This window comes from Gemmatimonadetes bacterium SCN 70-22, assembly GCA_001724275.1.
Taxonomy (GTDB): domain Bacteria; phylum Gemmatimonadota; class Gemmatimonadetes; order Gemmatimonadales; family Gemmatimonadaceae; genus SCN-70-22.
This window is the reverse complement of the sequence record MEDZ01000005.1, coordinates 57,672-115,342: the sequence shown is the minus strand read 5'-3', so window position 1 is coordinate 115,342 and position 57,671 is coordinate 57,672. Positions and strand designations below refer to the sequence as shown.

The 57,671-nt window shown below is 70.0% G+C and carries 44 protein-coding genes and 1 pseudogene; 29 read left to right on the top strand and 16 right to left on the bottom strand.

Translation table 11 applies throughout. The features are described 5' to 3' along the window. Nucleotides 1–140: 140 nt before the first annotated feature. From ABS52_04700 to ABS52_04660, 9 genes and pseudogenes are all read left to right on the top strand, one after another. A complete protein-coding gene (locus tag ABS52_04700) occupies nucleotides 141–410 on the top strand; it encodes a hypothetical protein (GenBank protein ID ODT04551.1) in 270 nt (89 codons plus the stop codon). A gap of 1,109 nt (nucleotides 411–1,519) precedes the next feature. Then, nucleotides 1,520–2,743, top strand: a complete 1,224-nt coding sequence (locus tag ABS52_04695) for a hypothetical protein (GenBank protein ID ODT04550.1) — start codon at nucleotides 1,520–1,522, stop codon at nucleotides 2,741–2,743. Between the two features lie 215 nt (nucleotides 2,744–2,958). Then, a complete protein-coding gene (locus ABS52_04690) occupies nucleotides 2,959–4,215 on the top strand; it encodes a hypothetical protein (protein ODT04549.1) in 1,257 nt (418 codons plus the stop codon). 6 nt (nucleotides 4,216–4,221) lie between these two features. Continuing rightward, a pseudogene (locus ABS52_04685) lies at nucleotides 4,222–7,458 on the top strand (cation transporter). A 242-nt stretch (nucleotides 7,459–7,700) separates the two neighbouring features. Beyond that, complete coding sequence (locus ABS52_04680) at nucleotides 7,701–8,180, top strand: hypothetical protein (protein ID ODT04565.1); 480 nt, start codon at nucleotides 7,701–7,703, stop codon at nucleotides 8,178–8,180. A 189-nt stretch (nucleotides 8,181–8,369) separates the two neighbouring features. Further along, nucleotides 8,370–8,843 (top strand): hypothetical protein, encoded by a 474-nt coding sequence (locus ABS52_04675; protein ID ODT04548.1) that lies wholly within the window; start codon nucleotides 8,370–8,372, stop codon nucleotides 8,841–8,843. Nucleotides 8,844–9,326: 483 nt separating this feature from the next. Continuing rightward, nucleotides 9,327–10,766, top strand: a complete 1,440-nt coding sequence (locus ABS52_04670; protein ODT04564.1) for a mercury(II) reductase — start codon at nucleotides 9,327–9,329, stop codon at nucleotides 10,764–10,766. A 76-nt stretch (nucleotides 10,767–10,842) separates the two neighbouring features. Then, a complete protein-coding gene (locus ABS52_04665; protein ODT04547.1) occupies nucleotides 10,843–11,292 on the top strand; it encodes a hypothetical protein in 450 nt (149 codons plus the stop codon). A gap of 280 nt (nucleotides 11,293–11,572) precedes the next feature. Continuing rightward, a complete protein-coding gene (locus tag ABS52_04660; GenBank protein ID ODT04563.1) occupies nucleotides 11,573–11,851 on the top strand; it encodes a hypothetical protein in 279 nt (92 codons plus the stop codon). Nucleotides 11,852–12,224: 373 nt separating this feature from the next. Here the strand turns inward: ABS52_04660 and ABS52_04655 are convergent, their stop codons facing one another. The 5 genes from ABS52_04655 to ABS52_04635 form a co-directional block, all read right to left on the bottom strand. Continuing rightward, complete coding sequence (locus ABS52_04655; GenBank protein ID ODT04546.1) at nucleotides 12,225–12,530, bottom strand: hypothetical protein; 306 nt, start codon at nucleotides 12,528–12,530, stop codon at nucleotides 12,225–12,227. A gap of 49 nt (nucleotides 12,531–12,579) precedes the next feature. Further along, on the bottom strand, nucleotides 12,580–13,260 hold the full coding sequence (locus ABS52_04650; GenBank protein ODT04545.1) for an isoprenylcysteine carboxyl methyltransferase: 681 nt from the start codon (nucleotides 13,258–13,260) through the stop codon (nucleotides 12,580–12,582). Nucleotides 13,261–13,812: 552 nt separating this feature from the next. Beyond that, nucleotides 13,813–14,373 (bottom strand): hypothetical protein, encoded by a 561-nt coding sequence (locus ABS52_04645; GenBank protein ID ODT04544.1) that lies wholly within the window; start codon nucleotides 14,371–14,373, stop codon nucleotides 13,813–13,815. A gap of 79 nt (nucleotides 14,374–14,452) precedes the next feature. Further along, complete coding sequence (locus ABS52_04640; GenBank protein ODT04543.1) at nucleotides 14,453–16,876, bottom strand: hypothetical protein; 2,424 nt, start codon at nucleotides 16,874–16,876, stop codon at nucleotides 14,453–14,455. Next, nucleotides 16,837–17,829: a hypothetical protein gene (locus ABS52_04635; GenBank protein ODT04542.1), complete on the bottom strand. Its 993-nt coding sequence runs from the start codon at nucleotides 17,827–17,829 to the stop codon at nucleotides 16,837–16,839. The genes ABS52_04640 and ABS52_04635 overlap by 40 nt, the downstream gene beginning before the upstream one ends. A gap of 421 nt (nucleotides 17,830–18,250) precedes the next feature. Between ABS52_04635 and ABS52_04630 the strand changes: the two genes are divergently transcribed. Further along, nucleotides 18,251–18,910 (top strand): hypothetical protein, encoded by a 660-nt coding sequence (locus ABS52_04630; protein ID ODT04541.1) that lies wholly within the window; start codon nucleotides 18,251–18,253, stop codon nucleotides 18,908–18,910. A 497-nt stretch (nucleotides 18,911–19,407) separates the two neighbouring features. Here the strand turns inward: ABS52_04630 and ABS52_04625 are convergent, their stop codons facing one another. Then, nucleotides 19,408–20,631 (bottom strand): hypothetical protein, encoded by a 1,224-nt coding sequence (locus ABS52_04625; GenBank protein ID ODT04562.1) that lies wholly within the window; start codon nucleotides 20,629–20,631, stop codon nucleotides 19,408–19,410. 882 nt (nucleotides 20,632–21,513) lie between these two features. Here ABS52_04625 and ABS52_04620 point away from each other — a divergent pair. Both ABS52_04620 and ABS52_04615 read left to right on the top strand, forming a co-directional pair. After that, nucleotides 21,514–24,042 carry an alpha-glucan phosphorylase gene (locus tag ABS52_04620; GenBank protein ID ODT04540.1) on the top strand — a complete coding sequence of 843 codons (2,529 nt, stop codon included), beginning with the start codon at nucleotides 21,514–21,516 and terminating at the stop codon, nucleotides 24,040–24,042. Nucleotides 24,043–24,044: 2 nt separating this feature from the next. Then, nucleotides 24,045–26,447 (top strand): phosphoketolase, encoded by a 2,403-nt coding sequence (locus ABS52_04615; GenBank protein ODT04539.1) that lies wholly within the window; start codon nucleotides 24,045–24,047, stop codon nucleotides 26,445–26,447. Between the two features lie 97 nt (nucleotides 26,448–26,544). Here the strand turns inward: ABS52_04615 and ABS52_04610 are convergent, their stop codons facing one another. Then, on the bottom strand, nucleotides 26,545–27,525 hold the full coding sequence (locus ABS52_04610) for a hypothetical protein (protein ID ODT04538.1): 981 nt from the start codon (nucleotides 27,523–27,525) through the stop codon (nucleotides 26,545–26,547). Nucleotides 27,526–27,835: 310 nt separating this feature from the next. Between ABS52_04610 and ABS52_04605 the strand changes: the two genes are divergently transcribed. Then, a complete protein-coding gene (locus tag ABS52_04605; protein ODT04537.1) occupies nucleotides 27,836–29,275 on the top strand; it encodes a hypothetical protein in 1,440 nt (479 codons plus the stop codon). Nucleotides 29,276–29,291: 16 nt separating this feature from the next. Here the strand turns inward: ABS52_04605 and ABS52_04600 are convergent, their stop codons facing one another. Both ABS52_04600 and ABS52_04595 read right to left on the bottom strand, forming a co-directional pair. Next, nucleotides 29,292–29,975 carry a hypothetical protein gene (locus ABS52_04600; GenBank protein ID ODT04536.1) on the bottom strand — a complete coding sequence of 228 codons (684 nt, stop codon included), beginning with the start codon at nucleotides 29,973–29,975 and terminating at the stop codon, nucleotides 29,292–29,294. 3 nt (nucleotides 29,976–29,978) lie between these two features. Then, nucleotides 29,979–31,430 carry a hypothetical protein gene (locus tag ABS52_04595; protein ID ODT04535.1) on the bottom strand — a complete coding sequence of 484 codons (1,452 nt, stop codon included), beginning with the start codon at nucleotides 31,428–31,430 and terminating at the stop codon, nucleotides 29,979–29,981. A 618-nt stretch (nucleotides 31,431–32,048) separates the two neighbouring features. Between ABS52_04595 and ABS52_04590 the strand changes: the two genes are divergently transcribed. Then, nucleotides 32,049–33,563: a hypothetical protein gene (locus ABS52_04590; GenBank protein ODT04534.1), complete on the top strand. Its 1,515-nt coding sequence runs from the start codon at nucleotides 32,049–32,051 to the stop codon at nucleotides 33,561–33,563. A 60-nt stretch (nucleotides 33,564–33,623) separates the two neighbouring features. Here the strand turns inward: ABS52_04590 and ABS52_04585 are convergent, their stop codons facing one another. After that, the gene (locus tag ABS52_04585) at nucleotides 33,624–33,896 is read right to left on the bottom strand and encodes a hypothetical protein (GenBank protein ODT04533.1); all 273 of its coding nucleotides are present in this window, start codon (nucleotides 33,894–33,896) and stop codon (nucleotides 33,624–33,626) included. A 92-nt stretch (nucleotides 33,897–33,988) separates the two neighbouring features. On the opposite strand from ABS52_04585, the gene ABS52_04580 reads away from it, so the two are divergent. Continuing rightward, nucleotides 33,989–34,273, top strand: coding sequence for a hypothetical protein (locus ABS52_04580; protein ODT04532.1), 285 nt, complete (start codon nucleotides 33,989–33,991; stop codon nucleotides 34,271–34,273). Between the two features lie 255 nt (nucleotides 34,274–34,528). Here ABS52_04580 and ABS52_04575 read toward each other — a convergent pair whose 3' ends face one another. Continuing rightward, on the bottom strand, nucleotides 34,529–35,428 hold the full coding sequence (locus ABS52_04575) for a hypothetical protein (protein ODT04531.1): 900 nt from the start codon (nucleotides 35,426–35,428) through the stop codon (nucleotides 34,529–34,531). Nucleotides 35,429–36,222: 794 nt separating this feature from the next. Between ABS52_04575 and ABS52_04570 the strand changes: the two genes are divergently transcribed. Genes ABS52_04570 through ABS52_04560 form a run of 3 tightly spaced genes read left to right on the top strand, consistent with a single transcriptional unit; the run spans nucleotide 36,223 to nucleotide 37,738 of the window. Further along, nucleotides 36,223–37,167 carry a hypothetical protein gene (locus ABS52_04570; protein ODT04530.1) on the top strand — a complete coding sequence of 315 codons (945 nt, stop codon included), beginning with the start codon at nucleotides 36,223–36,225 and terminating at the stop codon, nucleotides 37,165–37,167. Next, nucleotides 37,155–37,391: a hypothetical protein gene (locus ABS52_04565; protein ID ODT04529.1), complete on the top strand. Its 237-nt coding sequence runs from the start codon at nucleotides 37,155–37,157 to the stop codon at nucleotides 37,389–37,391. The genes ABS52_04570 and ABS52_04565 overlap by 13 nt, the downstream gene beginning before the upstream one ends. 8 nt (nucleotides 37,392–37,399) lie before the next feature. Further along, the gene (locus ABS52_04560) at nucleotides 37,400–37,738 is read left to right on the top strand and encodes a hypothetical protein (protein ODT04528.1); all 339 of its coding nucleotides are present in this window, start codon (nucleotides 37,400–37,402) and stop codon (nucleotides 37,736–37,738) included. Nucleotides 37,739–37,920: 182 nt separating this feature from the next. Here the strand turns inward: ABS52_04560 and ABS52_04555 are convergent, their stop codons facing one another. The 4 genes from ABS52_04555 to ABS52_04540 all read right to left on the bottom strand — a co-directional run bounded on the left by ABS52_04555 (nucleotide 37,921) and on the right by ABS52_04540 (nucleotide 42,212). Then, nucleotides 37,921–38,967, bottom strand: coding sequence for a fructose-bisphosphate aldolase (locus tag ABS52_04555; protein ID ODT04527.1), 1,047 nt, complete (start codon nucleotides 38,965–38,967; stop codon nucleotides 37,921–37,923). A gap of 182 nt (nucleotides 38,968–39,149) precedes the next feature. Then, entirely contained in the window at nucleotides 39,150–39,428 is a 279-nt protein-coding gene (locus ABS52_04550) for a hypothetical protein (protein ODT04526.1), read from the bottom strand. A 653-nt stretch (nucleotides 39,429–40,081) separates the two neighbouring features. Beyond that, a complete protein-coding gene (locus tag ABS52_04545; protein ODT04525.1) occupies nucleotides 40,082–41,485 on the bottom strand; it encodes a hypothetical protein in 1,404 nt (467 codons plus the stop codon). A gap of 145 nt (nucleotides 41,486–41,630) precedes the next feature. After that, entirely contained in the window at nucleotides 41,631–42,212 is a 582-nt protein-coding gene (locus tag ABS52_04540; protein ODT04524.1) for a hypothetical protein, read from the bottom strand. Between the two features lie 366 nt (nucleotides 42,213–42,578). Here ABS52_04540 and ABS52_04535 point away from each other — a divergent pair, with 366 nt between their 5' ends. The 8 genes from ABS52_04535 (at nucleotide 42,579) to ABS52_04500 (ending at nucleotide 50,808) form a co-directional block, all read left to right on the top strand. Further along, nucleotides 42,579–43,625: a hypothetical protein gene (locus ABS52_04535; GenBank protein ID ODT04523.1), complete on the top strand. Its 1,047-nt coding sequence runs from the start codon at nucleotides 42,579–42,581 to the stop codon at nucleotides 43,623–43,625. A gap of 488 nt (nucleotides 43,626–44,113) precedes the next feature. After that, entirely contained in the window at nucleotides 44,114–45,253 is a 1,140-nt protein-coding gene (locus ABS52_04530) for a nucleoside-diphosphate sugar epimerase (protein ODT04522.1), read from the top strand. Further along, a complete protein-coding gene (locus tag ABS52_04525) occupies nucleotides 45,250–45,711 on the top strand; it encodes a hypothetical protein (protein ODT04521.1) in 462 nt (153 codons plus the stop codon). Before ABS52_04530 ends, ABS52_04525 begins: the two co-directional genes overlap by 4 nt. A gap of 137 nt (nucleotides 45,712–45,848) precedes the next feature. Further along, entirely contained in the window at nucleotides 45,849–47,153 is a 1,305-nt protein-coding gene (locus ABS52_04520) for a dTDP-glucose 4,6-dehydratase (GenBank protein ODT04561.1), read from the top strand. Beyond that, on the top strand, nucleotides 47,150–47,755 hold the full coding sequence (locus ABS52_04515) for a hypothetical protein (protein ID ODT04520.1): 606 nt from the start codon (nucleotides 47,150–47,152) through the stop codon (nucleotides 47,753–47,755). The genes ABS52_04520 and ABS52_04515 overlap by 4 nt, the downstream gene beginning before the upstream one ends. A gap of 41 nt (nucleotides 47,756–47,796) precedes the next feature. Continuing rightward, nucleotides 47,797–48,537, top strand: a complete 741-nt coding sequence (locus ABS52_04510; GenBank protein ODT04519.1) for a hypothetical protein — start codon at nucleotides 47,797–47,799, stop codon at nucleotides 48,535–48,537. A gap of 166 nt (nucleotides 48,538–48,703) precedes the next feature. After that, nucleotides 48,704–49,510, top strand: a complete 807-nt coding sequence (locus ABS52_04505; protein ID ODT04518.1) for a hypothetical protein — start codon at nucleotides 48,704–48,706, stop codon at nucleotides 49,508–49,510. 20 nt (nucleotides 49,511–49,530) lie between these two features. Next, a complete protein-coding gene (locus ABS52_04500; GenBank protein ODT04560.1) occupies nucleotides 49,531–50,808 on the top strand; it encodes a glycoside hydrolase family 1 in 1,278 nt (425 codons plus the stop codon). A 20-nt stretch (nucleotides 50,809–50,828) separates the two neighbouring features. Here ABS52_04500 and ABS52_04495 read toward each other — a convergent pair whose 3' ends face one another. After that, complete coding sequence (locus tag ABS52_04495; GenBank protein ODT04559.1) at nucleotides 50,829–51,911, bottom strand: hypothetical protein; 1,083 nt, start codon at nucleotides 51,909–51,911, stop codon at nucleotides 50,829–50,831. Nucleotides 51,912–52,342: 431 nt separating this feature from the next. On the opposite strand from ABS52_04495, the gene ABS52_04490 reads away from it, so the two are divergent. From ABS52_04490 to ABS52_04480, 3 genes are all read left to right on the top strand, one after another. Further along, complete coding sequence (locus ABS52_04490) at nucleotides 52,343–53,848, top strand: phosphogluconate dehydrogenase (NADP(+)-dependent, decarboxylating) (GenBank protein ODT04517.1); 1,506 nt, start codon at nucleotides 52,343–52,345, stop codon at nucleotides 53,846–53,848. A gap of 8 nt (nucleotides 53,849–53,856) precedes the next feature. Continuing rightward, complete coding sequence (locus ABS52_04485; GenBank protein ID ODT04558.1) at nucleotides 53,857–55,443, top strand: glucose-6-phosphate dehydrogenase; 1,587 nt, start codon at nucleotides 53,857–53,859, stop codon at nucleotides 55,441–55,443. A 681-nt stretch (nucleotides 55,444–56,124) separates the two neighbouring features. Further along, nucleotides 56,125–57,504: an IS110 family transposase gene (locus ABS52_04480; protein ODT04516.1), complete on the top strand. Its 1,380-nt coding sequence runs from the start codon at nucleotides 56,125–56,127 to the stop codon at nucleotides 57,502–57,504. The last annotated feature ends 167 nt before the right edge of the window (nucleotides 57,505–57,671 follow it).

Below are 57,671 nucleotides of genomic sequence, written 5' to 3'. Positions count from 1 at the left end.
CGGTCGGCACGGGCCGCATGGTGCTGGTGCGGCGGACCGGCACCACGAAAGGTTGCCGGACGATCGCTGTGGGGCCATCGTCCTGACGGAGGGGACGAGCTGCCCATTCTCTGCACACACCCGCCACCGATGACGAGCGCATGACGACGAGTCACCAGACCGACGATCTGGACCACGCCGCGCTGAGGAAGCTGGTCGAGGAGGCGAACTCGTTGTCGCTGCCGGACCGTCAGACTTTGCTCAAAGCACTCATCCCCCGCATCGCCCGGGAAATGACGCCGCTCGACTACGCGGGGCTGATCGTCGCCCTCCGCCTCAAGGGAGAGCGCTTCTACGACGCCAGTCTTCACCCCGGCCAAGGACGTGCAACGCGGCACGTTCTTGGCGAACGGGACCTCGAAGGGCGGTGATCCTCGAGGGGCGCCGACCCGCCGACCCGCCAAGTCCCAGCCGCCGGCGCCTCAGGTCGGGCGCGCGCAGATCGAGAACGGTAGCCGCACCTCCGACTCCGGTGTCTGCGCCATCGTAGATGTCCGGGTTTCTCCGACGTCTCGCGCCCGGTTTCCCGATTGGCGGAGCAACCGTCGGAATCTTACATTTTATCGAGCGTCTAGAGCTTAGCTTCTTCAGTGGCCCGGTCGCTACACAGATCATCCCTCCTCGGTCGCCAGTCGTGCTCGTCCTTCGCCGCCTTACCGCACTCGTCACCACGCTCCTCCTCTTCCAGGCCGACTGGCAGGGGAGTGGTGCGGCGTGTCTGGTGGGGCACGCGAGTTCGCACGGCGGGTCGAACGCCGTTCCGGCGATGGCGGCGGTTGCTCAATCGGGCGTGCAGACCGCGGCAGGGATGACGCATGATGGGATGGTGATGACGCCCGCGCACCGAGCTCGCAATGAGGCGCGGGCAATCCCGGGGGCGTCGCCTTCGACTGAGAGCACTGAGTCGGTGCCGTCGCATTGCCCCGATTCGGGTATTCCCTCAGGTTGCGCCGCCATGATGGCGTGCTCGGCCGTGGCTATGTCAATTGCGACCGCCCCGTCGCTGGCAACCGACGCATGGCAGGCAGGTGGGGAGATGTCCGAATCGGACACCCGTCCTCACTCACGCGCCGACGCCCCCGACGTCCCCCCTCCTCGAGCGTAGCTGCGCCCTCGCAGGCCACGAGTCGCTCCTCCGCCCACAAGCCGTCGGCCGGACGAGCATGCTGCAGCACATCGCTGGTGTACGCTCAGGTCCCGCTCAGCGCAGGCTCAGGTAGCCTGGCGACTGTTCCGATCGACCAACTGTAGGCTCGATCGTCGGACCAGCACGCGCCGGCGCCAACCCGAGACGATTCCCGTGAAACTCAGTTCTTTCTGCTGGCGAGATCGGCGCGTAGGCGCACTCGTCCGCACAGCTGGCTTGGCCACCACGGCCGTGCTCGCCGGTATCGGAATGCCCGGTCGCGCCGTTGCGCAGACGTCGTCAGCTTCCGCAGCCGGCGACCGCGACACACCCGCTCGTCAAGCGCCCTCTCTGGTGCTCGGCGCGCTCTACCGGCAGCTCGCCACCGCGAGTCCGCGGCTCGAGGCCGCTCGGGCATTGGCCCGTGCCGCCGAGGCGCGCGTGCCCGGCGCCAAGCGTCCGCCCGATCCACTGCTCCAGCTCGGCTTCATGAACCGCGAGTTGCCGTCGCTGAAGTCGATGGACCCGCTCGGCATGACGCAGCTACAGCTCATCCAGATGATCCCTGTGGCGGGCAAGCTCGGTCTGGCCGGTGACGTGGCTGAGGCGCAGGCGGCGGCGGCCCGCAGCCGCGCCGCCGACGTCCGGTGGGACGTCCGCGCCCAGGCAGCGATGGCCTTCTATGACCTGTACCAGACCGACCAGTCGCTCGACGTGGCAATCGCGACGCGGCGGCTCCTGCAGGACATCGCCACGACCGCGCAGACCATGTATGCGGTGGGTGAGGGACGGCAGCCGGACGTGCTCCGCGCGCAGGTCGAGATCGCCCGCATGACAGAGGACATCGTCCGCATGGAGACGATGCGCACCAGCATGGACGCACGGCTCGCGGGGTTGCTCAACCGCGCCCCGCAGGCCGATCCGGCCTCGCCCGTGCTCCCGGCGCTGCCGACCGAACTGCCGCCGCTCGACTCGCTGATCTGGCTGGCCCAGGCGAACCGCCCAATGATTCAAGCGGGGCGTGAGGAGCTGCGGGGGGCGGAAGCGGCCGCGACGCTCGCTCGCCGGGAGCTGTGGCCCGACCTCGAGGTCGGCGTACAGTACGGCTGGCGGGCGGGCCCAGTGGGCATGGGGAACGAGCAGATGGGTAGCCTGATGCTCGGGGCCAGTCTCCCGATCTTCGCCCGGAGCCGCCAGCTCCAGATGCGCGAGGAGGCGACGGCCATGCGAACCATGGCGGCGGCGGACCTCACGGCCATGCGCGCTGAAACTGCCGGGCGCGTCGCTGGCGCGTACGCGGATTGGCGCCGCGCGCGCAACCTGAGTGACCTCTATCGCAGCACCATCCTGCCGCAGGCCCAGGCGACCATCACGTCCTCGCTCGCCGCGTACCGGGTGGGCGACGTGAACTTCATGACGCTGCTCGACAATCAGATGACCCTCAACCGCTACCAGCAGGAGCTCTTCGTGCTCGTGGCGGAGCAGGGCAAGGCGGTGGCCGACCTGGAGATGCTGATTGGTCGCGAGCTGTTCGACCCGAACGTGGTGGCCGCTCCCGCGGCCGGGAGCAGAAGATGAGCAACGTACCGAACGATTATCTGAACGAGAGGGCGACGAGCGTGCCGCACGACGACCCCCGGCGGGATGCCACTCACCCCCATACTGATGCGGGCACGCAACGAGCCTCGCCCATCGGTCCGACTCCGGATTCGAACGAAGAGTCGCCGTTCGGATCCGGCCGACCGAGCCGCCGTCGCCGCGCGCTCGGCGCCGCGATTCTCGCCGTGGTGATATTGGCGGCGATCGCGGCTGTTTACCTGCTCACGCGCAGCGGCGACGAAGCGGCGGCCGCGGCCGGACACAACCACGGGGCCGCCCCCGCCGCGGACAGCGCGATGCCCGTGCTGCTGACGGAGGAGAACGCGCGGCGGATCGGCGTGACGTACGCGCCCGTGGTCCTCGGCCCGCTCGCGACCGAGATTCGGACCGTCGCGCTGGTGACGTACGACGAGACGCGCGTGAAGGCCATCGCGCCGAAGATCGACGGTTGGGTCGAAGAGCTCTACGTCAACTACACGGGCCAGCCGGTGCAACAAGGGCAGGCGCTCCTGTCGATTTACTCGCCGATGCTCGTGTCGGCGCAGCAGGAGCTTCTCCTCGCGCGGCAGTTGACGTCCGACGTGGCTGCCGGTACGCCGGAGGCACAGCGCGGTGCCGAAGAGCTGCGCGAGTCCGCGCGGCGGCGCCTCGCCTTCTGGGACATCCCGGCGAGCGAGATCGAGCGCATCGAGCGGACGGGCGAGGTGCGGAAGGCGCTCGTCCTGCGGGCATCGGCGGGCGGGGTCGTGGTCGAGAAGAACGTGCTGGCCGGCCAGCGCATCATGGCCGGTGACGCACTGTATCGGGTCGCCGACCTGAGCACGGTCTGGCTCGAGGGCGAGGTCTTCGAACGCGACCTGGCCAGTGTCCGGCTGGGTCAGGAGGTGACCGCGGAGTTCGAGGCATTGCCCGGCGAGCAGCGGATGGGTCGGATCACCTACATCTACCCGACGCTGAACGCGGAAACGCGAACGGCGCGGGTGCGCGTCGAGCTGACGAATCCCCGTCTCGTGCTCAAGCCTGGGATGTACGCGACCATTCGCGTGCGTGGCACGGGCCCGGCGTCGGCGCTCAACGTGCCCCGCTCGGCGGTGCTCGCCACGGGGACGCGCACCATGGTCTTCGTGAAGGGCGCCGATGGCACGCTTGCGCCGCGCGACGTCGTCCTCGGCTTGGCGACGACCGATCGGATGCAGATCCTGCAGGGGCTCGTGGCGGGCGACACCGTCGTCGCCTCGGCCACCTTCCTTGTAGACGCCGAGTCGAACCTCGGCTCGGCGCTCGGTGGGATGGGGAACATGCCGGGGATGGACATGGGGGCATCGGGTGCCACGGGCGGTGACGACCGCGCGAGCACGCCGGTCGCGCCCGGCCCGCGACCCCCGGCGGCGCCCAAGGCGGTGCCCATGCCCAAGACGCCGGGCATCGATCACTCGCAGCATCGGGAGTAGACGGCCATGCTGAATCGCATCATCGAATGGGCCGTCGGCAACAAGCTGCTCGTCGCCCTGTTCACGGTCGGGGCCATCTTCGGCGGCATACGGGCCCTCCAGCGCACGCCGCTCGAGGCGCTGCCCGACCTGAGCGACGTTCAGGTCATCGTGCAGGCCGACTACGGCGAGCAGGCGCCCAAGATCGTCGAGGACCAAGTCACCTACCCAATCGCCGCCGAGATGCTGAAGGTGCCGGGCGCGCGGACGGTGCGTGGGTACTCCTTCTTCGGTGTGTCCTTCGTCTACGTCATTTTCGACGACGAGACGGACCTCTACTGGGCGCGCAGCCGCGTGCTCGAGTACCTGAGCGGCATCAAGGGCAAGCTGCCGGCGAACGTGACGCCCAGTCTGGGTCCGGACGCCACGGGGCTGGGCTGGGTTTATCAGTACGCACTCGAGGATACCACCGGCCGGATGAACCTCGCCGAACTGCGGAGCCTCCAGGACTGGTATCTCCGCTACGCCCTCACGGCAGTGCCCGGGGTATCCGAGGTCGCCGCCGTCGGGGGGTTCGAGAAGCAGTACCAGGTGGACATCGATCCGGCGAAGCTGCTCGCGTACGGTATCCCGGTGACGCGCGTGATGAGCGCCATCCAGAATGCCAACGCGGACGTCGGCGCGATGGTGATGGAGCTGTCCGAGCGCGAATACATGGTGCGCGGTCTCGGCTACCTGCGCAGCATCGGCGACATCGAGAACGTGGTCGTCGGTGCCACCGAGACCGGCACGCCGATCCGCGTCGCCGAACTTGGACGGGTGAACGTGGGCCCGGCCGTGCGGCGCGGGGTCGCCGAGCTCGACGGGCGCGGCGACGCCGTGGGCGGCATCGTCGTCATGCGTTTCGGCGAAAACGCGCTGACGACCATCGAGCGCATCAAGGAGAAGCTGGTGGAGGTCGAGCGTGGGCTCCCGCCAGGCGTGGTCGTGCGGCCGGTCTACGACCGGAGCTCGCTCATCGAGCACGCCATCGAGAACCTGCGCGAGAAGCTGCTCGAGGAGTCGGTCGTCGTCGCGCTTGTCTGCCTCATCTTCCTCTTCCACGCGCGCTCGGCGCTCGTCGCCATCCTCACGCTGCCTATCGGCATCCTGATGGCTTTCATCGGCATGCGGTGGGTTGGCGTGGGTGCGGACATCATGTCGCTTGGCGGTATCGCGATCGCCATCGGCGCGATGATCGACGCGGCGATCGTGATGATCGAGAACATGCACAAGCATCTCGAACGTGCGGTGGAAGCGAAGGAGGTCGCGCGGGGCGCAGTCTCGATGGGGCGCTCGTTCAACACGAACGTCCTCTCGGCGCGCGAGCGCTGGCAGGTGGTCGTCGAGTCGTCGCGGGAGGTGGGACCTGCGCTCTTCTTCTCGCTCCTCATCATCACCGTCTCGTTCGTGCCGGTGTTCACGCTGGCCGGGCAGGAGGGGCGGCTCTTCAAGCCCCTCGCGTACACGAAGACGTTCGCCATGGCGGCGTCGAGTCTGCTGGCGGTGACGCTCGTCCCGGTGGCGATGGGGCTCTTCATCCGCGGGAAGATGTACCGGGAGCGCGCCAATCCGCTCAACCGGGCGCTCATCCGTGTCTATCGTCCGATGATCACGGGCGTTCTCCGGCACCGGTGGCCGGTGATCGGCGTGGCCGCCGTCGCGCTCATCCTCTCGTGGATTCCGTGGACGAAGGTCGGCAGCGAGTTCCTGCCGCCGATCGAGGAGGGGACGATCCTCTACATGCCAACGACACTGCCGGGTGTGAGCGTAGCCCGGGCGCGCGAGATCATGCGGACACAGGATGCGATCCTGAAGTCGTTCCCGGAGGTCGAGCACGTGTGGGGGAAAGCCGGCCGCGCCAACACGGCGACGGACCCGGCGGGCCTCGACATGTTCGAGACGACGATCACGCTCAAGCCGGAATCGGAGTGGCGGAAGGGGCTGACGTACGACGATCTCATCGCCGAGCTGGACTCCGCCGTGCGGATGCCAGGGGTGACCAACGCCTGGACGATGCCGATCCGCGGGCGCATCGACATGCTCGCGACAGGCATCCGGACGCCAGTGGGGATCAAGATCTTCGGTCCCGACCTGGGCGAGCTGGAGCGAATCGGCAAGGAGGTCGAGCGCGCTGTGCAATCCGTGCCCGGCACGCGGAGCGCGTTCGCCGAGCGCGCGGTGAGCGGCTACTACGTGGACATCGACATCGATCGCGCGGCGGCCGCGCGCTACGGACTCAACGTGGGTGACGTCAACGCTGTCATCACGACGGCGATCGGTGGCATGACGATCACGCAGACCGTCGAGGGGCGCGAGCGCTACGGTGTGCGCGTGCGCTACCCGCAGGAGCTGCGAGACAGCCCGGAGCGGCTGGCGTCCGTCCTCATTCCCGTGAATACGGCGGGGGGTGACGCAGCCACGGCGGGCGCCGGCATGGCGATGGGTGGTGGGGCGGCGCCCGGCGCCGCCAGCGGCGGACGGGCGGCGCAGGTGCCGCTCGGCCAGGTAGCCACGATCAAGCAGGTGCCGGGCCCCATGGTGGTCCGCACCGAGGACGCGCAGCCGACGGCGTGGGTCTACGTGGACGTCGCCGATCGGGACATCGGGAGCTACGTGGCCGAGGCGCAGCGGGTCGTCGAGCAGATGGTCACGCTCCCCTCCGGCTACACCCTCGCGTGGAGCGGGCAGTACGAATACATGCTGCGCGCGCAGGAGACGATGAAGGTCGTCATACCGGCCACGCTGGGAATCATCTTCCTGCTCCTCTACTTCAACTTCAAGAGCGTGGGCGAGACGCTGATCGTGATGCTCTCGCTGCCGTTCGCGATCATCGGCGGTATCTGGTTCATCTGGTTGCTCGGCTACAACTGGTCGGTGGCGGTAGCGATCGGATTCATCGCGCTGGCCGGCGTGGCGGCGGAGACAGGGGTCATCATGCTCATCTACCTGGACCATGCGTGGAAGGCGCGACAGGTGGACGGCCGCCGGCCGACGCTGCGCGACCTCTACGACGCGGTGATGGAGGGCGCCGTGGAGCGCGTGCGACCGAAGATGATGACAGTGACGGCGATCATGGCCGGCCTGCTGCCGATCCTGTGGGGCACGGGGACGGGGTCCAGCGTGATGAAGCGCATCGCCGCACCGATGGTGGGCGGGATGGTGAGCAGCACGGTGCTCACGCTGATCGTCATCCCGGCCATCTACTCGCTCTGGAAAGAGCGCGAGGTGCGTGCGGATCTTGCCGCCGAGCGGTCGCTCGGCGGGCGCATGGCAGGGGCGGCACCACGACCTGTCGGTGCCGCGCAGCTTTCGATGACATCGTCCAACAACAGCGAGGGAGGTTTGACGCCATGAGTGAACACAAGCAACATCGGCCCTCGGCGCTGCGCGGCGCGCGGCACGAGGCGCGCGAGGGCGGTCGTCTCGCGCAGGGCCGCCCCGATGGGCGGCCAGGCCGGGGCGCTATTGCCCCGAGCCCTGCGGGTGCACGCAGCCGCCGGCTCCGCATCATCGCCGCGGTGTTAGTCGCGGCGCTCCTTGGTGCCGGCTGGTGGCTTGCCACGCCGGCACCCGCACAGGCGAGCGAGATCACGGTCTACAAGAGCCCCACGTGTCAGTGCTGCTCGCTCTGGCTCCGGCACATGCGTCGCGCTGGCTTCGAGGTAACCGAGAAGAACGTATCGGACATCGCGGCGATCAAGGCGGAGCAGGGGGTGCCGGGCGAGCTGGCCTCGTGTCACACGACGCTGGTCGGCGGGTATGTCGTCGAAGGGCATGTGCCGGCGGACCTCGTCGTGCGGCTGCTCGACGAGCGGCCGCCAGTCGCGGGACTCGCCGTGCCCGGCATGCCGGCGGGCTCGCCGGGAATGGAGGGCAGCGGGCAGCCGTACGACGTGCTCACCTTCACGCGCGATGGCGAGACGGCGGTGTACGCCAGAAGGTGATCCGCTCCGGGGGGTGATCACCAAAGATCATGGTCCGCGTGAGTGCCGCTGTGCGTCATGCCGGAACTTGACTCTGGAGTGTACTCCAGGGTTTATCCTTCGATCATGTCCAGCTCCTTCTCGGCAACCACCCGCCGCCGTTTCAGCCTCGGACTTCCCGCATCTGCTCCCGCGCGCCCAACGGCTGCAGTGCTCCGCATCGGTGACCTGGCCGCCGCCGCCGGCGTCACCCCCGACGCGCTCCGCTACTACGAGCGACGCGGACTCCTGCAGCCAACCGGCCGGCGAGCGAGCGGCTATCGCGAGTACCCGCCGGAGGCCATCGGCGTGGTGCGCTTCATCAAGCACGCGCAGGTGCTCGGCTTCAGTCTCGCCGAGGTCGAGGAACTGCTCCGGCTGCGGGGGACACCGGCCCGCCGGGGGGCCGGGCTCGCGGTACGCGACGTGGCCGCGACGAAGCTGCGCGAAGTCGACGAGAAGCTCCGGATGCTCGGGGCACTCCGCCAGTCGCTCTTCGTACTGGTGGCCGAGTGTGACGAGACCTGCGGCACGAATGTGGACGCGGCGGTTGACCCGTTCGACTGTCCAATCATCGCCGCACTGAACGCGCCCGACGCCGCCGCGGCGCCAACGCCGTGCGCGTCGGGAAGTATCACCCGCTGAGGCCTTGGAGCCGAGACCGTGGAGCTGAGTTCCTTGGAGCGGAGTCGCGCTCCTAACCACACAGCCGAGCAGCGCATGCGCCTCGATCTGACCATCAGCGGGATGACCTGCCTCGACTGCGCCCGGCACGTCACGGCCGCGCTTGAGCGTGTAGCGGGGGTCGAGGCGGCGCACGTCGACTACCGGGCGGGCCGCAGCCGCGTGGAACTGGCCCCGGGCGTGACGCCGACGCCGGCGCTGGCCGGCGCGCTCGCCGCTGCGGTCGCACGGGCGGGCTATCGCGCCCAGCCGCTCATCCCCGACGAGGTCAGCGCCGAATCGGTCGGGATGGCCGGCATCGAGGCGTCTGCGGCGCCCGGTTCAGGGCGCTCCGACACGCCGTCGTTCGCTCGCGAGGCTCCCGCACGCCGGCTCTCGGTACACGCAACCGCCGGCGCGCCCGACAGGACAGGCGCCGCGCCGGGCGCCGACTTCGACCTCCTCATTATTGGAACTGGCGGCGCGGGCGTCGCTGCGGCGATTCAGGCGGCCGGGATGGGCGCGAAGGTCGCCATCGCTGAGTGCGGCACGCTCGGTGGCACGTGTGTGAACGTTGGCTGCATCCCGTCGAAGATGCTGGTCGAGGCTGCCGCGCACGCCCACGCCGCTCGGCGCGGCTTCCCCGGTGTGGCGCCCTGCGAGCCCGCCGTCGACTGGGGCGAAGTCGTGCGTCAGAAAGACGCGCTCGTGGGCGAGCTGCGCGAAGCCAAATACGCCGACGTGCTCGCGAGTTACCCCGGTGTGGTGCGCTTCGAGGGCCGCGCGCGCCTCCTGGCGAGCGCCGTGAACGATACCTCCAGCGGCGCGATCCGTGTGAGGGTCGGCGACGGCCCATCCACACGCGAGTACCTCGCCCGCAAGGTGATCGTCGCCACAGGGTCGGCCGCCACCCTGCCGGCGATCCCGGGTGTCGAGACCGTCGACGCGCTAACGAGTACGACCGCGATGAGTCTCGAGGCACTCCCCGCCTCCATGCTCGTGGTCGGGGGCGGCCCGGTGGGCGTGGAGCTGGGGCAGGCGCTCGCACGCTTTGGAGTGAAGATCGCGATCGTCCAGCGCGGCGCGCATCTGCTCCCCGGAGAGGACCCGGAGATCGCCGAATTGCTCCGCCAGGCGCTCGAGGCCGAGGGGATCGAGGTCCATACCGGCACCACCGCGGTGCGCGCGGAGCGCGACGAAGGCGGGGTGCTCGTCGACGTGCGGCGGGGGGGCCTCGACGGGCAGCTCCGCGCCGAGCGGGTGCTCGTTGCCACGGGACGACGGCCGAACACGCAGGACCTCGGCCTCGAGGAGGTCGGCGTGGCGCTCACGCCGGGCGGCTACGTCGAGGTGGACGCCACGATGCGGACCACGAACCCGGACGTGTACGCCGCTGGCGACGTGACCGGAGGGCCAGGCTACGTGTACGTGGCCGCCGCGGGTGGGCGCGTGGCTGCGGAGAACGCGCTAAAGGCGCTCCACGCGACCGGGACGACGAGCGACGATCAGCGCGAGTTCGACCTGAGGGTGGTACCGAGCGTGACGTTCACCGACCCGCAGGTGGCCTCGGTGGGCCTGACCGAGGCCGCCGCGCGGACGGCCGGGTACCACATCGAGGTCGCCACGCTGGACATGGCCGACGTTCCGCGCGCGCTCGTGAGCTTCAACCGGCGCGGGCTCGTCAAGCTCGTCACCGAGTCCGGTTCAGGGCGCATCCTCGGCGTGCACGCAGTGGCGCCAAACGCCGGGGAGTTCATGGGCGAGGTGACACTCGCCATCCGGTTCGGGTTGACCGCGAAGGATCTCTCGGGCACGCTCCATCCGTATCTCACGTGGGTGGAGAGCTTGAAGCTTGTCGCGCAGGGCGGATCCGCCGGCGTCCAGAAGCTGAGCTGCTGCGCATGAACCGCGCGCCCGGGAACGTCCTGCTTGGCGTAGCTGCAGCGCGTGACCACGACCACGACCACGATTACGTCCCGACATGACCGACCGAGTAGCCTACCGAACGCCTGCCACGACCGACCCGATCCCCCTGTCTACGGCGGCGCACAACCCCAGTCCCAGCTCCGGTGCGCGGCGCGGCCTCGCGGCGGCCGCGGGCGCCATCGGCGCCGCGTTTCTCGCCTCGCTCTGCTGCATGGGGCCGCTCCTATTCGTGACGCTCGGCGTCGGCGCGGGACTCGCGAGCACGTTCGAGCCGCTCCGCCTCCCGTTGACCGTCCTGACCCTGATTCTCCTTGCAGTCGGCTTCTACGTCGTCTATGGGAGGAAGCCGGCGCAAGCCGCTACCGCCCCGAGCGGTGCATGCACGCAGGACGCGACATGCACCGCTCCCCGCCACCGGACCCGCGACGAGATCCTGTTGTGGATCGCCGCGTTCGTCGCGCTCGTGTTCCTGACATTCCCCCAGTGGTCCATGCTTCTCGTCTGACTCCACCGAGCGGCGTCGCCCCGAGGCGGCGCGCCGACGTTCTCACCAAGCCCTCACGTCCCCTACACCGGGTGTACCGATGATCCAACCGCTCGCCACCTTCGGTCTCGCCGCCGCCGTAGGCGCCCTCTCCCTCTCCAATCTCTGCGGGCCGGAGTCACGGTCCATCGGCGCCATTGATGGTCTCGCCCCGATCGCAGAGGCCGCCCCCGTGCAGGCATCTCCACCTGTACGACCGCATGCCGACGCTCGACCGCCGGTGGAGGCAGCCGCACGGGCGGTGACGCAACGGTCGCCGGCACAACCGGCGGTGACGCAACCAGCGTCCGCGTCTCGGACGGTGACGCTCGCAGTGAAGGGGATGACGTGCGCTGGGTGCGTGCTCGGAACGCAAAAGGTTCTCACGCGCCTCCCCGGAGTTGCCAAGGCGGACGTGAGCTACGAGAAGGGGACAGCGGTCGTGACCTACGATCCGGCGAAGGTGACCGTCGAGCAGATGATCGCCGCGATCAAGACGCTCGGCTACACGGCCTCGATTGTAGCGCCAGCGACCGGTTGAGAGGCGCATGACCGGGCGCGTGTCGGGGCGCCTGGCACGACACCCTTCTCGTCGTCGCCGGCTGGTTCACCGTCGCCGTCGAGGTGCTGCATCTCGGCGTCGCGAGCCTCGCGATGGCCGCGTTTCTTGGGGTGCCACGCTACCTGTGCGAGCCGCTCGTACGGCGGGATGCCGCCGCCGGTGTGCCGGTCTTCCGCGAGTGGCTTCTCTACAGTACGTCACCCTGACGTTCCCAGCGCCTTCTCAAGCCGAAGCGCACGAGCACCGTGCGGCGGTGCGGTACGCGCCACCGCGCAGCGCCTCGATCACCGGGAACTTCGTCACCGTGAAGTAGCCGTTCACGCGCAGGTATGCCTGTACCAGCGCGACGGCGTTATCCCTGCTGCGCGCCCACCCGCGACGGCGTCGGCGTGCCGAGCGTGCCGGCCGCGAACCTGTTGTACAGCACCCCCAGCAGCGCGACGACGAGTGCCACGGCCAGGCTCACGCAGACGAGGCCCGTGGCGAGGCTGCCCCACGTGAGTGGCCGTACAAGCCCGCTGACGTCCAGGTGGAACACGTAGCTGAAGGCGGCTGCAGCGCTGCCCGGTGCGACGGTGACGAGGAGCGAGCAGAGCGCGTAGACGACGGCGGTGGTGATGCCCGCGGCGAGGGCGAGCGCTGCAGTGTTGAGTCGCATGGTCGTGTCCTCAGCAGGGGAGTGGTCAGGAGGGGGTCCGCAGGGACGCTCAAGACGTGGCGTCGCGCGACGCCGGGGACGCGGAGCGCGCGATCCGGCCGGGCCGTGGCAGGAACGCCGGCGTCACGGCCGCATGGCGGTCGTACTCGGCGCCGAACTCGGCGCGCACCTCCTGCTCCTCGCGCCGCGCCAGCCGTACGTACATCGCGACGAGGACCGGGAACATCAGGAGCGTGAGCAGGGTCGGCCACTGGAGCAGGAAGCCCAGCAGGATGGCGATGAAGGCGACGTACTGCGGATGCCGGATGCGGGCGTAGGGCCCGCTGGTGGCGAGGCGCCGCTCGCGCTGGGCGGCGAGAAGATGGTGCCATGCCGCCGAGAGCAGGATGAACCCGCCGGCGATCAGGACGTTGCTCAGGATGTGGAAGGGGCTCAGGTGCGGATCGCCCTGCCAGCCGAGCAGCGTGTCCCACAGGTGGCCGGCGTCGTGCGTAAGGAGGTCGAGGCCGGGATAGCGCTGGCCCAGCCAGCCCGAGAGGAGGTAGACGGTGAACGGGATGCCGTACATCTCCGTGAACAGCGCCACGACGAAGGCGGAGAAGGCGCCGAGTGAGCGCCAGTCGCGGCTCGTGCGCGGCTTGAAGAAGCTGAACGCGAAGAAGATGAAGATCGCCGAGTTCAGGATAACCAGCGACCACAGGCCGTAGGCGGGTGCGGTGTCGGTGGTCATGCTACCTCAGACGGTGAGGAGTGGTGAGGCGAGTCCTGCCGACGGCGTGCGCCGGCGTCCGATTGTTCGGCTGCCGATTGGTCGGCAGGAGCTGCCGCAGCGCGATCGCTGTGTCCGCCACGATGGCCCCCCTCATCATGGCGCCCACCGTCGTGACCGTGACTGCTCCCATGGCCGCGGTGCAGAAAGATGTGCAGGAGAGGACAGGCCAGGATCAGCAGAAATGGCCACAGGCCGAAGATGTGTGCCCGGTGCTCGGTCATGAGAAAGAAGCCGGCGACGAGCAGGAACCCGGTGACGGCGAGTGCCGTTCGAAGCGTGGCGGAGCTGGCCATGGTGTGTGCGACTCAGGTGAAAGGGATCAGGACGGGGCGTGTCCAGCATGGGGACCGCTGGTCGCACCGTGTGCTTATCCAGATGTCGGCATGACGCTCCACGTTCGGCGTCATGTTGTGAGGTATCCAGCCACTTGGCGAACCACGCGCAGCGCAATCGAGCGCAATCGAGCGCCATCGCGCTGCCGAGGCCGGCGCGAGCATGCGTCGTGTCCTGCTACCGGAAGTGGTACGCCAGTCCGGCCAGCAAGGCGAGGTCGTTCCGAACGGAGGCACCGTCAGCTCGCCCGTGGCCACCGGACAGGTAATCGCGTGCCTCGATGCGGAGTCCCGTTCGCCACAGCGTGAGCTCGGCGCCGGCGGCGAGGTAACCGGCGAGCACGGTCTGCGTGGCGACGCCGTCAGCGCGGTGATCGTAGCGTCGTCCGCCGATGCCGATGCCACCGAACGGTGCGATCCCTCGTCTCGCCGACTGCGCCGCGCCGCCCCCGACTTCCACACCGACGTCGAACTGGACCAGATCGACGTCGGTGCTCGTCGGCGCGCTACGATCTCTCGTCTGGGCGATGGCCACGCCGCCGACGACGGCGAGCTGCGGTCGGAGCCCGACCGCGAGCTGGGCCCCGATGAGTGCTGCCGGGCCGAGCGCCCGACGTTGCGCCCCGGTGGGCACGAAGCCACCGAGCAGGATGTGCGCCGACACACGCCGGCCGTCGGCGTCAACGCTGTGTGGTGTCGGCTGCGCCCGCGTGGAGCGGGCGGCGACCAACAACACCATCGCGACACCGAGACGGATCAGGGAGCTTACACGCATGGTGCCTCCGACATGAACGCCGAGCGGTGGATGGACGGGCTTCTCACGTCGCGCTCGCCGGCGTCGTTCCTGAATGTGCCGCGCCGCCGTCGGCGGTGTCCGACGGGACGCTGTCGCGACCAGACTCGCCGAGCCATACCGTCCGCGCGTCCCCGCGGAAGCACCTACCGTCGTGCTCACAGCCCTCGTGCAGGCAGCGCAGCCGGAAGCGCAGGACGGCAGCCTCGGGCGGGAACGGCCCGAGCGTCAGATGATGGCGTTGCGGCCCGGCCATCACGCCGCCGGCCGGCACGAGGACCGCCGACTGCACCGGCCCTTCGTCCAGTCGCCAGGTGAGCTCGCACGGGCAGTTGGTGTGGACCATCAGCCGGTCGCCCTGCTGGATGCGATCGACGGGGCTGGCGAAGCTCCAGACCACGGCGCGTGGCACGACGTGCTGCGCCAGCGCCGCCGGTGCCGGACGCCCGAGCGCGTGGTAGACGTTCCGGAGGTGCGTGCGGAACAGCTCGTCGAACGCGCCGTCGTTTCCGGACTCCTGATCGTCACCGAACCACCAGAACCAATCGCTGCCCTCGGCAGCATGGAGTGCGTCGAAGGCCGCAGCCACCCGCTCCGCCGGAGCGGTCCGGGCGCGCTCGAGGTCCGCGCGGACTGCGCCGAGCAGCGCCCAGGCGCGGTTCTCCTCAGCCTCTCCGACCCACGTGCCGAGGTCGGCCCCCGGAGCGGACCCGCTCTCGTCGATCCAGGAGCCCGTGAAGAGGTCATGGACGACGGCCTGCTCGCTGGGGGGATGCGGGCGGATCCGCCGCCCGGCGTTCCCGTCGAGGTACTCGGCGAAGGTCACCGTTCGGATGTCGGAGGCCTGCTCCAGCGCCGTGTACAGCGCGTGCAGGAACGGACGCCCGTCGTCGCGGTACGCGCCCCACGCGTTCTCGCCGTCGAGGATGACGGTGAGCACGCGATCCGCATCGTCCTTCGCCATCGGCTCGATGAAGCGCGCTCTCACGTGCGCGACGAAGTCGCGTGCCGCGTCGACCGGGTCGGCGACGTGCTGGTAGTCGAAGCCGATGCGGTCCGAGAGCCAGCCGTCTCGGAAGAAGACGCTCACGGCGCTCTCTCCACCGAGCGCCTGGTATGGTTGGCAGAGTACGTCGGGTTCGTCGGCTCGGTAGCCCCAGCGCCCCGACCGGGCGAGAACACCGCGGTCGGACGCGATCCACTGGACGCCGTGCCCGGCGAAGAGGGGAACTACCGTCTGACTGACGGCGCCCTCCGCCGGCCACATGCCGCGCGGCGGCCGCCCGAAGGCTCGTATGTAGCTCTCGATGGCCAGACGGACGTGCGCCTCGGCGTCCTCGGGCCAGGCGAAGCGTGGCGGGAGCGATGCGCCGGGACGGTCGATTGTCGCCAAGTCGGTATCGACGAGGAGCGGCAGGATCGGGTGGGCGAGCGGCGTCGTGGCGACCTCGATCTGTCCACGCTCCTGCAGCAGGCGATGGATCGGTACGATCGCCCGCATGACCTTGTATTGCTCGGCGACCATCGCCCGCACGTCATCCACGCTGAAGTCGCGTTGCTGCGCAACGAACCGGTGCACGGACACGACCTCGCCGGTCACGAGCCGCACGTCGCCGTCGCGGAACTCGCGGCCGAACCACGCGAGGTTGAACCACATCTGGAGGTCGCGGATGTCCTGCGCGCTCCCCTCCCGCTCCTCGCTGCGCATCGCGAAGAGCTCCCGATAGCGGGGATGCGGAAAGACCTGATTGTGCCACTGGGCGTCGAAGAAGGTCGAGAGGACCTCGTCGCGCTCGGCCGGCGACAGCGACTCCGCGGGCGTCAGCGTCAGGTCGAGGGCTCGGTCGGTGGCGCCGTGCTCGACGTAGTCCGCCAGCTGCCGGAGCAGAACCGGCGTGAGGTTGATCGTCAAGTGGATGTCCGGGTGGTCGGCGACCAGTGCGGCCATGGCGTAGTAGCTGCGCAGCGCGTGCAGACGGACCCACGGCTGCGTGTAGCTGCCAAGTGCCGTCGGATGGCCCGTGTCTCGGTAGAGAGGTTGGTGCTGGTGCCAGAGCAGGGCGAGATGGAGCTTCGGGCCCACCACGAAGGTGACGGCCGGCACAGACGCCTCGCCGGCTGGCGAGCGCCCATGCACTTCGTACGTCACGCGCGTCGCGTCGGCGAAGGGGCCGAGCGTCGCCCGCCAGTAGCTGTTCCCGTCTGCGTTGCGTTGCCACGCGGCGTTGACGAGCGACTGCTCCACGCGACCGTCCGTCTCCTCGGACCGGACGACGACCCACACGCTCTGTCCGGGCTCCACGGGCCACGTGCCGCTCTCGATGGCTACCAGCTCGCCGGCGCTCACCCGGTGTGGTGTGCGCGACGCGTCGTTCGTCTGGTGCCACAGGTGCATCCTGGTCACGTCCGTCATGGTGTCGCCCTCCATGGCATCGTCCTCCCAGCCCACCAGGGTCGGCCGTGGGTGCCGGCGATGTCGGCGAGGCGGCGCAGGCGGTCGGCCGCCACCGTGCGCAACCAACGCCGCCGCTCGCCGGTGTCGGCGATCGCGAACGCCTCCTCCCACACGACTCGCCCCGCCAGGAAGCCTGCGGCTCCGGCCTCGCAGGCGATGCGAAGCTGCTGAGCGAACTCGTTGAAGGTGGCACCGGCACCGCAGAGCACCCAAGGCGCCCTCGATTCGGCGTCCAGCTCGAGACAGGCGTCGCGAAGCCGCCCGTCGTCCTGCGTTGAACGCCCATCGCCCGGGAATTCGGTGGCGAGCAGGTCGACGCCGAGCGCGGTCACCTGCCGTGCCGTTTCGATCACCAGCTCAGGCCTGCGCCGCGCGAACGACTCGGGGCTCTCCGGGTCGAGGCGGTAGGTGAAGGCTTGGACGAGGCTGGGGAGCGCCCCCTCCCGGCAGCGCTCGACGAACTGCCGCACCTCGCGGAGCTGCCAAGTCGCCGACTCGCTATGCCCTGGATGGTAGTAGGCGACGAGCGACGCCCCGTCGGCGCCGAGCCGCCGCGCGTCGGCGGCGCTCCAGCGGACGAGGAGCTCGGAGACGCGCGCGCCGTCCTCGTCCGCGTCACAGTCGTCCTCGGCGCTCACGACGAGCCCTACATCGTGTGGTAGCGCTTCGGCGACGACCGCGTGCTCGGCGCCCGACGCAGGGTCCAGCAGTACGGCCGACGCGTGGGGGGCGAGCACGGCGCAGAGCTCCCGCTTGTACGCGACAACCGACGCGTTGCTGACTGTGTCCGGGTGCACCGGGTCGATCAGAAGGCGCAGGGCGTCGCGGTGGTCCAGCGCGCAGAGGGAAAGGATGCCGGCATCGTTGGACAGTCGATGGATGCCGCGCAGGGTGGCGGCGGGCAGCTGCCGGTCGGCTGCATACGGAAGAGGGGATTTGCTCAGCATGAGCGGAGGGGTGAGAGGTCGGGGACGAGGCGCATCGCGACGACTGCAGTTAGCAATGGCGCTCGTCGGCAGATCGAGAGTACCACGTCACGCTGAGCGCCCGCTGAAGGGCGCATGAACGACCATGCGGAGTCGGTCACCAGCGCTGCATGGGACGAGCATATCCACCGTGGATTGCTCATGCGCTCTTCAGCCCCCATTCAGGCCGCGGCGCGATCTTCGACCCGTGCGGTGCAGGTGGCTGTCGATGGCAGGCGCCGCGCCGGGACCATGAATGCCGCGGGCCGCACGGTCGCGGCGGACGATGGCGAAACGAAGCTCCGCGTGCAGCGGGCGGGAGGACGCGATGTGGAACGCCTCGAATGACGAGAGATCAGGTGGTCCGGGCGACACACCTGACTTCACGAAGCGGCTGGAGCAGGTGATCACTGCCGCGGATACGGCGAGGGCGCGGCAGAGCCGGGAGATGGAGACGACGATGGCCGAGCGTGAGGCCGCCGAACGGAAGTTCGAGCAGATGGCCGTGGATCTTTTCGGACGCGTCATTCGCCCGCGCGTGGAGGCACTCACGACTCGCCTCGGCGCGATGCCACTCGTGCGCTGCGAGATGGATCAGTGCCAGACGGCCGTGGGCGTGCACACGCGGTGCATCTTCGCACGCACCACTCGCTTTCCGGCGACGACCACGCTGACGGTGGGCGTATTGCAGGACCGGGTGAAGGGGGGGGCGAGCGTCTTTTTTCGCGTCGAGGTGGTCCCCGTCCTCTTCGACTTCACGAAGGAGGATCACCTGGACATTTCACTCGATGCGCCCGACGAGCAGGCGGTCGCGCAGTGGGTCGGGGACCGGTTGCTGCGCTTCCTCGATCTGTATCTCAGCCTCGAGACCGACCCACGATACCAGGCACAGAACGTGGTGCAGGACCCCGTGTGCGGGATGCAGGTTTCGGGGGCCGTCGCCGAGCACCACGTCGAGCATCACCGGCACACCTATCACTTCTGCTCACAGACCTGCCGCGACAAGTTCGTGGCCGATCCGGACTTCTATCTGGACCGAGGGGCGACGGTCCGCGAGGCGTGAGCTGATCGCGACGTGATCGCGACCTGACGCGCCACCGCGCCACCACCTCCGGTGGCGCGGTGGCGCTTTGCCTGCATCTTCGTGCCGCTCGGCTTCATCCGCGGTTCGTAGGAGACGCGGTACCACTCCCGGAGCCATCCCTACATCGGCTCGATCTCCGCTGACGGCACCGCGATGATCTGTTCGCACTGCGCGATCAGCCTCTCGTGAATCGCCTTGTCCAGGCACATCATCGACTGCACTCGTCACGCCAGCGATTGCACGCTGCGTAGAGCCGTACGCGGCGGCGAGCCCGAGTTCGTGCGACGCGTCCGCACCGGCGTGAGCAGCTGCTCTACCCGTGCGGCTCGATGGCTCACACGCCAATGCTCCGCAGCCGGAGGTGAACCCCAAAAGGCTGAAAGCAACAGCGTGGGGCGGCCATGCTGGCCCGCCCCACGGTGGTCCCGATCCGGCCCTTGGCAGGGCCGATCCCTACGCGTTCGTAGTGGGCGTCGTCAGAAGGCGACCACGCCTTCCATGACGAACCCGTTGAACTTGCCGCCGCTGCGGCGGTCGGTGGTCGGGAAATCGACGTACTTCTGCGTCACGTACTCACCCTTGAGCAGGATGAGCGGCGAGATCTGCCAGCCAGCGGCGAGCGCCTGCCGATCGGCGCCCACGTCCTTTGTCATCCCCTGCAGTCGCATGGTCGCGGTGTTGTAGCGCCCGCCGACGTAGAGCCGGTCGCCGGCGAAGCGGTAGACCACGTCCACGGCCTCCTGGGAAAGCTTGCGGTCGGTCGTCTCGGTGGCGGCCCGCCCCTGTCCACGGTCGAGCGAGCCGAAGACCTCGAGGCCGCGGAACTTGACGAACGGGTTGATCTGCAGCGCCTGCACATTGTTGCGGAACCCGGGCTGGATGCTGCCGCTCCAGCGGTCGCGGCCCACCGAGTCGACGAGCACGTCGTAGTAGCGCGAGCCGGGGCGGTCGCCCGAGTAGATCGTCTGGTTGAGGGAGCGGTCCGCCTTGTAGAGCGAGCCGCTGAGGCGGACGCGCAGGTCACGATTGACCTGCTTGTCGACGCCGACCTTGCCGTAGCGCGCCCAGCCGCGCTTCTCCGGCGTCGCCACCGAGCCGCGCATCTCGCCGCTGGTCACCGCGCCCATGACGAAGGCCGAACCCCGGCGAAAGTAGACCTCGGCCCCGGCCTCGGTCGTGAACGGGTCGACGATGTAGTTGCCGACGAATGGGTTGTACATCGCCTGGCCAGCGTCGGAGCGGCGGAAGTGCGAGTCGCCGAAGTTGTTCTCGAACATGCCCACCTTGACGGTTGCGTACTTCATGAGCGTGTTGAGCGGCGCGATGTTGATCGGCGAGGCGTCGATCTGGAGGTAGCCACCCTTGACGTAGAACTGTTCGTGGCCGCGCGCGGCCAGGTAGTTCTCCAGCGAGACGACGATGCCGCGCGCGAGCTGCGCGTTCACCACCAGATTAGCGCTCGCCAGCGGGAGCCCGGCGCCGATCGCGAGGAGCTGGTTCTGGTCCTTGCCGCCAACCATCCGGGGTGCGGCCGTGTTGGAGTGATCGAGCGCCTGGAAGGACTGCGTGAAGGCCGCGCCGAGATCGAGCGTCGGGCCGGTGAACGTGGCGGTGGCCGGCTTCGGCATCTCGAAGACGTTGATGCCGCGGGCGTCGTAGGGGCGGACGCCCGGCACGGTCTTGCGGAAGACGTCGAGGATGGTCGACTGCGCCGTCGAGTCGGTGGTGGGGGCGCGGGCAGCGGCGGTCGGCCGCGCGGCGCCGGTGTCTGGTGCCGTGACCGGCCCGGTTTGCTGGGCCAGTGCCGGCGTGGTGCTCGGGGCAGCGCTCAGGACGGCGAGCGTGCCGAAGGCGAGGAGGACGGAGGTGGCGGACATGGTCGTGCGCTCCAGAAGATTCCGCAGGCTGGACCGGCTGCGGCGCGGTGTACACTCGAGACGGATCGGACGCGAACGGATCGTGCGCGAACGGATCTGGACTGCAACGTCACGGACTGCGTCGTCGGACGACGCGCACTCAGTGGCGCGAGGCGCCTCGTCAGGTGCGGTGGTGCGTCAGGCGACTCGGGACGAACTATGCGCACGCCGGCGGGGGGAGCCATCGGGAGAGAACGAGGAACTTTGGTCCGGGCCGGCGCCCCTCAGCGTCGGGGAACGCCGGACGGGACTGCGTGCCGCCCCCCGCCCCGACACGCCCACTGCCACCCTCCGACGTCTCAGGGCACCGCGTTGCCACGTGCACCGGTGAGTGGGATCGTGGAGGGGAACAGACGGACGATCGAGGGGCAACGTGACGCGATCGCGACCACCGGCAGGCCGGGACGCAATCCCTCATTCATCCACTGCTCAGGCGTCGTTCAGCTTCACGTCGCAATGTGGAGGTCGAGATCCCGATCAGCGGTGGGCCCGACTGGGCTGCACGCGGGAACGGGGCAGCTCCACGCGAATATCGGCCGACGCGTGCAGGACGTTCGGCTATTCACGATCGAGTTCTCGAGGATGAGGCGAATGCCACCACCGAAACGACCTTCGCGTCGGAAACCGGAGACTGCGTCCCCTGAGGAACCACGCCACGCACCGACCGTGGACTCATTGACGGAGCTTGCCCTCGATGTGCGCTGGGCGTGGAATCATCGGGGCGACGAGCTCTGGGCGCTGCTGGACCCCGAGCTCTGGGCCGCGACACACAATCCGTGGGTCGTGCTGCAGACAGTCTCGAAGGCACGGCTCGAGGCATTTCTCGCCGGTCCCGCCAATCGGAAACGGATCGAGCGACTGCTGGAGCACCGGCGTCGACATCTGGATGCGCCGGCCTGGTTCCAGCGCACCCACCCCGACGCCCAGCTCACCGGCGTAGCGTATTTCTGCATGGAGTTCGCCCTGAGCGAAGCGCTCCCCATCTACTCGGGTGGGCTGGGCAATGTGGCCGGCGATCAGCTCAAGGCAGCATGCGATCTCGGCGTTCCGGTGATCGGCGTCGGCCTGCTCTACCAGCAGGGCTACTTCCGGCAGGCTATCCGGCCCGACGGGAGCCAGCAGGCGTTGTACCCATACAACGATCCCGGCCAATTGCCGATCACGCCGGTCCGCGATGCGACGGGCGAGTGGCTGCGGGTGGAGCTCGCCTGGCCGGCCTACCCGATCCGGCTCCGCGCCTGGCAGGTGCGCGTGGGTCGCCGGATCCTGTACCTCCTCGACAGCAACGACCCGGCCAATCCGCCGGCGGCACGCGCCATCACGAGCGAGCTCTATGGCGGCGATCCGGAGCTCCGCCTGCAGCAGGAGATCGTGCTGGGCATCGGCGGCTGGCGCCTGCTCGACACACTCGGCCTGGCGCCGGAGGTGTGCCACCTGAATGAGGGGCACGCGGCGCTGGCCGTGCTCGAGCGCGCACGGCGCTTCGCGGAGCAGAACGGGTGCTCGTTCGAGACGGCCCTGACGGCCACCCGAGCGGGGAATCTCTTCACCACGCACACTGCCGTGCCGGCCGGCTTCGACCGCTTCGCGCCGTCGCTCGTGGAGCAATACCTGGGGCGGTACGCGAAGCAGGAGCTCGGGGTCCCTCTGGACGACCTGCTGGCGCTGGGTCGCGAGAATCCGCACGATCGTGGCGAGGCGTTCAACATGGCGTACCTCGCCCTGCGCGGCAGCGGAGCCGTGAACGGCGTGAGTCGGCTGCACGGTGCGGTGAGCCGCCGGCTCTTCGGCCCACTCTTCCCGAGGCGACCGGAGCACGAGGTTCCGATCGGGCATGTGACGAACGGCATCCACGTCCCTACGTGGGACTCCGCCGCCGCCGACGCACTGTGGACGGAGGCGTGTGGCGCCGACCGTTGGCGCGGCACCATGGAGGCCGTGGGTCACGGACTGGCGAGCGTTCCCGATGCTGACCTCTGGGCGCTTCGTACCGCAAACCGCGAAGGTCTGGTGAACTACGTGCGCGAGCGCTTGCCAAGGGAGCTCGTCTCGGCGGGCGCGCAATCGACGCAGGTGGAGAGAGCGCAGACGGCGCTCGACCCTGCTGTGCTGACCATCGGCTTCGCCCGCCGCTTCGCGACCTACAAACGCCCGACCCTCCTACTCCATGACCGCGAGCGACTGCTCCGCCTGCTCACCGACCCCGACCACCCGGTGCAGCTCGTCATCGCCGGTAAGGCGCATCCCGCCGACACTGCCGGCCAGGCGATGATCGCTGAGTGGGTTCGCTTCAGTCGCCATCCGGAGGTGGAGGGGCGCATCATCTTCATCCCCGACTACGACCTGCTCCTCGCCGAGCACCTGGTGCAGGGCGTGGATCTCTGGATCAACACGCCGCGCCGCCCTTGGGAGGCGAGCGGGACGAGTGGCATGAAGGTCCTCGTCAACGGGGGACTCAACCTGTCGGAGCTGGATGGATGGTGGGCCGAGGCGTACACCCCGGACGTCGGGTGGGCCTTGGGCGATGGCCACGAGCGTGGCGATGATCCGACGTGGGATTCCGCCGAGGCGGAGACGCTTTACGCGCTGCTCGAACGCGAGGTCGTCCCGGCGTTCTACGCCCGTGACGAGCGCGGGATCCCTACGGCCTGGCTCGCGCGCATGCGCGCGAGCATGGCGGCGTTGACGTCGCGCTTCTCCACCAACCGCACCGTGCGCGAGTACACGGAGCGCTTCTACCTGCCCGCCGCGGAGGCCTATCGCGCGCGGGCCGCAGACGGGGGCCTGATGGCGGACCGGCTGGGCAAGTGGGAACGTCACCTCACCGAGCTCTGGGGTGAGGCGCGCTTCGGCCCGACGCGCGTGGAGACGCACTCTGGCCGCCACGAGTTCATCGTGGAGGTCCATCTGGGCGGGCTTGACCCTGAGTCGGTGCGCGTCGAACTCTACGCCGAGCCTTCCAATGGCGCGTTTTCCGACGACGGCGAGCCGACGCGCTGGGTGATGACGCGCGCTCGGGCGATGGGTAGAGAGACGATGGGTGCCCGGGCGGTGGAGGGATCGTTAGGTGGCTACGAGTACGAAGCGAGCGTTCCCGCCTCGCGAGACGCGGGAGACTACACACCACGTCTGGTGCCGTACCACCCCCAGGCGCGGATTCCGCTGGAAGCGCTGGACATCCTGTGGCAGCGATGACAATGGAGGCGGGAACGATGACGATGACACGCGCCACTGCGGCCAGCGGACCCCTCTCACCGCCCGAGCTGCACTCGATCGACGCCTACTGGCGCGCCGCAAACTATCTGTCGGTCGGGCAGATCTACCTGCTCGACAACCCCTTGCTCCGCAAGGCGCTGACACTGGAGCACATCAAGCCACGACTGCTGGGCCACTGGGGGACCACGCCGGGGCTGAACTTCATCTACGCGCACCTCAATCGCGTCATCCGACGCGACGACCTGGACATGATCTTCGTCGCGGGGCCCGGACACGGTGGGCCGGCCGTGGTCGCGAACACGTACCTGGAAGGCAGCTACACGGAGCTGTACCCCGACGTCTCCCGCGACATCACGGGGGTGCAGCGGCTCTTCAAGCAGTTCTCCTTCCCCCGTGGAATCCCGAGCCACGCGGCGCCGGAGACGCCCGGCTCCATCAACGAGGGGGGAGAGCTCGGCTACTCGCTGGCCCACGCATACGGCGCCGCCTTCGACAACCCCGATCTCATCGTCGCGTGTGTGGTGGGCGACGGAGAGGCCGAGACCGGGCCGCTCGCCGCGGCGTGGCACTCGAACAAGTTCCTGAACCCGGTCACCGACGGCGCGGTGCTGCCCATCCTGCACCTGAACGGCTACAAGATCGCGAGCCCCACGATCCTCGCCCGGATCGGCGACGAGGAGCTGGCGAGCCTTTTCCGCGGCTACGGCTACGAGCCGTACCTCGTCGAGGGCGCGGAGCCCGCGGCCGTGCACCAGACGATGGCGGCGACGCTCGACACCGTGGTCGAACGGATCCGCGCGATCCAATCGGCCGCGCGCGACGACGGTGAGGTCGAGCGTCCCCGGTGGCCGATGATCATCCTGCGCACCCCCAAGGGCTGGACTGGGCCGAGGGAGGTCGACGGCCGGAAGACGGAGGACAGCTGGCGCTCGCACCAGGTGCCGCTGGCGGAGCTGGCGACGAGGCCGAATCACGTGCGGCTCCTGGAAGAGTGGATGCGGAGCTACCGCCCCGAGGAACTCTTCGACGAGGCCGGAACCCTGATCCCCGAACTGGCGGCACTGGCACCCGAGGGGCGCCGGAGGATGGGAGCCAACCCGCACGCCAATGGCGGATTGCTCCTCCACGATCTCCGGCTCCCCGATTTCCGCGACTACGCCATCGCCGTACCGACGCCCGGTGTGGAGGTGGCAGAGGCGACGCGTGTGCTCGGCGCCTTCCTGCGCGACGTGATGCGGCTGAACATGGAGCGGCGGAACTTCCGCATCGTCGGCCCTGACGAGACGACGTCCAATCGCCTCGGCGCACTCTTCGAGGTCACGGACCGCACCTGGGTAGCCGATCGTGCGCCGGACGATGAGGAACTGGCCGCCGACGGTCGCGTGATGGAGATCCTCTCCGAGCATACCTGCCAGGGGTGGCTCGAGGGATACCTGCTCACCGGTCGCCACGGCCTGTTCTCCTGCTACGAGGCCTTCATCCACATCGTGGACTCGATGTTCAACCAGCACGCCAAGTGGCTCGAGGTCACGGGCGATATCCCGTGGCGGCGCCCCATCGCGTCGCTCAACTACCTGTTGACATCTCACGTCTGGCGGCAGGACCACAACGGCTTCTCGCACCAGGACCCGGGCTTCCTGGACGTGGTGATGAACAAGAAGGCGGACGTCATCCGCGTCTACCTGCCGCCCGACGCCAACACGCTGCTCAGCGTCGCCGACCACTGCCTGCGGAGCCGCAACTACGTCAACGTCATCGTGGCCGGGAAGCAGCCGGCTCTCCAGTACCTCGACATGGATGCCGCCATCAAGCACTGCACCGCGGGCATCGGCATCTGGGAGTGGGCGAGCAGCGACCGCGGCACCGAGCCGGACGTGGTCATGGCCTGCGCCGGCGACACTCCGACGCTGGAGACCCTGGCCGCGGTGAGTCTGCTGCGTGACCTCTCCCCGGAGCTCAGGGTGCGCGTGGTCAACGTGGTGGATCTCATGCGGCTCCAGTCGGCGGAAGCGCATCCCCATGGCCTTGCCGATCGGGACTTCGACACGCTCTTCACGACCGACCGGCCGGTGATCTTCGCCTATCATGGCTACCCGTCGCTCATCCACCGGCTGACCTACCGCCGGACCAATCACGGCAACTTCCACGTCCACGGATTCAGGGAGGAGGGGACGACCACGACCCCGTTCGACATGGTCGTCCTGAACGAGGTGGATCGCTTTCACCTGGTGGCGGCCGTCATCGACCGCGTGCCGAAGCTGGGCGCCGTCGCGGCCTACGCGAAGCAGGCCATCCGGGACAAGCTCATCGAGCACACGCAGTACATCGCCGAGCACGGAGACGATATGCCCGAGATCCGCGATTGGGTGTGGCCGGCCCGGTGACCCCGGGGTTTCGGAGCACGATGAGCGCGGCGAGTACGATGCCCCAGGCGAGAACGTCCGACATGGCGACGCGCTCCTGGGAGTAACGAGCCGGTGTTCACGCGAGACGGATGATGGCCCGGTGTCGCCGACTTGCGGCAGCGGCGGTGTCGGTATCAGGGTGACATATCAGGATCGGCATCGACGCTCCGAGCATGATCTCGTCCGTCACGCTGTGAGCGAGGCGTCGCCGGCGTCCGCCACACCCGTGCGTCGAGAGGGCGATGAGGTCAGCGGACGTTGTTCGCGCGTGCTCGAGAATGGCGTGCGCCGTGTGTGTGTGCGCGACGACGCGCCAGTACACGCGCGTGCCGCATCGCTCGAGCTCCGTTGCCAAGTGCGCCAGGTAGCGCTCCGCGTCACCCACGGTACCTCGCGGATCTCCAGCTTCCTGGTCGCGCGCAGGCGGTCCGTTCGGCGAAGAGCGTCGGTAGCCGGAGCGCGAGCGCACGACGGTGAGCAGCTCGAACGCGGTCGCCTCCTGGACGCCGGCCGCGGCATCGCCTAACGCCAACGCGTGGGCGAGGACGGACTCGGCGAGTTCGGAGCCATCGAGCGGCACGAGAACCCGGCGGAACAGCGGCCCGGTCGCCTCCGCGTGGCCGACCGCACCGGGGTGGACAAGGAGCACGGGTGCGTGGGACCATCGCACGACGGCGTCGGCCACGTTGCCGATCCACTCGCGGCTCCTGCCGCCGAGGCCGTGCGTCGCCATGACGATGAGGGCCGAACGTCTGTCGGTGGTGTGGCGGCACAGCGCCTCGGCCGGTTCCCCGTCCAGAACAGTCGCTGTCACCAGTACGTTGCGGGTGATGTCCAGCCGGGTGGCGAGCGCGGCGAATCGTTGGCGGAGTCGGCCTCGCTCCTCCTCGATATACGCGGGGTCGCGAACTGGCGCGCCGAGCGTCTGCCTCGTCGATTCGTAGACGTGCACGAGTTCGACCGGCGCGTTCACACGCTGGGCGACAGCGAGGGCCAGTCGTAGAGCAGGGTCGGCAAGCGAGGAGCCGGCCAACGGGACGATGATCGAGGTGAACATGGGATACTCCACCCAGTGGGTATCGGCTTCAGCCGGAACTGTGCGCAGTACCAAAGAGTAGCTGCGTTAGCTGAAGACGCTCTGAGGCGCCCATGAGGACTCAGGGCGGCGCCCGTGGTGGCGTCACCTTCCTGCTCAGCGAGCCCTCAGCCCAGCATCAGCATCGCGCGTTACCCTCTACTCGCAGTCCTCCCGACCGCACGTGGCGCGCGATGAGCAGGTGCTAGGAGAGAACCGGTCAGGAGCATGACGAGGAGGCGGGATGGCACCAGCAACCCATGAGAAGCGTTTCGCGGCGGCCGAGCCCCCGATGGCGCCGCGGTTCGGCACGTCCGGATGGCGCGCCGTGCTAGGGGACGAGTTCACCGTGGCCAACGTGCGGCTCGTCTGCCGTGCCATCGCCGAACACGTGCGGGAGACGGCGGCGCCGGCGTCGCGGGGCGCACCCGAGATCCTCGTCGGCTACGACACGCGCTTTCTCAGCGAGCGCTTCGCCAGCGTCGCGGCGGAGACACTCGCGGACGGCGGGCTGCGCCCGCTCCTCTGCGAGGCCGCGACCCCCACACCGGCGGTAGCCTTGCACGTGATCCGCCGAGGACTCGCTGGCGCGGTCACGATCACGGCGAGCCACAACCCGCCCGAGTACAACGGCGTGAAGTTCACGCCGGCCTGGGGTGGACCCGCCCTGCCAGAGACGACGCGGGCCATCGAGGCGCGCATCGACGTGCTCGCCGGCGTTGGGGTCACCGCGGCGGCGGACCGCGGGGCCGTCGCCGACGCGACCCGCGCCGCGCCGCGCCCGGTCGATGCCCGGCCCGACTACCTCGAGGGGCTCGCGCGCCTGGTGGATCTCGAGGCGATCCGCCGCCAGCGGCCGTCCATCGTGGTGGATCCGCTGTACGGCGCGGCGCGCGGGTACCTCGACCACCTGCTCGGCCGCGCCGGCGCGCGGATCACGGTGCTCCACGATCACCGCGATCCGTACTTCGGCGGCCGCCGCCCCGATCCCGACGAGACGGGGCTCCGCGAGCTGTCGAGTGCCGTCGCGGAGGGCGAGGCGGAGCTGGGCCTCGCGACCGACGGCGACGCCGACCGGTTTGGCGTGGTGGACGAGGATGGCACGTTCGTCGCGCCCAACCTCGTGCTCGGGCTGCTGCTCGATTACTTGGCCGTGACGCGTGGCTGGCGAGGTGGTGCAGGGGTGGCCCGGTCTGTCGCGACCACCCACCTCGTCGACGCCGTCGCGGCCGCGCACGGGCTGACGGTGTACGAGACGCCGGTCGGCTTCAAGTACATCGGCGCGCGCATCGCCGACGGCAGCGCCGTCTTCGGCGGCGAAGAGAGCGCGGGGCTCGCGATCACCGGCCACGTCCCCGACAAGGACGGGGTGCTCGCCTGCCTCCTCGTCGCCGAGATGGTGGCGCGCACAGGCAAGGGAATCCGCGAGCAGCTGGTGGAGCTGTTCCGGCGCGTCGGGGCGTTCCACACCGGTCGAGTCGACGTGGAGCTCACGCCGGACGTCCGGGCACGAGTGGCGGCGGTGCTCGCCGATCCTCCATCAGCGCTCGGCGGCGTCGCGGTGCGCGAGGTGAACCGCATCGACGGAGGCAAGTTCCTGCTCGCGGACGGCGCGTGGTTCCTGCTGCGCCCCTCGGGGACGGAGCCGCTGGTACGCTGCTACGCCGAGGCGGAGAGCCCGGAGCGGCTCGTCGCGATCCTCGCCGCAGGGCGCCAGCTCCTCGGTGCGTGAGCGGCGGCGCGCGGCACTACGCGGCGGCGAGGTCGCCCGCCGGCCGTCGCGGCTTCAGGCGGAAGATCACGTACACGAGATAGAGCGACATCAGGGCGCCGCCGAAGCAGAACACCGAGATGTAGGCGAAGCGGAAGAACAGGTACGTCGTCACGAAGACCAGGCTCACCAGCACGCCGAACACCCGCAGGCGGCGGTCCGACGTGATCAGCAGCGGAGCGGTGATGATGAAGAGGTAGATCGCGTAGGTGGCGTTCCGGCCGACCACGAAGTCGAGCAGCTCGGTGCCCCCGTAGGCGATGGCTCGATTCAGGAACGTCGTGACGAGCCAGCCGTCGTGGGCGAAGTAGGGCACGTACTGCAGGCCCCCGAGCGTCCCGCCGGCGATGGCGAAGAGGAGGTAGAGCGGCCTCCGCCGCGACGGCTCCACGAACAGCGTGGCGAAGGGCACCCACACCGGCCAGAGGAACCAGGCGAAGAACATGTAGGCCAGGGAGAAGGCCGCGACGAGCGCGGGGGCCTGGCGCGCCCCCCCCATCCACACCATCCCCTCGCTGAACTGCTGCAGGCCGAAGAGGAGCGGCAGCACGCCGATCGCCAGGTAGCGGCGGTCGGTCGTGTAGGCACGACGTGCCGTGAGCGCGCCCGCCGGCACGAGCACGACAGCGGCGGTGAAGCTGGCGGTAGCGGAGAAGCACATGCCCTAGAGTAAGCCCGCGATGACGCTGGCGCCACGCTCGAGCAGCCGCGCCGTCCACGGGCGGCGGCGGAACTCGTCGAGCCGGATCTCGTCGGCGAAGCGCAGGTCCTCCAGAAACAGCGAGTCCAGCGTCGCGCCGACGCGCAGATCACGGGTGACCAGCGCGACCTCGTTGTTGTAGGCGAGCGAGCGGTTGTCGAAGTTCATCGTCGCCACCGCCGTCCAGACACCGTCGACGACGAACGTCTTGGCGTGGATCGTCGTCGGCCGGTACTCGTACATGCGCACCCCGGCGGCGAGCAGCGACTCGTAGCGGCTGCGGCCGGCGAGCCACGTCGTCCTGACGTCCGTCTCCGCGCCGTTCGTGAGGATGCGCACGTCCACCCCGCGCCGCGCCGCAGCGGCGAGCAGCTCGACGAAGTCCGCGTGCGGGACGAAGTAGGCGTTGCTGACGTAGAGCGTGCGGCGCGCCCCGGCGATCGACAGCGCGAGGAACCGTTCGGCCGTCGTGCTGCCGGTGAGGGGCGGGCTGTAGAGCAGGGCCGCCGTATCGCCAGGCATGGATGCGGGCGTCGCACCGACGGTAGCGCCGGCGGTGGCGCTGCGCTCCCCCGGCACGGGATACGGGCTATCCGTCGGCGAATCGACCTCCGGCTCGAGGGCGATGTCGGTCAGGAGCTCCCCGGTCGCCTCGGCCCACTTGGCGACGAAGACCGACTGCAACTGCCGCACGGCCGGGCCGGTGAAGCGGGCGTTCGTCTCCCGCCACTCGGCCCGCGTTCGCCCGCGCCCGAGCCACTTGTCGTCGAGGCCGAAGCCGCCGGTGTAGCCGACCGCGCCGTCGACGACGACGCCGCGGACGTGGGAGCGGTGGTTCGCCCGATCGAGGGCATACCAGCGGATCGGCCGGAACTCGGCCGTGCGGGCACCGGCCGCCCGGAGCGTGTCGAGGTAGCGCTGTGGGAAGTCCTGCGCGCCGAACGAGTCGTAGAGGAAGTATACGTCCACGCCGGCACGCGCGCGGCCGGCCAGGATGCGGGTGGCGCTGTCTGCCACCGCTCCGGGGCCGGCGTAGTACATCTGCACGGTGATGGAGCGCCGCGCCGAGCGCAGGTCGGCCCACAGGCGCGGAAACGTGCCGTCGCCGTCCGCGAGGACCTCGATCCGGTTCCCTGTGGTGAGCCTCGTGCCGGTGAGCAGCGTCGCCGTCGCGCCGAAGCGCGCGTCGGAGACGGCGGGGACGCCGGCGACGCCTCCCGCCGAGAGCACGTTGCGCACGAGGGGATTACGGAGGACGTGCGGCAGGCCGACGAGCGCAAAGACGAGCACCGGGACGCTGACCACCAGGAGGATCACCGCGGCCCAGATGAGCTTCCGGCGTAGACGCCGGAACTGCTCCGGCCAGCCGCAGTCCGGGGTCATGGCCGCGCCGAGGCGCTGCCCGAGCGCTCGCACGCGGTGCGTGCCCGACGGTGACGGGCCGCGATCGCGACCGCGGCCGCGACGCGTACCGGCGGGAGGCACTGACCCCCGGTGGGATGGCCGGTCGCTGGGCGTGGGCCCCATCAGCGCCGAGCCTCCGTCGCCGGATCGGGACGGGGCTCGGCGGCCGTGGTGGCCGACGCTGCCGCGACGCGCATCGAGTGCTGCGGTGCGGGAGGCGCCTGATAAGCCGGGACCTTGGACGTGGCGCCTGCGTGGGGAGCCGTGGGGTCCGACGGGTGGGACATGGTATTGCTCCGGGGCTGAGGCGGCCATTGTCCTGTCCTCCACAGCATACGTCCGCCACCTGAGGTGCGCCTGAGGCGCGGGTGAGTGAGAGATGCGATTCCGCGACGTCCGCGACGTCCGCGACGTCCGCGACGTGCGCACCGCCAGCATTCACGCGGTCCTCAGCGACCGTTCAGGCGGCGTGACCACCATTCGGCAACCATCCGGCGCTCGTGGAGTGCGGCGCGCCGTCGGGACGTGGCAGGCTCCCTCATACTTCGCACGATGAAATCCGCTCTGTACCGCGCGGCGGCCGTACCGGCCGGCCGCGCCTCGCTCCCGGCAGCACGTCCTGCCACACGCGTGGCCACGCCACGCCCTCCCCGCTCGCCCGCACTCGGCCAGCCGGGCGGCGTCGTGCACCTGACGGCCGAGTGCTGGCCGTTCGCGCGAACAGGGGGCTTGGGCGAGGCGGTCGCCGCGCTCGCCCGGCACCAGGGTGCCGCCGGTCAGGTCGTGACCGTGCTGATGCCCCTCTATCGGGCCGTGCGCGACAGGGTCCCGCGCCTCCAGCCGGTGGGGCCGCGCTTCGCGGTGGAGCTCGCGGGTTGGTCGACGCAGGCCCGGATCCTCGAAGCCGCGCCCGACGCCGACGAGGTGGGGGAGTCCGGACCCGCGCGCGTCCTCTTCCTGGATCTCCCGGATGCCTTCGACCGACCGGGCCTCTACGGTGAGGGTGGGACGGACTACCCGGACAACCCCTGGCGCTTCGCACTGTTTTGCCGGGCGGCGCTCTCCATCCTTCCCTGGGTCGCCCCCGAAGCGCGCGTCGTGCATGCCCACGACTGGCACACCGCCCTCGCACCGGTCTACCTGCGTACGGACTGGGCGGCGGATCCGTTCCACCAGCGCCTCGCCAGCGTCCTCTCCGTCCACAACGCGGGGTATCAGGGGCACTGCGCGCCCGAGACGCTGCCGCGGCTCGGTCTTCCCGCGCGGCTGTACGACTGGCGGCGGCTCGAGTGGTACGGCCGCGTGAATCTGCTCAAGGGAGGCATGGCGTTCGCCGACGCCGTCGTCACTGTGAGCCCGACCCACGCGCGCGAGCTGTGCGCGCCCGACACCGGCTTCGGCCTGCACGGCGCCTTCGTCGCGCTCGAGGACCGCCTGGTCGGCATCACCAACGGCATCGACCAGCGGGTGTGGGATCCGGCGCGCGACCCCGACATTGCGGCCCCGTTCGGCGTGGGCGACCTGGCGGGCAAGCGGCTCTGCAAGGCGGCGCTCCAGCGCACGTTCGGCCTCCCCGTGTCGGACTCGATACCGGTCGTCGCCGTCTGCGCCCGGCTGGCCGCGCAGAAGGGGCTGGACCTCCTCTTGGCGGCAGAGGTCCCGGCGAGCGTCCCGGTGCAGCTTGTGGTGCTCGGGGAGGGAGAGCCGGAATACGCACGGGCACTGACGGCCCTCGCCGCCGCGATGCCCGACCGCGTGGCCGTGCAGCTCGCGTTTCGCGACCGGCTGGAACACGTGCTGCTGGGGGGCGCCGACCTGCTGCTGATGCCTTCGCGCTACGAGCCCTGCGGCCTCACGCAGATGCGCGCGCAGCGTTACGGGGCTATCCCTGTCGCCCACCGAGTCGGCGGGCTGGCCGACACCATCGAGGACGGTGTCACAGGATTCCTGTTCGACGAGTACACGCCGGACGGCCTCGTCGCCGCGTTGCGGCGGGCGCTGGACCACCACCGCGAGCCGGTGGCGTGGCGGCGCCTCGTCCGCGCCGCCATGGCACGGGACTTCGGGTGGGAGGGATCGGTGGAGCGGTACCAGACCGTGTACCGGCGTGCGTGCCGTGATCGGGCACGCCCGTCGGCCTCCTGAGCCGTTCCGCTTCCCGATCCGACCGACGGGAATCCTCCCGACAGGTCGAGCCGTCGGCGGTCAGCGCGCGACCGCCGACGGTGCAAGCCGTCGGCGCAGCAGGTTGTAGACGGGGCAGAAGACGAGGCCCGCGTACGCGCCGAAGAGGAAGCTCTCCACCAGGCCGAGAAGGAAGCCGCGCCACGTCAGCCACTGGAAGCCGGGCAGCACCTGCTCGAGAAAGGGGCGCATGTGCAGGCTCTCCGGGACGATCAGGCCGTGCGTCACACAGACGAGGAACGTGATGGCGGCCCAGATGCCGAGGGACCAGGAGACGAGCTTCGTGTCGAGCATGGTGGCTTCTCCGTCAGAATGGTGCACCGTCGTTCCTGCGCGACGAGCGTGAGCCGTCGCAGCCGGCGTGCGGGCCCGGCCACTCAGTGGCGATGACCACGAGGCGCCCGTCGTGCGTCGGCATCCGGTACGTCATCGGCATCGCTCGGCGGCCCTTCGCCACCGACCCGGCGGTCGTCGCCGTCACGCCTGCCGTGGCCGCCGTGACCGCCGTGACCGCCGTGACCGCCGTGACCGCCGTGACCGCCGTGACCCATGTGGACGAACAGGAACAGGATGGTGACGACGAGCCAGAACCAGTTTTCCCTGAGCCACTCCATGTGGGGCCTCCCCGGAGCCGTTCCGGATGTCTCCCGGATGTCTCCACTGCGTGGTGATGCGTCTCGTGGTCACGCCGTGGCGGGTGTCGACCGGCGGGGAGCCGTCGAGGGGAACCAGGATTGAGGCGTGCATCACGACCTTCAAGATCTGCCGCCGGGCGACATCGGGCCGTGGCGAGCGGCGGGTAGTGGGGGGTAGTGGGGGTGTCAGGCTCGCACACCGACGTAGCCGGCGTCGCGCATGCTCTGACCCGATGATGATAGCATCGTGCCGGAAGCTGAACGTCACCTGTGGCCCGGCTGAGCCGACGGTCACACGGCGCGGCGTGGGCGCGCTGATGGGTCGACCGCCCGGTCTCGTGACGGAGCGCGGCGCATCTCCCGGGACATGGCGACCAGGCCGAGCACGATGACGAGCACGCCGGCTCCCTCGAGCACGCCGATCCGTTCGCCGAATGCGACGGCGCCAAGCCCGAGGCCGAGCACCGGGATCAGGAAGAGGAACATCGAGAGGCGGCCCGCATCCTCGTCCTGCAACAGCCAGAACCAGAGCGTCGTCGGCAGCGCGGTGCCGAGGAGCGCGAGGAAGAGGAGTACGAGGGCGAACGTCGCCGTCCACCGGATCGCGAGGCCGCCCGGCTGCAGTGCCGCCATGATCAGGAGCGGCACGCTCCCGATGACGAGCTGCCACCCCGTGAGAGCCACGAGCCCGGGACGGACCCGGATGCGCTTCACGACGACGCTCCCCACCGCCGCTCCAGCCGACGCGCCGAGGGCCAACGAGGCGCCCATCGCCGACCCACCGCCACCGACCGGGGCGGTGATCGCCGGATAGAGGATCAACCCGACGCCCACGAGGCCGGCCGCCAGTGCCAGGCCCTTGCCCCGGGTGAGCCGCTCACCAAGAAAGAGGGCGCCGAGCACGAGGACGAGCAGCGGCTGCACGTTGCCGAGCACCGAGGCGAGCCCTGCCCCCATCTGCGCGGGGCTCGCGAACATGGCCCCGTAGGTCGCGGTCGTGGCCGTGAGCGCAAGCAGCGCGAGCGGCCAAGCGTCGCGCCGCGCCGGCCGCCAGGGCGTCCGCAGCGACGCGCTGACCGCCAGCAGGACCACGCCGGCGATCAAAGCGCGCAGGCCGCCGAAGACGAGCGGTGGGGCGTCCGCGAGGCCGAGCTTGATGCCGACGTAGCACACCGCGGCGAACACCGTCACGGCCAGGAGTGCCAGCCAGCGTACCGGCGGTACCGGCGCCCGCCGTTGGATCGCGGCTCGCCTCACCGGCCTCATCGTACGCGCCACGCGCGGTCAGAGCGGATATCCTCCCCGACGCCAGGATCGAGCGCCCCCGCTGGTGCGGCGGTCGGCCCGGCGGACGCGCCGTCGCGGCCGCGAGGGAGATGCTGTCGATGCCCTGCTCGACCAGAAAGCGTGCGAACTCCGGATAGTCGCTCGGCGCCTGGCCACTGACGCCGATCTCCTGCCCTACGCTGCGAGCCGTGGCCGGCACGTCGCCCTGCTCGTCGAGGACGTGCCGCTTCAGGGTGGTGCGGTTGCCGGGGCGCGCATGCACCGTCTCCGCGACGGCCCACCCGCAGCACGTCGGCGAGGCCGAGGTCGTCCAACCAGAGAATCCAGGAATCGGTCATCGTCTCCACGCTCCACGCGGACGGTGGGCGCCACCGTCGAGCGGTCGGCGCACGCGATCGCCGAGGACTCCCGTCGCGCCGAAGCCGTACGATGCGCTGGCTGGATGAGGACGCGGTGAATGCCGCATGAGGACGACGGTCGCGTCGCGCCGAGCGTCATGCCACGGCGCGCGTCGGCGTGGTCCGCCACTGTGCCCTCAGTCCGGCCTCAGGTGCCTCTCAGCTTGCGCCGGCATCATTCGCGTACAGCGGTGGAGATCGCAGCCAGGCGCTGTTCGGTCTGGTCGCGCTGATCGCCGGCGAAGCAACGGCCGGCATTCGGATGCGACAGTCGTGACAGTCGTGATGGCGCGAGGCACAATGACGCAACAGCACGAGGAGACGATGACGCGAGAGCCCGACGTGGAGACGTATCGGCGCCAGCCGCTGGCGGAGGATGTTGGTGCCGTCGGCGAAACGGACGTGACGAGCCTCTCGTCCGGCGGCAGCCGTCGAGCTGCCTCACTGTGGCCGGCGGTCCTCTTCCTGGCCACGCTCGTCACGACCACCTGGGCCGGGGCGCTGCACCAAGGCGTCAACCTCCTGGTCGAGCCGGCGCGGTGGATGCTCGGTGTGCCGTACGCACTCGCGCTGGTCGGTATCCTCGGCATCCACGAGCTCGGGCACTACCTGGTCGCGCGCCGTCGGGGGGTGGACGTCACGCTCCCTTACTTCATTCCCGCGCCAGTCTTCCTCGGCACCTTCGGAGCCTTCATTCGGATGCGGAGTGCCGCGCGCGATCGCGCCACCACGTTCGACATCGCGGTCGCCGGTCCGCTCGCCGGGCTCGCCGCCGCGCTGGTCGCTCTCGCCGTCGGCCTGCGCGGCGAGGCGGTCGTCGTGCACGGCGGCACGACGCCGGCGTCGTCGTTTCTCTTCGGCGCAATCTATACGCTCGTCACCGGCGCCTCTCCGCAGGAGGCCGTGCAGCTCGGTGCGCTGGCCTTCGCCGGCTGGATCGGCCTCGTGGTGACGGCGCTGAACCTCGCGCCGGTCGGGCAGCTCGACGGCGGCCACATCGCCTACGCCCTGCTCGGGCGCCGCCGGGCGGCCCTGCTTGGCCAGAGCGTCATCGCGCTGATGGTCGCGGCGGGGCTGCTCTATTCGCGCCACTGGCTCATGTGGGCGTTCATCGCGTGGGCCTTCGCCGGCACCGGGCATCCACCGGCCCAGCACGAGGAGCCGGGGCTCGGGCGCGGGCGTGCGGCGCTCGCCGTCGCCTCGTTCGTCCTGCTTCTCGCGATCGTGCTGCCATGGCCGGGCTGAGTCCGATGCCCTTCACGGCCATGGGGCCCACCGATCACCCCGAAGCAATGTGCTGTCCGAGGAGCGACGTGACACCGATCGGTGGGGCGGCGACGGTGGAGCGCGGCTCCTCGTCTGCCCTGCCGACGCGGGGCGCCGACTCGGCGTCGTCGACGTATGCGTGCGTGTTCGAGCCGGACGACGCCACTGAGCCGGTCGGGTTGTGCAACCGTTTCGTCGGATGACGAGCCCTATGGTCGATGGTCCCCCTCCGCCGACCGGACCGACGCGCATGCCGACGGATCTCGCCGATCGGCGGCATCGCGCGCGCCTGAAACGCGCGGAGCTCGTCTCGAGTACCGGGGCCGGCGCACTCGGCGCCGGCCTGGGCGCGCTGGCCGTCGCGTACGTCGGGCGCTACGCGGTAGTCCTGATCGTCGCCGGGGCGGTACTCCACGCGTGGGGCATGCGTGAGCGCCACCGGATCGAGCGCGAGGGCGGGGGCGAACGCGTCTGGTGGTTCGAGGCGCTGTACTGGTCGTGCTGGATCGCCCTGCTGATCATCGCTGCCCTGATCGTCGCGCGACGGTAGGGCATCCGTTACGGATGGATGCGGCGTCGCGCGACGCCCTCTCGCTGGCGGCGCTGGGGGAGGAACCTGGCCCGTAAGCGTTGGCGCGCTCGGCGCGCCGGCAGCCCCGAGGTCTTCACTCTGGCGGGAGAAGCCCGACTGGCACGGCACCGACTCCCGCCAGACGACGGCTACACGCACGGTCAGTCGCTCTGTTCCCCCGCGAGCGCAGCGGCTGACCGCTCCCTCTCCATCTCAGCTGTGTACCGCCCCTCACTGGCCGCGGCGTTGCAGCGGAGACGGTGGAGGAACGCCCGCTGCCCCGCCACGACATTGGCCGCCTCGCCACGCCATGCCTCCAGTGCGGGGGCCTGCAGTGCCCGCGCGAAGGAGAAGCTGAGCGGCCACGGATGCGCCTCCGGCATGGCATTCATGGCGTTCAGGTGTGCGGTGGCGAGCACTGCGTCCTGTCCGCCGGACAGGAACACGACGCCTGGCACCGCCGCTGGCACCGTTCGCTGCAGGCAGCGCACCGTCGCCTCGGCAACGTCGCGGACGCTGGCTCGGTTTGCACCGCCCGGGCCGGGTACGACCATGTTGGGCTTGAGCAGGAGGTGCTCGAGTACCACGCGTTGGGCTCGAACGGCCGCGAAGACGTGCTGCAGCGTCGCCTCCGTTACCGCGAAGCTCCGCTCCAGCGAGTGGGTGCCGTCCATCAGGACCTCTGGCTCGACGATAGGCACCAGCCCGGCCTCCTGGCACAGTGCCGCGTATCGGGCGAGGGCATGCGCGTTCGCGTCGAGGCAGTAGCTGCTCGGGCGGTTGGCACCGATCGTGATCACGGCGCGCCACTTCGCGAAGCGGGCACCCAGCGTCCGGTACTCCTCCAGCCGCGCGCGCAGCCCGTCGAGCCCCTCGGTGATCCGCTCGCCCGGTGCCCCGGCCAGCGGGGTGGCGCCGGCATCCACCTTGATCCCCGGGAGGATGCCATTCGCCGCGAGGAGCTGGACGAACGGCCGACCGTCGTCGGTGCTCTGCCGTATCGTCTCGTCGAACAGGATCACGCCGCTGATGTGGTCCGTCAGTCCCGGCGTTGTGAACAGCATCTGTCGGTAGCGGCGCTGGTTCTCCTCGGTGGGCTCGATGCCGTACGGCTCGAAGCGCCTCCGAATCGTCTCCTGGCTCTCGTCGGCGGCGAGAATGCCCTTGCCGGGTGCGACCAGTGCATCGACCGTGCTTGCCATTTCCATCTGCGTCGTAGCTCCTCTTCAGTCGTGGGCATCCGGGCGGCCAACGATCGCATCCGGCCGGCTACGGAAGCTACGCAGGCGAGTCCTCAAGCGAGCACCTGGCACAGGTCCCCTCAAGGCTTCTTGACCACGCCTTCAGTCGCCTTTCGACCCAAGGTCATTCGGTTGGGCGGGAGCCGCAACTACGTGAACGTGATCGTAGCGGGGAAGCAGCCGTCGCTCCAATTCCTCGACATGGATGCGGCCGTGAACCACTGCACGGCAGGAGTGAAGATCTGGGAGTGGGCGAGCAACGACCGCGGCACCGAGCCGGACGCCGTCATGGTCTGTGCCGGCGACGTGCCGACGCTGGCCGCGGTCACGCTGCTGCACGAACATGCGGCGGAGCTCAGGATACGCGTCGTGACGTCCAGGCCGGTGATCAGCGTAACGGCCACCGCGTTCTGCCGGGTGTCTATCACCCAGCCCGTGCTGTCCGGGGCTGTCTCGGTGCGCCATTGGCGACGTAGACGAACCGACCGTCCGGTGTCACGGCGAGCCGGACGGGTGAGCGCCCGATCGGGATGCGCACCACCTCCCGCGCCGTTTGCGTAGCGGTCGCCGAGACGCTGTTGTCACGCTGTTGTCACGCTGTTGTCGTTCGAGACCGCCCCCTGAATCTCGCGTCCGTCGGGGCTCAGTCGCAAGCCGTGCGGCGGCGCGTCCACGGCAATCGTGTCGACGGCGCGGCCCTGGCCGATGTCGACGACGATAACGCGCATCGTCCGTCCGGGAGACCTCCACGTTGTGCGGTGCATTCCGATCTCAGGTTCGCTCGGGGCACCGGCAATCGGCTGGCGTACACGAACACCGCCACGAGGCCGACACCACGCGTGCGGCGCCGTGCTGCCCTACGTGGCCGCGAATGCTGTCGAGCCGAATCATCGGAGCGAAGCGCAGGTCGTCGAAGAAGCGCGAGTCGAGCGTCGCGCCGATACCGCTGCTGCGCCACCGCGCCGCCTCGATCTCCGTAGACTCGGTGATCGTGAAGAACCCGCCACGTGCCGGTACGCCTGCACCACGGCGACGGCGTTGTCCATAATGGATTTAGTGCGAGTCTGACCGGTGACGCCGGTCATGGCGACGGAGTCTCCGGTGAGAAAGACGACAACAGGACAGGCCCCGCGGGTTCGCGGAAAATGCGGCCGTCGGTGGAGGGCAACAGGTCGGTGCGGGTCCGCGGAAGAGGGCAGCGACCCGCGGCGTCGAGCTTGGCGAAGAGCACCTGCACTACACCGATCTGCGCCGTCGCGAACGCGTGGGCAGAGGCGGCCATGTAGAGTCGCCAGACGCGGTAGGTCTCCGGCCCGACGAGCCGCACCGCCTCGTCGGCGCGCGTCTCCAGCCGCCGCACCCAGTGCCGCAGCGTGAGGGCGTAGTGTTCGCGCAGGCTCTCGATGTCGCGCGTCTCGAAGCCGGCGCCCTCCGCGGTCACGAGCGCCACAGCGAGGGGCACGAGCTCCCCATCCGGGAAGACGTACCGGTCCATGAACTTCCCCTTGCCCCACAGCCGCCGCGGCGGGCCGTCGGCGTCGCGGGCGCGCGCGTCGGCCAGGCTGACGATGCCGTGGTTGAGGAAGAGTCCACCGGGCCGCGTGAGACGGAGTGCGGCGCGGAAGTACGGCGGGAGCTGCGCGCGACCGACGTGCTCGAACATTCCGACGCTCGCCACCTTGTCGAACACCGCATCGGCGGGGAGGTCACGGTAGTCGCGCACCTCGACGCGGCAGCAGTCGGCGATACCCTCGTCAGCGATGCGTGCCACCGCGTACTCGGCCTGGGCCGGGCTGAGCGTGATCCCCAGCGCCTCGACGCCGTAGTGCCGCGCCGCGTGCCGCACTAGGCCGCCCCACCCGCAGCCGATGTCGAGCAGCCGCTCTCCAGGACGCAGGCGGAGCTTGCGGCAGATGAGATCGAGCTTCGCCCGCTGCGCCGCGTGGATGTCCTCGTCGCCGGTGGGGAAGTAGCCGCACGAGTAGACCCGCTCCGCGTCCAGCCAGAGCCCGTAGAAATCATTCCCGACGTCGTAGTGCCGGCGGATCGCGGACGCGTCGCGCGTGCGGCTGTGGCGGCGGCCGGCGAGACCTGTTGCCGCACCCACCGTGGCCGTCGGCGAGGTCGCCGCCCCCTCCATGGGAGGACCACCGGGAAGTTGGAGCAGGAGCGCCGCCAGCCGGGCGAGTCGGCGCGGCGAGCGCAGGCGCTCGGCCAGGAGGGGGGCGATCTCGGCCGCCGCCACGAGGTCGCCCTCCAAGTCCACATCGCCGCGCACGAACGCCTCCACGAGCGCGAGCTCCGTGGGCGGCCAGAACATGCGGCGGAGCGTCCAGGGCGCACGGAGGACGATCGTGAACGGGGGCACCCGCCCGTCAGCGGGCCATTCGGTCGCGCCCGACCAGTAGCGCACGGCGAAGCGTCGCTCGTGCGCCGGGCCGAACAGCTCGTCCATCACCCGCCGCGCGACCTGCAGATAGGGCACTCGCGTGCTGCGGAGGTCTCGCGCTCGGGACATCGCTTCGTCAGTCATCCGAGTGGCCGAACCGGGTGCGGGTGGAGTGGGGATCCGTTGCTCGGCGCCGCCGGCGTGCAGCGCCCGAAGGCGTGCCTGATCGGTCGCGCGCGGGTCATCGGCTGGCATGGACCTGCCCGCGAGGGCTTCGGGGTCGAGGACCGGCGCGACGGGCGGCGGCGATCAGCCGAGCGGCCCACACGCCGATCCCGCCGGCGACCCAGCCGGCGACGAAGGCCTCGACGATGCCGACGGGGAGCGCGACGACACCGGCCGAATCGACGCCGACCACGAGCATCTCCCAGGCGCGGGTCAGTGCCGGGTGGAACGGGAAGAGCGCGGCGCCCACACCGACGAGAGCCGCGAGGACGGCTGTCCCCGCGCCGATGAGCAACGCCGGGCGACGGGCCCCGCGCCGCCCCGCGTCACGGCCGTCGCCGTGTGCGGGGCCAACGCACGGCGGACCGAGGCTCCCACCAGTTGCATCGGCGACCGCGTGCCGGAAGCGCCGCTCGTCGCACTGCGCCGGATCGTATTCCACGTATGCCATCTCGGTCACGGGATTCACACTGACTCGCGTCACGCCCGGTATCCGGCGCAGTGCCCGTTCGATGCTGCGTACCTCGCGGCCGCTGTCCGGCGACTGCAGGGGCACGGTCGTGTATGCCCGCGCCATCTCGCTCAACTCCTCGAGCACCCGTCCGCCCGTGGTCGCAAGCCTCGGCGACCGCCGCCGCACTCGCCGTCTTGCCGAATGCCAAGCCGTCGAGCGGAACGACGATCGATGTGTACACGTGGCGCTCCCGTCCCCGGAGCGGTTCGACTCTGGCGAGACGGACGCTCGGGAGCGTGGCCACGTCGCCGTCGAAGTCACGATGCGGTGGCTACCTGAGGGTGACCTGAAGGGCACGTGAAGCCGACGCGCGAGCCGGCGCCGTGGTATGCGCACACCCGCCGGCAGTTGGTGCGAGATCGACCGCGTGAGCCGACGCGTGGTCGCATCGGCTTCGCGTTCCTCAGTCAGCGCTCATGCGCCGTTCAGCGGGCGCGCGTACATCGTCGTATGGCGGCCCAGCTCCCGGCCGGGTCGCTCCTGCCGAACTCTCACGCATACGGCGGCACCCACATGTACCAGACGATCCTCGTCCCGCTGGACGGCTCCCCCTTCGGCGAACGCGCCATCTCTCTCGCGCTCCGGGTTGCCCGGGCTGCCGGAGCGACGCTCGAGCTCACCCACGTCCGCGAACCGTTCGCCGCGAGTCGTGCCGCTGCGACCAGCGCACGGCGCGGCGCGGGCGGCGCGGCGGCAAGCCTCACCATGCTCGCGGGCCTCTGCGCTCGCACCGAAGTAGCCGGGGGCCTGACGGTGACGGCCACTCTGCTCGAGGGAGAGATCGCGTCGGCGCTCCAGGCTCACGTCGAGGCGTCGGCGAGCGACCTGGTGGTCATGACGGCGCATGGCCACGGCGGGGCCGGACGAGCGTGGCTGGGGAGCGTTGCCGAGGCGCTGGTCCACCGGCTCCGCGTGCCCGTGCTGCTCGCATGGCCGCGCGTGGTGGGCCACGGCCGCGCCGACGCACCGCCCTTCCGCCGGATCCTCGTGCCGCTGGACGGGTCCCCGCTCGCCGAGGAGGTGCTCGACCACGCCGTCGCCGCGGGGACTTGGGGGCACACCGAGTATCTGCTCCTCCAAGTGGTGACGTCGGGCGCGACCGGATCCGAGCCGCACGTTGCCGTCGTGGCGCGCACCGACGACGCGGACCTCGAGCGACGGCGACTGGATGCCATGTGCTACCTCGCCGCGGTCGCGGAGCGGGTTCGCCGGCCGGGGGTAGCGGTGAACGTTGACGTGGTCGTCCACGCGCGGCCGGCGCGCGCCATCCTGAGCGTGGCGCGCACCCGCGACGTCGAGCTGATCGCGCTCACCACGCAGGGTGAGGGCGCCCTTGCGCAGCCTCTCGCCGCGAGCGTCGCCGGAGATATCGCCGGGAGCGTCGCCGACGAGGTCATCCGCGGCGCGGGCGTGCCGACGCTGCTCTACCGTCCGGCGACCGTCCCCTCCGGCGCCACGGAGGGGACGGTCGCCGGCCAGACGGGTGCACGGCAATGAGCGTCACCGCAGGACTAGCGCGCCGCGGCGTGCGCTTCGACACCGACGTGGACCGCCTGAGCGGCGGCGGTAAGGCCGGCGTCGGACGGCCCTCTCCTGCTCCGTGGCTCCGCGCGCTACGGCAGGGCACGACCGGTGGTGCTCGCCCTGTGCCGATCTGAGGGGGCGAGCGACAGGGGCCACGCGTCGCGTGGCCCCTGTCGCGACTCGCCGCGGGCGTAGACGTCGGCTGCGGTCGAGCGCCACCCGACCTTCAGCCGGCGTTCAGCCGGCGTTCAGCCGGCGTTCAGCCGGCGTTCAGCCGGCGTTCACGGAGGCGTGGCACGATGGCTGGCATCGCGCGAAACGCGGCGCCGGCCGCGGTGCGGTGCATGCGTCGGCGGTAACCCGGCCCACAGCGTTCGCGGCGCGCGAGCCTCTGTCGGGGGGCGAACGCGGTTCCGACCGCGCAACTGCTTCAGCAACAGCGGCACACCGAGAGGACAGCCATGACAGCAGACAACCGGATCATCATCGTCACGGGCTCGAACGGCCGTATCGGCGACGCCGTGATGCGGCGCTTCGCCGGACGCTTCACCGACGTCGTCGGCTTCGACCGCAAGGCGCCCAACCCGCCGCCGCCGGGGTGCGTGTACATCCCCGTCGAGATCACGTCCGACGAGGGGGTGCACGAGGGGCTGCGCACGATCCGCGACCACCACGGCACGCACGTCGCCGCGGTGATCCACCTGGCCGCCTACTACGACTTCTTCGGCCGGCCGAGCGCGATGTACGATGAGGTCACCGTGCGCGGCACGGGGCGGCTGCTGCGGGGGCTGCGCGCGCTCGGCTTCCACGTGGAGCAGTTCGTCTTCTCGAGCACGATGCTCGTGCACCCGCCGGGGGAGCCCGGCGAGTTCATCACCGAGGAGTGGCCGCTGGAACCGACGTGGGCGTACCCGGAATCGAAGGTACGCACCGAGCAGCTCATCCTGGAGGAGCGCGGCGACGTCCCGGCCGTGCTGCTGCGCATCTCGGGCGTCTATGATGACCTGGCCCACTCGATCCCCCTCGCGAACCAGATCCAGCGCATCTACGAGCGCGACCTCACCAGCCGGCTCTACTCCGGATCCACCGCGCACGGCCAGTCGTTCATGCACATGGACGATCTGGTGGATGCGATCGAGCGGGTCGTGGAACGCCGCGCCGCGCTGCCTCCCGAGATCGCGATCCTCCTCGGCGAGCCGGAGGCGCTCACCTACGACGAGCTGCAGCACACCATCGCGCGGCTGCTCCGCGGCTCGAGCAAGGAGACGATCGAGATCCCGTCGCAGCTGTCGGCGGTGACGAAGGCGGGTGCCTGGGTGCTGGACCAGATCCCCGGGCAGGAGGCGTTCATCAAGCCGTGGATGATCGACCGGGCGAACGACCATTACGCGCTCGACATCACGCGCGCCCGCACGCTGCTCGGCTGGGAGCCCAAGCGCTCGCTGCGCGAGACGCTGCCGAAGATGATCGCGGCGCTCCTCGCGGATCCGCTCGGCTGGTATCGGGAGAACGACCTCGAGCCGCCGAAGCGGCTCGAGCGCGAGGCCGCGGCCCAACGGCACGAGGTCGCCGAGGAAGCGAGAGAGGACGGAGAAGGATGAACGCCGACGGCTCTCTGCGCGGGAGGCAGGCGGTCGCGCTCGTCGCCGCCGCCGGGGGGGGCTTCCTTCTCTACTACAGCGGCAGGAGGGAGTCGGACCACGGGCTGGCCTTCGCCGCGCTGCTGGTCGGCGTGCTGCTCTTCAGCCGTGAGGTCGTGCTGCCGAAGGCCGAGGTCTTCGGGTGGCTTGTCTCGTTGGGCGAGCTGCTCGTCGGGGCCGCGCTCGTACTCGGCGTGCTGACCGGGGTGGCCGCCTTCTTTGGCGGCGTCATGAATGCAAACTTCCTGCTCGCAGGGACGGTCTCGGCGAACCCGATCCTGCTGGCGCTCGAGCTGGTGCTCATCGTCGCGTGGCGGCCAGCGGGCTGGTGGGGGCTGGACCGCTGGATCATTCCCCGGCTCAGACGGGATTCCGATCGGCGTCCGGCGCCGGTAGTCGACCACGCGAGACAGACATGAGCCGGACCGATCCACACATCCCTGGCGGCGACGCCGCCCAAGCCGCCCAAGCCGGCCAGGCAAGGCATGTGGGCCATCCAGCGCCGTCCGCCGACGCTCGAGAGACCGGCGCCGTCGGGGGTGAGCACGGTGGCGTGATGGAGCACGGACAGGGAATCGTCTGGCCGCACTTCGCGAACATGGCGCTCGGGTTCTGGCTCATCACCAGCGCCTTCGCGCTCGGGCTGCGCGACCCGCGGCTCCAAGCGAGCGACGTGGTCAGCGGGGTGCTGGTCCTCGTGCTCGCGGCGCTCTCGCTCTCGCGTCGCCCGTTCTGGCACCTGTGGGCGCCGTGGGCGAACTCGCTGGTCGGTGTCTGGCTGCTCTTCGCGCCCCTCGTCTTCTGGGCGCCCACCGCGGCCGGCTACGCCAACGACACGCTCGTGGGCACGCTGGTTATCGTCTTCGCCGTGCTGGCGCCGGGCATGCCCATGCCCGTGGGCATGACCATGGAGCCGGGCCCGGACGTGCCGCCCGGCTGGACGTACAACCCGTCGAGCTGGCCGCAGCGGGCGCCCATCATCGCGCTCGCGCTGCTGGGCTTCTTCCTGTCGCGGCAGATGACCGCGTTCCAGCTCGAGCACGTCGCGACGCTCACCGACCCGTTCTTCGGCAACGGCACCGAGCGCGTGCTGACGTCCGACGTGTCGCGCGCCTTCCCCATCCCCGATGCGGGGCTCGGTGCCATGGCGTACATGATCGAGTTCCTCATGGGCTTCATGGGCGACAAGCGCCGCTGGCGCACGATGCCGTGGATGGTGACGTTCTTCGGCATCCTGGTCGTCCCGCTCGGCGTGGTGAGCGTCACGCTCATGATCCTGCAGCCGGTCGCCGTCGGCGCCTGGTGCACGCCCTGTCTCACCGCTGCCGTCGCGATGCTGATCATGGTCGCGCTCACGCTCGACGAGGTGGTGGCGATGGGGCAGTTCCTCGTCCAGGCGCGGCGCGAGGGGCAGTCGCTCTGGCGTGTCTTCTGGCTCGGCGGCACGCTGCGCGGCCTGCCGGACATCGGCCCCACGCGCCCCGACGTGGTGAGCGCGAAGGCGATGGTGTGGGGGGTGGCGCTGCCCTGGAACCTGCTCGCCACCGCCGCGCTCGGCGTGTGGCTGATGTTCGCGCCGGCCACGCTGGGGAGCACGGGCGCGGCCGCGCACAGCGACCACCTCGTGGGCGCGCTGATCGTGACGGTCGCCGCGATCGCGCTGGCCGACGTCGGCCGCGTGGCGCGTTTCATCAACGTGCTCTTCGGCGCCTGGGTGATCGCCGCCCCGTGGCTGCTGGCCGGTGCGACGCCCGCGGCGCGGTGGAGCGCCGCGGTGGCGGGGGCGCTCGTGATCCTGCTCAGCCTCCCGCGCGGCCCGGTAGGCGAGCGCTACGGAAGCTGGGAGCGCTTCATCCGGTGACCCCGGCCGGGCGGTCCACGGCGCCAGGCGACCATCGGCCGGACGACCTGCGCGGCCGCCCCGGCGCGGGCATGGTCGGCCTCCTGCTCGTGACGATGGTCGTCGGCTACGAGTGGTTCATCTCCGGCCTCGGGAAGGTCGTGCGCGGCGATTTCGCGGCCGGGCTCGCCGAGGAGCTGGTGGAGAAGTCGGCGGGCACGGCCGAGTGGTACGCGGGGTTCCTGCAGCGCGCCGTGATCCCGAACGGGGAGCTCTTCGGCTACCTGATCCAGTGGAGCGAGCTCCTCGCGGGGATCGCGCTCCTCGGCGGCCCGCTCGTCTGGCTCCTCGCCTGGGACCGGATCTCCGACCAGGCGCGCGCGGCATTCCTCGTCATCATCGCGCTGGCGGCGATCGGCGGGACCTCTCTGGCGATCAACTTGCACCTCGCCAACGGTGCCGCCCACCCGTGGCTCATCCCGGGTGACGCCTTCGACGAGGGTATCGACCTCGACAGCGTGCTCGCGGCGATCCAGATCGTGATCGCGACGATCATGCTCGTCCAGCTCCGGCGCCTCCGCCGCGAGCGCGCCGACGCCCACACACCACCACGGAGATGGTGATGCACCCTTCGCGCGCCACCACCCGTCGCGTCCGCCGGCCGGTGACGCCGACCCTCCTCGCGCTCGGCTCGGCCGCGCTGCTGCTCGGCGCCGGCCACCCGGCCGCGGCGCAGGGGCCGGGCATGCCCGTGGCGGGAGCGGAGGAGGAGAGCGAGCTTCCACACCCGTTCTTCACGCATATGGGCATCCCCGAGGGCCGGGGCGTCTGGAATCTGCGGACCGCCGGGCTGGCGACGCGCGAGGAGGGGCGCACGAATGGGGACTTCGCCTTCCACCTCGAGACCGGGCTCTCCGAACGCATCGGCCTGCACGTGCGCAACGACCGCTACCTGGACGTGCCGCAGACGGAGATGATGTTCCAGTTCGCGGCGATCATGAGCGAGAACGGCATGAGCGGGTTCGCGCCGATCATCGAGTTCGAGATCCCCACCCGCGCTGAGGGTGGGGACCGCGTCGGCACGCTGGTGGGGTTCACGACGGCGCTCGCGAACGAGCGCGCGGCGTTCAACCAGGTGGTGCACTACGACCCGCGCGAGGACATGGTGGACGCCAGCGTGGCGTTCGTCGTCGGCCTCCGGGAGCGGGTCTTCCCCGTCGTGGAGGTGCTCGGCGAGGGGGGTACGGGGGTGCGCCCCGTCGTGAACGTCCTCGCCGGGCTGAAGGTGCGCGTGCGTGAGGGGATCGTGTTCGGCCTCGCCTACCAGCTGCCGGTGACCAGCAACAAGGAGTTCTCGTCGCAGCTGGTCGGCATGCCGGAGCTCGAGTGGCGCGTTCGGCGGTAGCCGACAGTCCTGGCGCTGCTGTCGTTCGCCGTGGCGTACGTATTCGCGGCCCACGCCCTGGTGTCGGTCTGGTGCTTCTTCGCCGCGATCCTCAGCGTGCTGATCTACCTCCACCTGCGGTACCGCGCCCTCGGCGGATTCCCGGCCCCTTCGACACCCGGTGAGCATGCGACTACGTGACAGGGTGGCGATCGTCACCGGCTCGACGTCGGGGATCGGCCGAGCGACCGCCGAGCGGTTCGTGGCCGAGGGCGCGCGCGTCACCGTCACCGGCCGCCGGGAGGCGGAGGGGCGGGCGGTGGAGCAGGCGCTGCGCGAGGCGGCCGCGCGCCAAGGGGCGGGCGACGCGCTGTTCGTCCAGATGGACGTCTCGCGCGCGGAGGACGTGCGGCGGTCGGTGGGGGCGACGGTCGAGCGCTGGGGCCGGGTGGACATCCTGGTGAACAACGCCGCCACGATGGTCTTCCGGCGGGTCGTGGACCTCGAGGAGGCGGAGTGGGACCAGGTGCTCGGCGTGAACCTCAAGGGCGCCTTCCTCTGCGCCAAGTACTGCCTCCCGCACATGGGGCGGGGGAGCGCGATCGTGAACGTCTCCTCGGTGCACGCCCGCGCCACCGGCCCGCTGGTCACCTCCTACGCCGCCTCCAAAGGCGGGCTCGAGGCGTTCACGCGCGGGCTGGCGGCCGAGTGGGACGGCGAGGGGATCCGCGTCAACGCCGTCCGCGTGGGCTCGGTGGACACGGCGATGTTGTGGAAGAACCCGAATGTCGAGTCGGGCGCGGAGCGGGTGGCCGGCCCGGAGCTCGGCCGGCCCGAGGAGGTTGCGGCGGCCATCCTGTTCCTGGCGAGCGACGAGGCCTCGTTCGTCTCGTGCGCGGTCCTCGACGTCGACGGCGGCCGGCTCGCGCACCTGGGCAGCCACCAGCCCACCGAGGGGCCGGCCGTCAGGCCGTCAGCCGTGAGGCCGGTGTGACCGCCCCCGACCGGGACGGCGTGGGGCATGACTACCCGCGGCAGCGGGTCCGCGTCAGCGGCGACCGCTTCATGTTCGCCACGGGCATCGAGAACAGCTACCCCACCATCCGGCTGCCGGATGGTACCACGCAGCGCGTGGACGAGATGGCCAAGGCCGGCCACTACGACCGCTGGCGCGACGACTTCGCGCGCGTGCGCGAGCTGGGGCTGACGTACCTGCGCTACGGACCGCCGTATTACCGCACGCACGTGGGCCCCGACCGCTACGACTGGGACTTCACCGACGAGACGTTCGCCGAGCTGCGGCGGTTGGAGATCACGCCCATCGTCGACCTCTGTCACTTCGGCGTGCCCGATTGGGTCGGCAGCTTCCAGAACCCCGACTGGCCCGCGATGTTCGCCGACTACGCGCAGGTCTTCGCCGCGCGCTTCCCGTGGGTGCGGCTCTACACACCGGTGAACGAGATCTTCATCGCCGCGACCTTCTCCGCGCAGTACGGCTGGTGGAACGAGCGGCTCGCCTCCGACCGGGCCTTCGTCACCGCCCTCAAGCACCTCGTCCGCGCCAATATCCTGGCCGAAGTGGCGATCCTCGGCGTGCAGCCGGCGGCGCTGTTCATCCAGAGCGAGTCGACCGAGTACTTCCACGCCGCCGAGCCGGCCGCCCAGCCGCGGGCCGACCACTTCAACCAGAAGCGCTTCCTGTCGCTCGACCTGTGCTACGGCCACGACGTGAGCGCCCACATGTATGAGTACCTGGGCGACCACGGGCTCACGCGCGACGAGTACCACTGGTTCCTGGAGCGCGGGCTCGCGGTCAAGCCGTACTGCATCATGGGCAACGACTACTACGTGACCAACGAGCACCTCGTGCGCCGGGACGGCACGACCGTGCCTTCGGGCGACGTCTTCGGCTACTACGTCATCACCAGGCAGTACTTCGACCGCTACCGCCTGCCGGTCATGCACACCGAGACGAACCTGGCCGACGCCGACCAGGCGCCCGGGTGGCTGTGGAAGCAGTGGGCCAACATGGTGCGCCTGAAGGAGGACGGGGTGCCGATCGTCGGGTTCACCTGGTACTCGCTCACCGACCAGGTGGACTGGGACACGGCGCTGCGCGAGGACAACGGCCGGGTGAACCCGTTGGGCCTCTTCGACCTCGGCCGCAACATCCGCCCCGTCGGCGAGGCGTACCGCCGGCTGGTGCAGCAGTGGCGCGATCTCCTCCCGGTGGGGAGCCTCTGTCTCGAGATGAGCAGGTCGCTGCGGCCCGGCAGACAGGAGGCCGGATAAGGCACCGCTTACCCACGGTCTTACCGTTGCGCCTGCTGATTCGGTCTGAACGTGATGCCGCCTGCTCCTTCGCCGACCGGGATGGTGCGCGTCACCCGCTGCGTCGCCGTATTGATGACCGACACCGTGTTCCCGACGGAATTGGCGATGAACGCGCGGCTGCCGTCATCGCTCACGACCACGCCGTGCGCTCCTTGGTCGGTTACCACCGTCGCGATCACCCGGTTGGTTCTGGTGTCGATGACCGACGCGGTGCTGTCGGGACTCTCCTCGGTGCCCTCGTTGGCGGCGTACACGAGGCGTCCGTCGGGCGTGGCGAAGACCTGAATGGGGTTGCGACCGACGGGGACCGTGGCGATCCTCGTGCGCTGCCGCGTGTCAACGACTACCACGCTGTTCTCGGTGGTCGAAGACACGTAGACACGCCGACCATCCGGCGTGAACCCGACCTGAGCGGGCGCTCGGCCGACCGCGACGCGGGCGAGCTCTCGTCGTTCGGCGACGCCGATGACCGAGACGCTGTTGTCGCCCGTGTTGGCGACGTAGATCTCGCGCCCGTCGGGGCTCATACGCAACCCGTGCGGCGACGCCCCGGTCGGGATCATGTCGACGATCCGTCGCTGCGCGACGTCGACGACCGAGAGATTGTTGTCCTCGGCGTTGGTGGTGTAGGCGAACCTCCCCTGCCAGTCGATGATGACGTGCGCCGGGTCGCGCCCGACCTCGATGTTGCCCGCCGTGTCCACGCCCATCGTTGCCGCATCGAAGATGAGCAGCCGCCCGCGCCCTACTTCCTGAGTGCCGCGGGTGTCATGATTCGCCGGCTGGCCGGCCATGGCCGGCCTCCCGACGACGAGCACCAATCGCCCGTCGTGCGAGACCTGGACATTGTGCGGCGAGATGCCGACGGGCACGGTTCTGACCTGTCCCGTGCCGAGGTCGACCACGCTGATGGAGGTGCCACGTTCGTTCGCGGTGTAAACGAATCCGGTCTCATTCGCGTACGCCGCCTGGGTGGACGCCGCCTGACGGGCGCACGACACCGAGCCGAGCGCCACCGTCAAGACCGCGGCGCGCACCGATGCGAGCAGCGTCCTGTCCATCATTCGGTCCTCCGCCAGGAATGTGTGCCGGCCGTGTGTGAATGCGGGCGGCGCCGCCCAGACGGCCCGCCCACCGCGCGGATGGTATCGTGGGAAGCTGAGCGGCGCCTGAATCGCAATTGAAGCTTCGAGGGCTCACGCCAGGAGGCCGTGGCCCTCGCCGCGTCGCCACCGCGCCCCAGCGCACGACAGGGAAGAGCGCCACGGGGACGACCTGTCGACGTGACCCGCACTGACGAATCGATTCCAGTCGCTCAGCGCGGCTTCAGCGGGCGCTCAGCTCGTCGTGCTATCCTACCCTGCACCACTACGGGCCGAGCAGCGTGGGAGGCCGATGGTAGTCCGGATACGCCGATGGCGCCTGGCCGTGAACGCGCATCCGAACCATAGCGGGTATATCGTGCCGCGCAACGGCCGAACAGGAGCGCACTATGGAATCGGGAACGACGACACCAGCGACAGCCGACATCGGCACGATCGGCCTCGCCGTGATGGGCGAGAATCTCGCGCTCAACGTCGCCGACCACGGCTACCGCGTGGCGGTGTGGAACCGCACGCCGGAGCGGGTGGACGACTTTCTCACGCGGGAGCGTGGCAACCAGCGCCTGATCGGCACGCACACGCTCGAGGAGTTCGTGAGCCGTCTGTCCGCGCCGCGTCGCGTGCTGCTCATGGTCAAGGCCGGTGCGCCGGTGGACGAGATGCTCGAGCGGCTGGCGCCGCACCTCGCGCCGGGCGACGTCGTGATCGACGGAGGCAACTCGCACTTCGCGGACACGCAGCGTCGCGAGGCCGCGCTGCGCGCCCGCGGCCTCAGCTTCGTCGGGATGGGGGTATCCGGCGGCGAGGAGGGCGCCCGCTACGGCCCGTCGCTGATGCCTGGCGGGCCGCGCCCCGCGTACGAGCTGCTGCGCCCCATGCTCGAGGCGATCGCTGCGAAGACGGACTCCGGGCCATGCGTGACCTACATCGGCCCCGACGGCGCCGGCCACTTCACGAAGATGGTGCACAACGGCATCGAGTACGGCATCATGCAGGCGATCGCCGAGGCGTACGACCTGCTACGCCGCGGCCTACGCCTCCCGGCCGACGAAGTGGCCGAGGTCTTCGCCGAGTGGAACGGTGGGCCGATGGCATCGTACCTGCTCGAGATCACGTCGCTGGTGCTCCGCGCGCGCGACCCCGAAACGGGGCGCCCGCTGGTCGAGATGATCCTCGACCAGGCCGGGCAGAAGGGCACGGGCAAGTGGACCGTTCAGGCCGCCCTCGACCTCGGCGTGCCGATCCCGACCATCGCGGCGGGGATCGACGCGCGCGCCCTCTCCGCCATGAAGGCCGAGCGCGTGCGCGCCAGCGAGCAGATCGTCAGCACGCGGTTCGCCGACGAGGCGCGCGCGAGCGCCGCCGGGCACCACGTCGCGGCCGAGGGGCGCGCGCTCGTGCCGGCCATCGGCAGTGCGCTCGCGGCGGCGGCGAGCTGCGCCTACGCGCAGGGCATGGCGCTGCTGCGCGTCGCCTCGGCCGAGTACCGGTGGAACACGGATCTGCGCGAGGTCGCCCGCATCTGGAAGGGCGGCTGCATCATTCGCGCGCGGCTCCTCGACCCCATCATGCACGCGTTCGAGCGAGAGTCCGACCTTCCAAACCTGCTGCTCGACCCGGGCATCGGGCTCGAGCTGCTCGAGGCGGAGGCGGGATGGCGCCGCACCGCGCAGATGGCGGCGGCCCATGGGATCCCCGTGCCCGCGCTGTCGGCGTCGCTGGCGTACTTCGACGCCTATCGCACCGCCGTGCTGCCGCAGAACCTCACGCAGGCCCAGCGTGACTTCTTCGGCGCGCACACGTATCAGCGCGTCGACCGGCCGGAAGCGGGCTTCGTGCACACCGACTGGCGCGCAGTCCTCGACCAGTCCGTAGAGGCCGACGCGGCGCGATGACCCTGACCATGCGAGCGGCGGCGCCGGCGACGCCTGCCGAGACCAGTGCGGACGAGCGCGCGCCGGCCCTGCGCGCGGCGTCGTGCACCGTGATCATCTTCGGCGCGACGGGCGACCTGACGCGCCGCAAGCTCATGCCCGCGCTCTACGCGCTGCGTTGCGCGGGCGGCCTGGACAGCCGCTGCGCGGTGCTCGGCACGGGACGCACCCCGCTCACCGAGGAGGAGTTCCGCGCGCGCATGCGCCACACCGCCACGGCAACGCCGCCGGAGGGCGGCGGTGTGGACGATCCGCGGTGGCAGCAGCTCGAGCGCCGGCTGCACTACATCGCCGGCGATCCGGGCGACCCGGCGCTCTACCCGCGCTTGGCGGCGGAGCTGGAGGCCATGCGGCAGGCGGGCGCGAGCCCGAACCATGTCTTCTACGTCGCCACGCCCGCCTCGGTGGCTGGGCCGATCATCGAGGGGCTCGGCGCTGCGGGTCTCGGGCGCAACCCGCACGGCTGGTCGCGCATCGTCCTCGAGAAGCCGTTTGGCCGGGATCTCGCCTCGGCGCACGCGCTGAACCGCGTGGTCAACGACGTCTTCCCCGAGGACTCGGTCTACCGCATCGACCACTACCTCGGGAAGGAGACCGTCCAGAATCTCCTCGTCTTCCGCTTCGGCAACTCGCTCTTCGAGCCGGTCTGGAACCGCCACTACGTCGAGTACGTCGAGATCACGGCGGTCGAGGCGCTCGGCGTCGAGCACCGGGCCGCGTTCTACGAGGAGACGGGCGCGTTGCGCGACATGGTCGCGAATCACCTGCTGCAGCTCGTGACGCTCGTCGCGATGGAGCCGCCGGCCGTCTTCGACGCCGACGCGGTGCGCGACCAGAAGGTGCAGGTGCTGCGGGCGATCCCGCCGATGACGGTCGACGAGGTGGCCCGGCGCACCGTGCGCGGCCAGTACGGCGCCGGCATGATCGACGGGGCAGCCGTCCCGGGCTACCGGGAGGAACCGGGCGTGCGGGCGGGCTCGACCGTCGAGACCTTCGCCGCGGTCGAGCTGCACGTCGACAACTGGCGCTGGGCGGGGATCCCCTTCTACATCCGCACGGGCAAGCGTCTCGGACGCAAGATGACGGAGATCCGGGTCCACTTCCGGCGCACGCCGCAGGCGCTCTTCGCGAGCACGCCCGCCGCGCTCGCGGCGCCGAACCTGATCACCATCCGGATCCAGCCGGACGAGGGGATCACGATCACCTTCGCGGTCAAGGAGCCCGGCTCGGCGATGCGGCCGCGCCCCGTCGAGGCGGAGTTCGCGTACGCGCGGGTCTTCCCGGCGGCGCTCGCCGACGCCTACACGACGCTCCTGCACGACGCGATGCGCGGCGACGCGACGCTCTTCACGCGCCGGGACGAGGTGGAAGCCGCCTGGCGCATCATCACGCCCATTCAGGAGGCGTGGGCGCAGCTGCCGCCCCCGCGCTTTCCCGACTACGCCGCAGGGAGCGACGGGCCGGCCGCGGCGCGGTCGCTGGTGGAGGGGCGCCGGCACCAGTGGTGCGCAATCGGCGCGGCCGGCGATCCGGCCGACGGAGGCAACGCGGACTGAGGCGCCGGCGCGCGGGCGGGGCGCGTCGCGGACGCGCTGCGTGCCCGTCGTGCGCCACCACGACCCGACGCCGCGGCGTCCCGACGCCACCGCGCCGTCGGCCCCGTTCAGCGCGCCTTCACGAACGCCGCAGGCGGCGACTCGATCTTGCGAGACAGGTGCCACGACACCCACCGGGACCTCGAGACGAGTGGACGGGGCGAGGGGACGGGGCGATGCCGGCGCCCCGCGCGTCCCACGACGTGCACCACGTCCTCACGCATTCCAGCGGTGTGAGTTCTCGAATTTTTGGAACTGATCAACATTTGGTGAAGCGCTCTCCCATGGCACCGCAGCGCAAAGAGTTGCACGGATGAGCCGCGGGAGTCCTCCGAATTGCCAAACGCCCTATGGGACGAGGCCTTGCGTCATACCGTCTTCATAAAAACGATCTTGCGCCTGCCGCGCCACCTGTTGCACCAGAAACTCGGAGGGACTACTGTCTCGGGCCCGAGCGACGTGGCCGTCAGCTTTGTGGTGTCGTCTGAGCCCGTAAAAAAGCCCGTAAAAAAACATGGTCCGGGGGCGGATTGCGGACTTGCGAGTGGTGACGCCTGCGGGCGATCCCGTTTAGGAAAGTGATCGATCCTCGCCGCCCCTTCGTTCGGGATTCCCCGCAGCGAGGAGGAGACGGAGGAGACGATGGGCGAGCAGACGCGCGGGCGACGGTCCCCACGCACGATGCCGACGATTCACGCACACGCCGCCGGATTGGATGTCGGCTCCACGTTTCATGTCGTGGCGGTGGCCCCGGAGCGCGCGGACGAGCCGGTGCGCACGTTGCGGAGCTTCACGCAGGACCTGCGCCGGTTGGCGGACTGGTTGCACGAGGTGGGGGTGACGACGGTCGCGATGGAATCCACGGGCGTCTACTGGATTCCGGTGTTCGAGATCCTCGAGGCACGCGGCTTCGAGGTGCTGCTGGTCAATGCGCGCGACGTCAGGAATGTCCCCGGCCGCAAGACGGATGTGCACGATGCGCAGTGGCTGCAGCAGTTGCACCAGTTCGGGTTGTTGCGCGGCAGCTTTCGCCCGCAGGATCGCGTCGTCCGCCTGCGGGCGCTGCTGCGGCACCGGGAGGGGCTGGTGGCGGCGGCGGCCACGTACGTCCAGCGCATGCAGAAGGCGATGATGCAGATGAATGTGCAGTTGCATCACGTCGTCACGGATATCACCGGCGTGACGGGCCTCAAGATCATTCGCGATATCGTCGCCGGCGTGCACGATCCGGCGCGGCTCGCGGCGCATCGCGACGCTCACTGCAAGCAGTCGCTGGAGACGATTCGGCAGGCCTTGATCGGCAACTATCGACCGGAACATCTCTTTGCCTTGCGGCAGACGCTCGACCTCTACGATGTCTTGCAGGCCAAGATCGGCGAGTGTGACGTGGAGATCGCCCACGTGCTCGAGCAGCTGACTGTCGACCGGGCGCCGCCGCCGACCCCACTGCCCAAGGTGCGACGCGCGACCGGGAAGAATGACCCGCGGTTCGATGTGCGGCGCGTGCTGTACACACTCCTCGGCGCCGACCTGAGCCAGATCCATGCGCTCGGGCCGTACACGATTCTGCGCATGGTCAGCGAGTGTGGCACCGACATGACGAGATGGCCGACGGTGAAGCACTTCACCAGTTGGCTCACGCTCTGTCCTGGCAGCAAGATCTCCGGCGGGCGTGTCCTCAGTGCGAAGACGCGGCGGTCCTCCAATCGGGGCGCCGTGCTGCTGCGGATCGCCGCCGTCAACGTCGGGAAGACCCAGTCGGCGCTCGGCGCCTTCTACCGCCGGCTGGCGGCGCGCATCGGGAAGGCCAAGGCCGTCACGGCGACGGCGCGCAAACTGGCCGTCCTCTTCTACAATGCGCTGCGCTTCGGCATGACCTACATCGACCCCGGCGTCGACTACTATGAAGCGAAGTACCGAGCGCGGGTCATCGACAACCTGGAGCGCCGCGCCCGACAGCTGGGACTGCAAGTGGTCCGCCCCCCCCCAACCGCTGACAGCAGGAGTTTCTTAGGAAACTGAGCAGCTCCGTGAAATTGGCTCATGGACCATGTTGATGACGGCGGCTCAGCTCGCCGACGACGCTGCGGGCAGGTGCCGTAGCGTCACGTGTTTGGTGCGGTAGCGTGGAGACTCCCGCTGTCCGGGGGCTCGCATGTCGCCGCGCCCCTCGCTCCCGCTCCTACCCC

Excerpts from the sequence above, each read along its gene's own strand:
- ABS52_04580 (ODT04532.1), top strand. The coding sequence starts at position 33,989 with ATGACCACGAGGCGCCCGTCGTGCGTCGGCATCCGGTACGTCATCGGC.
- ABS52_04490 (ODT04517.1), top strand. The coding sequence starts at position 52,343 with ATGGAATCGGGAACGACGACACCAGCGACAGCCGACATCGGCACGATC.
- ABS52_04485 (ODT04558.1), top strand. The coding sequence starts at position 53,857 with ATGCGAGCGGCGGCGCCGGCGACGCCTGCCGAGACCAGTGCGGACGAG.
- ABS52_04565 (ODT04529.1), top strand. The coding sequence starts at position 37,155 with ATGGCCGGGCTGAGTCCGATGCCCTTCACGGCCATGGGGCCCACCGAT.
- ABS52_04585 (ODT04533.1), bottom strand. The coding sequence starts at position 33,896 with ATGCTCGACACGAAGCTCGTCTCCTGGTCCCTCGGCATCTGGGCCGCC.
- ABS52_04610 (ODT04538.1), bottom strand. The coding sequence starts at position 27,525 with ATGTTCACCTCGATCATCGTCCCGTTGGCCGGCTCCTCGCTTGCCGAC.
- ABS52_04505 (ODT04518.1), top strand. The coding sequence starts at position 48,704 with ATGCGACTACGTGACAGGGTGGCGATCGTCACCGGCTCGACGTCGGGG.
- ABS52_04560 (ODT04528.1), top strand. The coding sequence starts at position 37,400 with ATGGTCGATGGTCCCCCTCCGCCGACCGGACCGACGCGCATGCCGACG.
- ABS52_04600 (ODT04536.1), bottom strand. The coding sequence starts at position 29,975 with ATGTGCTTCTCCGCTACCGCCAGCTTCACCGCCGCTGTCGTGCTCGTG.
- ABS52_04555 (ODT04527.1), bottom strand. The coding sequence starts at position 38,967 with ATGGAAATGGCAAGCACGGTCGATGCACTGGTCGCACCCGGCAAGGGC.
- ABS52_04495 (ODT04559.1), bottom strand. The coding sequence starts at position 51,911 with ATGGACAGGACGCTGCTCGCATCGGTGCGCGCCGCGGTCTTGACGGTG.
- ABS52_04530 (ODT04522.1), top strand. The coding sequence starts at position 44,114 with ATGACAGCAGACAACCGGATCATCATCGTCACGGGCTCGAACGGCCGT.
- ABS52_04570 (ODT04530.1), top strand. The coding sequence starts at position 36,223 with ATGACGCAACAGCACGAGGAGACGATGACGCGAGAGCCCGACGTGGAG.
- ABS52_04525 (ODT04521.1), top strand. The coding sequence starts at position 45,250 with ATGAACGCCGACGGCTCTCTGCGCGGGAGGCAGGCGGTCGCGCTCGTC.
- ABS52_04700 (ODT04551.1), top strand. The coding sequence starts at position 141 with ATGACGACGAGTCACCAGACCGACGATCTGGACCACGCCGCGCTGAGG.
- ABS52_04655 (ODT04546.1), bottom strand. The coding sequence starts at position 12,530 with ATGCGACTCAACACTGCAGCGCTCGCCCTCGCCGCGGGCATCACCACC.
- ABS52_04645 (ODT04544.1), bottom strand. The coding sequence starts at position 14,373 with ATGGTGTTGTTGGTCGCCGCCCGCTCCACGCGGGCGCAGCCGACACCA.
- ABS52_04480 (ODT04516.1), top strand. The coding sequence starts at position 56,125 with ATGGGCGAGCAGACGCGCGGGCGACGGTCCCCACGCACGATGCCGACG.
- ABS52_04605 (ODT04537.1), top strand. The coding sequence starts at position 27,836 with ATGGCGCCGCGGTTCGGCACGTCCGGATGGCGCGCCGTGCTAGGGGAC.
- ABS52_04665 (ODT04547.1), top strand. The coding sequence starts at position 10,843 with ATGACCGACCGAGTAGCCTACCGAACGCCTGCCACGACCGACCCGATC.
- ABS52_04615 (ODT04539.1), top strand. The coding sequence starts at position 24,045 with ATGGAGGCGGGAACGATGACGATGACACGCGCCACTGCGGCCAGCGGA.
- ABS52_04650 (ODT04545.1), bottom strand. The coding sequence starts at position 13,260 with ATGACCACCGACACCGCACCCGCCTACGGCCTGTGGTCGCTGGTTATC.
- ABS52_04520 (ODT04561.1), top strand. The coding sequence starts at position 45,849 with ATGGAGCACGGACAGGGAATCGTCTGGCCGCACTTCGCGAACATGGCG.
- ABS52_04635 (ODT04542.1), bottom strand. The coding sequence starts at position 17,829 with ATGCTGAGCAAATCCCCTCTTCCGTATGCAGCCGACCGGCAGCTGCCC.
- ABS52_04535 (ODT04523.1), top strand. The coding sequence starts at position 42,579 with ATGGCGGCCCAGCTCCCGGCCGGGTCGCTCCTGCCGAACTCTCACGCA.